The organism is Bradyrhizobium sp., assembly GCF_035570375.1.
Classification (GTDB): domain Bacteria; phylum Pseudomonadota; class Alphaproteobacteria; order Rhizobiales; family Xanthobacteraceae; genus Bradyrhizobium.
This window is the reverse complement of record NZ_DATMLW010000078.1, coordinates 1-57,671: the sequence shown is the minus strand read 5'-3', so window position 1 is coordinate 57,671 and position 57,671 is coordinate 1. Positions and strand designations below refer to the sequence as shown.

50 protein-coding genes, 1 other RNA gene and 2 pseudogenes (1 of these 53 running past the window's edge) are annotated in these 57,671 nt (G+C 61.8%); 19 read left to right on the top strand and 34 right to left on the bottom strand.

The genetic code is table 11. The annotated features are described in order from the left end of the window. Positions 1-134, top strand: partial view of a cytochrome b gene (locus VNX23_RS08765; RefSeq protein ID WP_325629079.1) — the final stretch only. 592 nt of this gene lie to the left of the window's left edge; the window shows 134 of its 726 coding nt (coding positions 593-726); the start codon falls outside the window, past its left edge; it ends in the stop codon at positions 132-134. Between the two features lie 17 nt (positions 135-151). Here the strand turns inward: VNX23_RS08765 and map are convergent, their stop codons facing one another. Then, positions 152-976, bottom strand: coding sequence for a type I methionyl aminopeptidase (map, locus tag VNX23_RS08760; RefSeq protein WP_325629077.1), 825 nt, complete (start codon positions 974-976; stop codon positions 152-154). A gap of 295 nt (positions 977-1,271) precedes the next feature. Next, positions 1,272-2,582: a mechanosensitive ion channel family protein gene (locus VNX23_RS08755; protein WP_325629075.1), complete on the bottom strand. Its 1,311-nt coding sequence runs from the start codon at positions 2,580-2,582 to the stop codon at positions 1,272-1,274. Positions 2,583-3,206: 624 nt separating this feature from the next. On the opposite strand from VNX23_RS08755, the gene VNX23_RS08750 reads away from it, so the two are divergent. After that, a complete protein-coding gene (locus VNX23_RS08750) occupies positions 3,207-5,000 on the top strand; it encodes a potassium/proton antiporter (protein ID WP_325629073.1) in 1,794 nt (597 codons plus the stop codon). A gap of 293 nt (positions 5,001-5,293) precedes the next feature. Beyond that, on the top strand, positions 5,294-5,548 hold the full coding sequence (locus VNX23_RS08745) for a PepSY domain-containing protein (RefSeq protein ID WP_325629071.1): 255 nt from the start codon (positions 5,294-5,296) through the stop codon (positions 5,546-5,548). 43 nt (positions 5,549-5,591) lie between these two features. Here the strand turns inward: VNX23_RS08745 and modC are convergent, their stop codons facing one another. The 11 genes from modC to lepA form a co-directional block, all read right to left on the bottom strand. Beyond that, entirely contained in the window at positions 5,592-6,266 is a 675-nt protein-coding gene (gene modC, locus VNX23_RS08740; protein ID WP_325629069.1) for a molybdenum ABC transporter ATP-binding protein, read from the bottom strand. A 2-nt stretch (positions 6,267-6,268) separates the two neighbouring features. Next, positions 6,269-6,964 (bottom strand): molybdate ABC transporter permease subunit, encoded by a 696-nt coding sequence (gene modB / locus VNX23_RS08735; RefSeq protein ID WP_325629067.1) that lies wholly within the window; start codon positions 6,962-6,964, stop codon positions 6,269-6,271. Positions 6,965-6,970: 6 nt separating this feature from the next. Next, positions 6,971-7,756 (bottom strand): molybdate ABC transporter substrate-binding protein, encoded by a 786-nt coding sequence (gene modA / locus VNX23_RS08730; protein WP_325629065.1) that lies wholly within the window; start codon positions 7,754-7,756, stop codon positions 6,971-6,973. A gap of 202 nt (positions 7,757-7,958) precedes the next feature. Beyond that, a complete protein-coding gene (locus VNX23_RS08725; protein ID WP_325629193.1) occupies positions 7,959-8,465 on the bottom strand; it encodes a hypothetical protein in 507 nt (168 codons plus the stop codon). A gap of 2 nt (positions 8,466-8,467) precedes the next feature. Further along, on the bottom strand, positions 8,468-8,677 hold the full coding sequence (locus VNX23_RS08720) for a TOBE domain-containing protein (protein ID WP_325629063.1): 210 nt from the start codon (positions 8,675-8,677) through the stop codon (positions 8,468-8,470). Between the two features lie 165 nt (positions 8,678-8,842). Then, positions 8,843-9,790 (bottom strand): penicillin-insensitive murein endopeptidase, encoded by a 948-nt coding sequence (mepA, locus tag VNX23_RS08715; protein WP_325629061.1) that lies wholly within the window; start codon positions 9,788-9,790, stop codon positions 8,843-8,845. Between the two features lie 654 nt (positions 9,791-10,444). Then, positions 10,445-11,641, bottom strand: coding sequence for an acyl-CoA dehydrogenase family protein (locus VNX23_RS08710; RefSeq protein ID WP_325629059.1), 1,197 nt, complete (start codon positions 11,639-11,641; stop codon positions 10,445-10,447). A 110-nt stretch (positions 11,642-11,751) separates the two neighbouring features. Further along, on the bottom strand, positions 11,752-12,063 hold the full coding sequence (locus tag VNX23_RS08705; protein WP_325629057.1) for a type II toxin-antitoxin system PemK/MazF family toxin: 312 nt from the start codon (positions 12,061-12,063) through the stop codon (positions 11,752-11,754). Positions 12,064-12,077: 14 nt separating this feature from the next. Further along, the gene (locus VNX23_RS08700) at positions 12,078-12,266 is read right to left on the bottom strand and encodes an antitoxin MazE family protein (protein ID WP_325629055.1); all 189 of its coding nucleotides are present in this window, start codon (positions 12,264-12,266) and stop codon (positions 12,078-12,080) included. A 100-nt stretch (positions 12,267-12,366) separates the two neighbouring features. Next, positions 12,367-12,618, bottom strand: coding sequence for a hypothetical protein (locus VNX23_RS08695; protein ID WP_325629053.1), 252 nt, complete (start codon positions 12,616-12,618; stop codon positions 12,367-12,369). A 341-nt stretch (positions 12,619-12,959) separates the two neighbouring features. After that, positions 12,960-14,765: a translation elongation factor 4 gene (gene lepA, locus VNX23_RS08690; RefSeq protein WP_325629051.1), complete on the bottom strand. Its 1,806-nt coding sequence runs from the start codon at positions 14,763-14,765 to the stop codon at positions 12,960-12,962. Positions 14,766-14,963: 198 nt separating this feature from the next. On the opposite strand from lepA, the gene VNX23_RS08685 reads away from it, so the two are divergent. Continuing rightward, positions 14,964-16,571 carry a glycosyltransferase family 39 protein gene (locus VNX23_RS08685; RefSeq protein WP_325629049.1) on the top strand — a complete coding sequence of 536 codons (1,608 nt, stop codon included), beginning with the start codon at positions 14,964-14,966 and terminating at the stop codon, positions 16,569-16,571. A 44-nt stretch (positions 16,572-16,615) separates the two neighbouring features. Here the strand turns inward: VNX23_RS08685 and VNX23_RS08680 are convergent, their stop codons facing one another. The 5 genes from VNX23_RS08680 to VNX23_RS08660 form a co-directional block, all read right to left on the bottom strand. Then, a complete protein-coding gene (locus tag VNX23_RS08680) occupies positions 16,616-16,945 on the bottom strand; it encodes an HPr family phosphocarrier protein (RefSeq protein WP_325629047.1) in 330 nt (109 codons plus the stop codon). Then, positions 16,942-17,343 (bottom strand): PTS sugar transporter subunit IIA, encoded by a 402-nt coding sequence (locus VNX23_RS08675; RefSeq protein WP_079573044.1) that lies wholly within the window; start codon positions 17,341-17,343, stop codon positions 16,942-16,944. The genes VNX23_RS08680 and VNX23_RS08675 overlap by 4 nt, the downstream gene beginning before the upstream one ends. Positions 17,344-17,486: 143 nt before the next feature. Further along, the gene (locus VNX23_RS08670) at positions 17,487-18,014 is read right to left on the bottom strand and encodes an HPr kinase/phosphatase C-terminal domain-containing protein (RefSeq protein ID WP_325629042.1); all 528 of its coding nucleotides are present in this window, start codon (positions 18,012-18,014) and stop codon (positions 17,487-17,489) included. Beyond that, a complete protein-coding gene (locus tag VNX23_RS08665; protein ID WP_325629040.1) occupies positions 18,011-19,828 on the bottom strand; it encodes a sensor histidine kinase in 1,818 nt (605 codons plus the stop codon). Before VNX23_RS08665 ends, VNX23_RS08670 begins: the two co-directional genes overlap by 4 nt. Before the next feature lie 171 nt (positions 19,829-19,999). Then, on the bottom strand, positions 20,000-20,701 hold the full coding sequence (locus VNX23_RS08660; RefSeq protein ID WP_029587720.1) for a response regulator transcription factor: 702 nt from the start codon (positions 20,699-20,701) through the stop codon (positions 20,000-20,002). Between the two features lie 224 nt (positions 20,702-20,925). On the opposite strand from VNX23_RS08660, the gene VNX23_RS08655 reads away from it, so the two are divergent. Together VNX23_RS08655 and VNX23_RS08650 are read left to right on the top strand one after the other, a co-directional pair. Then, positions 20,926-21,660 (top strand): HugZ family protein, encoded by a 735-nt coding sequence (locus VNX23_RS08655; RefSeq protein ID WP_325629038.1) that lies wholly within the window; start codon positions 20,926-20,928, stop codon positions 21,658-21,660. A gap of 515 nt (positions 21,661-22,175) precedes the next feature. Continuing rightward, positions 22,176-23,792: a phosphoenolpyruvate carboxykinase gene (locus VNX23_RS08650; RefSeq protein WP_325629036.1), complete on the top strand. Its 1,617-nt coding sequence runs from the start codon at positions 22,176-22,178 to the stop codon at positions 23,790-23,792. A gap of 233 nt (positions 23,793-24,025) precedes the next feature. Here VNX23_RS08650 and VNX23_RS08645 read toward each other — a convergent pair whose 3' ends face one another. Further along, positions 24,026-26,542: a glycogen/starch/alpha-glucan phosphorylase gene (locus tag VNX23_RS08645; RefSeq protein WP_325629034.1), complete on the bottom strand. Its 2,517-nt coding sequence runs from the start codon at positions 26,540-26,542 to the stop codon at positions 24,026-24,028. A 767-nt stretch (positions 26,543-27,309) separates the two neighbouring features. Between VNX23_RS08645 and VNX23_RS08640 the strand changes: the two genes are divergently transcribed. Next, positions 27,310-27,741: a hypothetical protein gene (locus tag VNX23_RS08640; RefSeq protein WP_325629032.1), complete on the top strand. Its 432-nt coding sequence runs from the start codon at positions 27,310-27,312 to the stop codon at positions 27,739-27,741. Positions 27,742-27,886: 145 nt separating this feature from the next. Here the strand turns inward: VNX23_RS08640 and VNX23_RS08635 are convergent, their stop codons facing one another. Continuing rightward, positions 27,887-28,639: a DUF2865 domain-containing protein gene (locus VNX23_RS08635; protein WP_325629191.1), complete on the bottom strand. Its 753-nt coding sequence runs from the start codon at positions 28,637-28,639 to the stop codon at positions 27,887-27,889. A 164-nt stretch (positions 28,640-28,803) separates the two neighbouring features. Continuing rightward, on the bottom strand, positions 28,804-29,367 hold the full coding sequence (gene pyrE / locus VNX23_RS08630; RefSeq protein ID WP_325629030.1) for an orotate phosphoribosyltransferase: 564 nt from the start codon (positions 29,365-29,367) through the stop codon (positions 28,804-28,806). A gap of 385 nt (positions 29,368-29,752) precedes the next feature. On the opposite strand from pyrE, the gene VNX23_RS08625 reads away from it, so the two are divergent. Further along, on the top strand, positions 29,753-30,379 hold the full coding sequence (locus tag VNX23_RS08625) for a glutathione S-transferase family protein (RefSeq protein WP_325629028.1): 627 nt from the start codon (positions 29,753-29,755) through the stop codon (positions 30,377-30,379). A 315-nt stretch (positions 30,380-30,694) separates the two neighbouring features. Here VNX23_RS08625 and VNX23_RS08620 read toward each other — a convergent pair whose 3' ends face one another. Beyond that, a complete protein-coding gene (locus tag VNX23_RS08620) occupies positions 30,695-31,237 on the bottom strand; it encodes an NADPH-dependent FMN reductase (protein WP_325629026.1) in 543 nt (180 codons plus the stop codon). 19 nt (positions 31,238-31,256) lie between these two features. Further along, a complete protein-coding gene (gene polA, locus VNX23_RS08615) occupies positions 31,257-34,325 on the bottom strand; it encodes a DNA polymerase I (RefSeq protein WP_325629189.1) in 3,069 nt (1,022 codons plus the stop codon). A 350-nt stretch (positions 34,326-34,675) separates the two neighbouring features. Between polA and VNX23_RS08610 the strand changes: the two genes are divergently transcribed. From VNX23_RS08610 to VNX23_RS08595, 4 genes are all read left to right on the top strand, one after another. Continuing rightward, on the top strand, positions 34,676-35,995 hold the full coding sequence (locus VNX23_RS08610; protein WP_325629024.1) for a UDP-glucose/GDP-mannose dehydrogenase family protein: 1,320 nt from the start codon (positions 34,676-34,678) through the stop codon (positions 35,993-35,995). Between the two features lie 195 nt (positions 35,996-36,190). Beyond that, complete coding sequence (hrpB, locus tag VNX23_RS08605) at positions 36,191-38,800, top strand: ATP-dependent helicase HrpB (protein WP_325629022.1); 2,610 nt, start codon at positions 36,191-36,193, stop codon at positions 38,798-38,800. Between the two features lie 234 nt (positions 38,801-39,034). Then, the gene (locus VNX23_RS08600) at positions 39,035-39,559 is read left to right on the top strand and encodes a TIGR02281 family clan AA aspartic protease (protein WP_325629020.1); all 525 of its coding nucleotides are present in this window, start codon (positions 39,035-39,037) and stop codon (positions 39,557-39,559) included. A 149-nt stretch (positions 39,560-39,708) separates the two neighbouring features. Beyond that, on the top strand, positions 39,709-41,208 hold the full coding sequence (locus VNX23_RS08595) for a phosphomannomutase/phosphoglucomutase (RefSeq protein ID WP_325629018.1): 1,500 nt from the start codon (positions 39,709-39,711) through the stop codon (positions 41,206-41,208). Between the two features lie 148 nt (positions 41,209-41,356). Here the strand turns inward: VNX23_RS08595 and VNX23_RS08590 are convergent, their stop codons facing one another. From VNX23_RS08590 to VNX23_RS08565, 6 genes are all read right to left on the bottom strand, one after another. Next, complete coding sequence (locus VNX23_RS08590) at positions 41,357-42,823, bottom strand: methyl-accepting chemotaxis protein (RefSeq protein WP_325629016.1); 1,467 nt, start codon at positions 42,821-42,823, stop codon at positions 41,357-41,359. Continuing rightward, on the bottom strand, positions 42,820-43,173 hold the full coding sequence (locus tag VNX23_RS08585; protein WP_325629014.1) for a hypothetical protein: 354 nt from the start codon (positions 43,171-43,173) through the stop codon (positions 42,820-42,822). The genes VNX23_RS08590 and VNX23_RS08585 overlap by 4 nt, the downstream gene beginning before the upstream one ends. 213 nt (positions 43,174-43,386) lie before the next feature. Next, the gene (locus VNX23_RS08580; RefSeq protein ID WP_325629012.1) at positions 43,387-43,890 is read right to left on the bottom strand and encodes an Lrp/AsnC family transcriptional regulator; all 504 of its coding nucleotides are present in this window, start codon (positions 43,888-43,890) and stop codon (positions 43,387-43,389) included. A 70-nt stretch (positions 43,891-43,960) separates the two neighbouring features. Then, a complete protein-coding gene (locus tag VNX23_RS08575) occupies positions 43,961-44,938 on the bottom strand; it encodes a sugar kinase (RefSeq protein WP_325629010.1) in 978 nt (325 codons plus the stop codon). 397 nt (positions 44,939-45,335) lie between these two features. Continuing rightward, complete coding sequence (gene nudC / locus VNX23_RS08570; protein ID WP_325629008.1) at positions 45,336-46,295, bottom strand: NAD(+) diphosphatase; 960 nt, start codon at positions 46,293-46,295, stop codon at positions 45,336-45,338. A 162-nt stretch (positions 46,296-46,457) separates the two neighbouring features. Then, a complete protein-coding gene (locus VNX23_RS08565) occupies positions 46,458-46,886 on the bottom strand; it encodes an HIT family protein (RefSeq protein ID WP_325629007.1) in 429 nt (142 codons plus the stop codon). A gap of 207 nt (positions 46,887-47,093) precedes the next feature. Between VNX23_RS08565 and ffs the strand changes: the two genes are divergently transcribed. From ffs to recR, 4 genes and pseudogenes are all read left to right on the top strand, one after another. Then, an RNA gene (gene ffs, locus VNX23_RS08560) (signal recognition particle sRNA small type) lies at positions 47,094-47,184 on the top strand. A 112-nt stretch (positions 47,185-47,296) separates the two neighbouring features. Continuing rightward, positions 47,297-49,144, top strand: a complete 1,848-nt coding sequence (locus VNX23_RS08555) for a DNA polymerase III subunit gamma/tau (RefSeq protein ID WP_325629005.1) — start codon at positions 47,297-47,299, stop codon at positions 49,142-49,144. Positions 49,145-49,159: 15 nt separating this feature from the next. Continuing rightward, a pseudogene (locus VNX23_RS08550) lies at positions 49,160-49,483 on the top strand (YbaB/EbfC family nucleoid-associated protein); the annotation flags it as partial. Between the two features lie 334 nt (positions 49,484-49,817). Then, positions 49,818-50,423: a recombination mediator RecR gene (gene recR, locus VNX23_RS08545; RefSeq protein ID WP_325629003.1), complete on the top strand. Its 606-nt coding sequence runs from the start codon at positions 49,818-49,820 to the stop codon at positions 50,421-50,423. A gap of 309 nt (positions 50,424-50,732) precedes the next feature. Here recR and VNX23_RS08540 read toward each other — a convergent pair whose 3' ends face one another. From VNX23_RS08540 to VNX23_RS08530, 3 genes and pseudogenes are all read right to left on the bottom strand, one after another. Next, positions 50,733-52,115, bottom strand: a complete 1,383-nt coding sequence (locus tag VNX23_RS08540; protein WP_325629001.1) for an AmpG family muropeptide MFS transporter — start codon at positions 52,113-52,115, stop codon at positions 50,733-50,735. An 81-nt stretch (positions 52,116-52,196) separates the two neighbouring features. Then, positions 52,197-52,501 (bottom strand): annotated as a pseudogene (locus tag VNX23_RS08535) (GIY-YIG nuclease family protein). Between the two features lie 83 nt (positions 52,502-52,584). Then, the gene (locus VNX23_RS08530) at positions 52,585-53,793 is read right to left on the bottom strand and encodes a DNA recombination protein RmuC (protein ID WP_325628999.1); all 1,209 of its coding nucleotides are present in this window, start codon (positions 53,791-53,793) and stop codon (positions 52,585-52,587) included. Positions 53,794-53,961: 168 nt separating this feature from the next. On the opposite strand from VNX23_RS08530, the gene def reads away from it, so the two are divergent. The 3 genes from def to truA all read left to right on the top strand — a co-directional run bounded on the left by def (position 53,962) and on the right by truA (position 56,441). After that, positions 53,962-54,489 carry a peptide deformylase gene (gene def, locus VNX23_RS08525; protein WP_325628997.1) on the top strand — a complete coding sequence of 176 codons (528 nt, stop codon included), beginning with the start codon at positions 53,962-53,964 and terminating at the stop codon, positions 54,487-54,489. A 144-nt stretch (positions 54,490-54,633) separates the two neighbouring features. Further along, positions 54,634-55,566 carry a methionyl-tRNA formyltransferase gene (gene fmt, locus VNX23_RS08520; RefSeq protein WP_325628995.1) on the top strand — a complete coding sequence of 311 codons (933 nt, stop codon included), beginning with the start codon at positions 54,634-54,636 and terminating at the stop codon, positions 55,564-55,566. Positions 55,567-55,703: 137 nt separating this feature from the next. Further along, entirely contained in the window at positions 55,704-56,441 is a 738-nt protein-coding gene (gene truA / locus VNX23_RS08515) for a tRNA pseudouridine(38-40) synthase TruA (protein ID WP_325628993.1), read from the top strand. Positions 56,442-56,594: 153 nt separating this feature from the next. Here truA and VNX23_RS08510 read toward each other — a convergent pair whose 3' ends face one another. Together VNX23_RS08510 and VNX23_RS08505 are read right to left on the bottom strand one after the other, a co-directional pair. Next, a complete protein-coding gene (locus tag VNX23_RS08510) occupies positions 56,595-57,161 on the bottom strand; it encodes a 5'-methylthioadenosine nucleosidase (RefSeq protein WP_325628991.1) in 567 nt (188 codons plus the stop codon). Beyond that, positions 57,158-57,671 (bottom strand): M20/M25/M40 family metallo-hydrolase (locus VNX23_RS08505; RefSeq protein WP_325628989.1); only part of this gene is annotated, 514 nt, incomplete at its 5' end. The genes VNX23_RS08505 and VNX23_RS08510, both read right to left, overlap by 4 nt.

Genomic DNA, 57,671 nt, shown 5'->3' with positions numbered 1-57,671 from the left:
ACTCCTTCATTCTCAAGGATGGGCTATTGCGCCGCATGAGTTTTGGCCGCCGGACCCCGGCGCATGATGTGGGGAGAATTGAGAGCGACCGTCGAGGGGTGGCTCAGCCAGCCAATGCCGGTCAGGCGGTATAGCGGCTGATGCGAAGGCGTTACGCCGCCACCGGTGGCTTTTCGTTGTGGCGTTCGGAAAGCGTGAAAATCTCCGCCCCGGTCGCGGTCACGCCCACGGAGTGCTCGAATTGTGCCGACAGCGAGCGGTCGCGGGTGACGGCGGTCCATCCGTCGGAGAGGATCTTCACATGCGGCTTGCCGAGATTGATCATCGGCTCGATGGTGAAGAACATGCCCGGCTTGAGCAACACGCCTTCGCCGGGCCGGCCGACATGAATGATGTTCGGTTCGTCATGGAACATGCGGCCGAGCCCGTGGCCGCAAAAATCACGCACCACGCTCATGCCTTGCGGTTCGACGAAACTCTGGATCGCGTAGCCGATGTCGCCAGTGGTTGCACCGGGCTTCACCGCAGCGATGCCGCGCATCATGGCCTCGTAGGTCACCTCGACCAGGCGCTCGGCCTTGCGCGCGATCGGCGGAACTGCATACATCCGGCTGGAATCCCCGTACCAGCCCTCGACGATGAAAGTCACGTCGACATTGACGATGTCGCCTTCCTTCAAACCCCGCTCTCCTGGCATGCCGTGGCAGACGACATGGTTGATGGAGGTGCAGGTGGAAAAGCGATAACCGCGATACATCAGCGTTGCGGGATAGGCGCCATGGCTGAAGGCGAATTCGCGGACGAATTCGTCGATCCGCGAGGTCGGCACACCCGCCTTGACGACGTCGGTCAGCTGATCGAGGCACTTGGCCACCAGCGCGCCCGCCTTGCGCATGCCGGCGAATCCGCTGGCTCCGTGCAACTTGATCTGCCCGGTTTTGCGCAGGGAAGTATCGGAGGCTTCGACATAGCTCATGAGTGGACGAGTCTTTGGAAAAAGGATTGATTTGAAGGGTCTAATTTAATGATTGGCGCCGTCAGCGCAAGCCGGTGTGCTGGATTTGACATTCGCTTCTGGGCCGCCACCAAGCCTCTATTGCGAATGTCAAATCCAAAACCATACTGGAATCCAATATTTGCCAGTGTCCCTTTGGTTTCTGACGTTGCCAAACGGGACCTGCGCGATCTGAAGCGAATTTCAGAACCGGAGCACCAGGTGCGGGCCGGCCGGAACGGCAACTGCGATTGCCGGGGAATAGCCAGGTGCGGCGTCAGCTCGAGACCTCCACGGTGGTGTCGACGGGCAGGGTACCACCGCGGACGCGGATTTCGCGCACCGGGTAGGGGACGCGGATGCTCTCGCGCTTGAACGCTTCCCAAAGCGCCAGCATGACATCGCTCTTCACATTGTCCATGCCGTCGGGGTCGGCGATCCAGAAGGTCAATGAGAACTTCATCCCGGCTTCGGCAAATTCGACCAGGATGCAGTTCGGGGTCCTGGACTTGATGGCGCGTGGCGCGGCGGCCGCGATCTCGATCGCGAGCTTGCAGACCCGCCTCGGATCGGCGTCGTAATTGGTGGCGAAATTGACCTTCACCAGCGTGTTCTTGTCGGTATAGGTCCAGTTCGTGACCTTCTGCGTCACCAGATCCTCGTTGGGGATCAGGAATTCGCGGCCGTCGCCTGCGGCCACCGAAATATAGCGCGTCTTCATCGCGCTGATGCGTCCCGAGCTGTCGCCGATGGTGACGAGGTCGCCGGGCTTCACCGACTTGTCCGCCAGCAGGATGATGCCGCTGATGAAGTTGGCCACGATCTTCTGCAGACCAATGCCGATGCCGACGCCGACTGCGCCGGAGAACACCGCAAGCGCCGACAGATTGATACCGACCGCGCTGAGCGCGATGGCAACCGCCACGACCATCAACCCGAGCCGGATCATCTTCACCAGCAGCACCTGAATCGAGGGCGTCAGGTCGGTGGATCGGTTGATCCGGCTCTCGGCAAAATTGCTGGCGATGTTGGTCAGCCACAACGCGAGGATCAACAATAACGCAAGCTTGATCACGAGTAACGGAGTGAGGCGCAATCCGCCAAGCACCACCGAGACCGAGTCGAGCATCTCGATGGCCGGATCGAGCTGGCCGATGATACTCAGCGCCGCCACCAACCACGCCGACAGCGAAATCACCTTGACCAGGAATGCGTTGCGGATGACGGAGGTGAAGAGGCGGATGAGCAGCCAGGCGATGGCGAGTTTGGCCGCCACGACCAGCAGGTAACTCCGGCTTGGCCAGGTCGAATGAGCCATCACCACGCGTGCGGCGATGATGAGCAGCGCAAAGAGAGCGGTCGAGAAGCTGCCGATCAGGACGCGCGCGAGCCGCCGCAGCGGCACCGGCCAGCGCATCGTGAGCGCGGTCGTGTCGAAACGCGCACGCAGTGCTGCCTCGGCTGCATAGGCAATCCCGGCGGCAGCGAGAATCAAGCCAAGCTGCAGATAAAACCAGGGCGAAGTGACCTCCGCACCGACCGAGCGTGCCGCGGTCTGCAGGAAATCGATTATTTCTTTCGGGTCCATCTCTAGCTCTCACAGGTCAGATAACACCGTTGCGCCGCTCCAATGCGAATTTTTGGCGCAGCCCACACAACCTGGTGTTCGTATCGTCGCGCGGCATAGTGGTTTACGAACTCCGGAGTCGAAAGGACACCGGAAAATCCATGATTCCGGCGTAGCTTTGGTTCGGCAGTCCGCATAACGAATAGCAATGATACGGACTTCTGAACCGCCGCACTAGCCGCCGGCGCCATCGCCTGCCATCGAGCGGGATAAGTCTTTAAGGCGGCGCCGGCAGAAACCGGTTGGCGTCGAAGTGTGGCGACGATAAGGATGCAAATACTAGTGGAGTGGATTTGACATTCGCTGCGCAACCGGTCGCGAACTCGCCAGCGAATGCCAAATCCCAAACTCCACCAGAATCTTACATTTTACTATGGTCCCTCTAACATTCGCAAAAGTGTCGGCTGTAGCGGGATGCGAATGTCAGAATCGGGCCACTGGTGTCCCGGTTCTGACAGGAAATCAGAGGGACACCGGCAAATATCGGGTTTTCGATGTGGATTTGGATTTGACATTCACTATGAGGACTCGCGGTGATACCGAAGCGAATGTCTAATCCGCCACACCAGGATTTGCAGAAAGCCCATGACCTCTCTGGATTCGGTCAGTATCGCCATTCTGCTCGGTGCCGTGCTCGTCATGGCCGGCATTTTGTCGAGCCTGCTTGCGCTACGCTTTGGTGCGCCGTTGTTGCTGGTGTTTCTCCTGATCGGCGTACTCGCCGGCGGATCCGGCCCCGGGAAGATACACTTCGATGACCTGCACTCGACCTATCTGGTGGGATCGGTTGCCCTTGCGCTGATCCTGTTCGATGGCGGCCTGAGAACGCGCTTTCAAAATATCCGCACTGTGCTCGCCCCATCGATGGTGCTGGCGACCATCGGTGTTCTCTTGACGGCGCTGATCACGGCGCCGGTCGCCAGATACGCGCTCGACCTGAACTGGACGGAGGCGCTCCTGGTCGGCGCCGTGGTCGCCTCCACCGACGCGGCCGCCGTATTTCTGCTGATCCATGCCCAGGGGCTGCGCTTGCGCCCGCGCGTCGGCGCAACGCTGGAAGCGGAGTCCGGCACCAACGATCCGTTCGCGGTGTTCCTCACCTTGATGCTGGTCGAACTGATTTCAGTCGGCGAAAGTTCAGTCACGCATGTTTTGCTGGAACTCGGCCGCGAGGCCGTCTTCGGTGCCATCGCCGGCGTCATCGGCGGCCGTCTGGTGGTGCTGGGGCTCAATCGCGTGGCGCTGCCGCAGGGCCTGCACGGACCTTTCGTCACCACCGCGGCGCTGGTGATCTTCGGCGTGGCGCAGATCGCGCACGCCTCCGGGTTTTTGGCCGTCTACCTCGCCGGCATCATTATCGGCAATCAGCCGACGCGCGCGCACAATTCGGTCGTGACGTTCCTGGACGCCGCGACCTGGCTGGCACAGATCGTGATGTTCGTTCTGCTGGGTCTGCTGGCATCGCCGCAACGGCTCGTCGTCAGCATCCTGCCGGCGGTGATCGTCGCGCTGGTGCTGATGCTCGTTGCACGCCCGGTTGCAGTGTTTCTTTGTCTCGCACCTTTTCGGTTCAACTGGCGGGAAAAGATCTTCATCGCCTGGACCGGCCTGCGCGGCGCGGTCGCGATCTTCCTGGCCTCGATCCCGATGTTGGTTGGGCTCTCCAAGGCCTATCTGTACTTCGACGTCGCTTTTGTCGTCGTCATCATCTCGCTGCTGCTGCAGGGCTGGACTCTGACCGCAGCGGCGCGGCGGCTCCATGTCGCCCTGCCGCGCGCCGAACGCGGTCCCCGTCGCGTCGAACTCGATCTGCCCGGTCAGCTCGAGCAGCAATTGGTCGGGTACTCCGTGCGGCCGAAGAGCCTTTACTTCCGGCGCGGCCTGATCCCGTCCTGGTCGAAGCCGACGCTGGTGATCCGCGACGAACACATCCTCTCGCCAATCGAGGCCGATCCCGTCCGCCCCGGCGACTACATCTACCTGCTGGCGCCGCCGGAAAAAGCCGAGGCCCTGGATCGATTCTTCATCGACATGTCGCCGAGCTCGGCGCCAGACCCGCATCTGCTTGGCGATTTCACTGTTTCCGGCGAGCACACGCTTGGCGAACTGGTCGATGTCTACGGCGTGGCGCTCGACGAAGAGCAGGCCGGACTGACGCTTGCCGATTATTTTGACATTCACCTCGACCACGCGCCGAAGGAAGGCGCCACTTTGGAACTCAATCCCATTGTGCTGGTGGCGCGCAGCATCAGCGGTGGAAGGGTCAGTGTGGTAGGCCTTCGCCTGCCCGAAGATCCCGAGGAAGTTCCCGTGAGGACGGGCTTCGAAGCACTCAAACGCAAGCTCAAGAATTTCTGGTCGTCGGTCGCGGGAATTTGAATTTGGCGAACTGGCCTCTGGGCCTTCACGCGAAAGCCGGTTGCCACCAGGGTCCGGAAGCCCTCGCTTTTGTTACCAGAGAGCAGTCAAGAAAATGCCGCAACAGCCGAAGATTTGCGCAGTTCCGTGGCAGCAAAATGGGAACACATCGCGCCCGGAATGGTTTCTCAGCCATGTCGCAGATACATCGCACTAGTGCGGCGAATTTGGTCGCCGCGATTGCTTGCGAACTTCGGAATCGGAGCTCTGGTTGCGGGATGCAACAGCTACATGGAATCGACCAGGAGTGACCCATGCGAAAATACATCATCCCCATCGTCGCAGTGATAGCGCTCGCAAGCGCAACGCCGGTCATGGCTTATGACACGGGCGGCCTCCTTTCGATGCAGGAAGCATTGGACGTTGCGACCGATATTGGTTTGACCACCGTATCCCACACCCAATTTGCCGGCGATAAATGGGAAATCCAGGGTCGGGACAGGACCGGCCGTTATATTGAGGTCGCTGTCGACGCCACCACCGGTGACGTGCTTTGGGTCAACCGCTAGCCGTGAAAGTCATGGTCGCGGCGCGCGCCCGAGCAGAGCGTTCCTAGAGCGGTGGATTTGGTAACACTTCCGCTCCGCCCAGCGCGGTCACGCGACCGCGCTGGAGCATGACGACCTGGCTTGCCAGTTGGCGCATTTCGGAAGCGTCATGGCTGACATAAACCATCGGAATGCCGGCTTCATCGCGCAGGCGAACGAGATAAGGCAAGATCTCAACCTTGCGTTCTTCATCGAGCGATCCCAGCGGCTCATCGAGCAGCAGCAGGCGCGGTCGCAACAGCAGGGCGCGTCCCAACGCCACGCGCTGGCGTTCGCCGCCGGACAGACGGCCTGGACGACGGTCCAGAAGATGGCCGATGTCGAGCAGACCGGTGACACGCTTGCGCTGCGCGGCGTCGTCGGCAAGGCGATTCATGCGCCGCCCATAATCGAGGTTCTGGCGCACATCGAGATGCGGAAACAGCCGCGCATCCTGGAAGACATAGCCGATTCGGCGGCGATGAACCGGGACGCGCACCGACGCAGCCGTGTCGTCGAGCGTCTCGCCGTCGATGCTGATGCGGCCGCGATCGGGCCGCAGCAATCCGGCGATCATGTTGATCAGCGAGGTCTTGCCGGCGCCTGAGGCGCCGAACAGTCCGGTGACGCGGCCTTCGCTTGCGAAGGAAGCCTCGACCACGAATTCGCCGAGCCGCTTTGAGATGTCCACCTGCAGCATGATCAATTTCCGTGCAAACGCCGCAAGGCGCGCCGGGCAAACCATTCCGAGCCAATCAGCGCAGCCATCGCCAGCAATATGGAAACCACCACCAGCCGCAGCGCGGCGCTGTCGCCCTCCGGCGACTGGATCAGCGAATAGATCGCGGATGAAATGGTCTGGGTCTCGCCGGGGATGTTCGACACGAAGGTAATGGTCGCGCCGAATTCGCCGATTGCCTTGGCAAAGCCGAGCACCATCCCGGCGAGCACACCCGGCAACGCCAGTGGCAAGGTTACCGTCAGAAAAACCTGCCAGGGCGCGGCCCCGAGAGTTCCCGCAGCCTGCTCCAGCCTGCGGTCGACGGCCTCGATCGAAAGCCGGATCGGCCGCACCAAAAGCGGAAACGCCATGATTCCGCAGGCGAGCGCCGCGCCCGTCCAGCGAAACGCGAATACGATTCCAAGATGGTCGGCGAGCCATTCGCCGACCAGACCGCGCCGCCCGAAGGTCAATAGCAGCAGATAGCCGGTGACGACGGGCGGCAGCACCAGCGGCAGATGGACCAGCGCATCCACCAGCGCCTTGCCCCAGAATTCGCGACGCGCCAGCAGCCAGGCCACGGCGATGCCAAGCGGGGTACCCACGAGTGTGGCGACCGTAGCGACCCGCAGCGAAAGCTCGATCGCTGTCCATTCCGTTGGCGAGAGTTCAAGCACGAGGATTTAGGTGGTTGGGCTTACGAGAAACGAGAATCCGAATCTTTCGAAGATGGCTTTGGCGGCCGACGACCGCAAAAAGGAAAGATAGGAGAGGGCTTCCGGTTTTGCGGTCGTCGTCGCCGCTACCGGATAGATGATCGGGGGGTGGGAGTCAGCCGGGAAGGTGCCGATGACTTTCACGCCGGGCTCGATACGCGCGTCAGTGGCGTAGACGATCCCGAGTGCCGCTTCGCCGCGCGCCACCAGCGTCAGCGCCGCCCGCACGCTCTCGGCCATCGCGAATTTCGACTCGGCGGCCTGCCAGGCGCCGAGTTTTTCCAGCGCCGCCCTGGCATATTTGCCGACCGGTACGGCGCTTACGTCGCCGGTTGCGATCCGGCCGCTGCCGGCGAGCTTCGCAAGATCGAAGCCGGGGCCGATCGTGACCTGGTTGATGCCGGAGTCTTTCGGCGCGATCAGGACAAGGCTGTTGCCGAGCAAATTGACGCGCGTCGCGGCGTTGACCGCCTTCTTATCGATGGCATAGTCCATCCAGTCGGTGTCGGCGGAGATAAAAACGTCTGCCGGCGCGCCCTGCTCGATCTGCTTTGCCAGCACCGAACTTGCGGCATAGCTTGCGATCACCTTGATGCCGGTCTTGGCGGCATAGGCCGCATCGACGTCGTCGAGCGCATTCTTCATCGATGCCGCGGCAAAAACCGTGATGTTTTTGTCCTTTGCCGGGGCAGGCGAAGAGGATGATCCGCACAGGATCGCGATGGTGACAAAAACTGCGGCAAGCCGAACCATGGGCGCGCTCCGTGCCCGACCGCGCGCTCGCGCGCGATGTCAGGTATTGGTCAAGGTGAGATGCGACGGGCAGAAAGCGCGTTCCACTGTGGCCTGACGGCTTACGGCCATCAGGTGGTTATCGCACGCAAAACCATAACAGGCTCGCAAGGCTGGTAAAACCGTTAAAATTGCCGCGGACGACGGGTCTTGCCCGTCAGCATCATTCGGAGGGCAGGATGGCAATCGAAACCGAATTCTCCCTGACGCCGCTGACCTGAAGCACGAACGGGCTTGCCGAGATCTCGTATTTCATGGTCTTGCGAATACCGTCGCAGTCGGTAACGCCACTGAACGCTTTCGGCTTCAAGACATGCCCGTCCTGCACCAGGTCGACCCAGCCGCCCGCCGACAGGCTGATGGTGTAGATTCCGGGCTTGGATGGCGCCTTGAAACTGACGAAACCGGCGAATGTGCCCTCTTTCGGTGCGCGTTCCGGCGGGGTGGGAAGCTTCGCCTCGGCCGGCGCACTGAGAGCAAGTATGGCTCCGCTCGAAGTCAAACTGGTCATCTCGGTGCCCGAGGCAAGCCTGGCGCGATCCGGTGCGGTGAGTGCGGCGCGCTCGTGATCGATATTCCATTTGAACTTGTCGCAGCCGCTTGGCTCTTCGGCCGACCTTGCAGGGGCGGCTGCGAGCAGGACCAACGCGACACAGATTAGCGCTCGCATCATTAGTGCACCGCGATCATGACGTCGGAGGCCTTCACGACGACGGTCACCTGGTCCCTGACTTTGATGGCGAGCTCATCGACCGCCTCATTGGTGATCGCGGAAGTAATGATCTGCCCGTTCCCGATATCGACCCGCACATGGGAGGTTGTTGCGCCTTTCTTGACGTCTACGACGGTGCCCTTGATCTGGTTGCGCGCACTGATACGCATGATGGCTCTCGCGATTTTGAGCCGTGCGGTGACACCGCGTGCGTGACGGCTCTCTGGTCGAACTGGGAAGGGACCATCGTCCCGGCGGGGCCTTCGCGCTTGCGGCGTCGACGGTGGTGGACATTAACGCATTTGCAACCTGCAGCGATAGTCCTCGCCGGAATATTAGTGCTTTGCGTCCGGCGCGGCCAGGACCTGGCGGCAGGCAGGAGGCAGTTGCGCCATGGTCAGCGGCTTCGGCTTCGGTGGCTCAATTTGCGGCTTCGGGTGGATCACCTCGTCCCTGAACCAATAGGCGAGATCCGCGGGACTGCAGGCCTCGCCTTCGGTGGGTTCCGGCTGGCTCTCACATTCGGTGCCGCCCGACGGGCATTTGATGCGGATATGGAAATGATAGTCGTGGCCGTACATCGGCCGTATCTTGGAAAGCCAGCTGCGGTCGCCTTTGGCTTCGCGGCATAGTGCTTTCTTGATCGCGGCATTGACGAAAATGCGCTGCACGCTTGGCTCCTGCGCCGCGTCGCGAATCATTATCAGATGGCCCGGCATCCAGACATTCGGATCGATATCAAGCCGGTCGGGCCGCACCATCATCACTGCCGGCATCTCCTCGCGTTCCTCGCGCGACAATTGCCGGTCCGGCATCGGCGTCAGCCAGATATCGGCATCGAGACCGACCTGATGGCTGGCATGTCCGGTGAGCATCGGGCCGCCGCGCGGCTGTGACATGTCGCCAACGAGGATGCCGGGCCAGCCGGCCTCCTTGTGCACCTTGGCCGACAGGCGCGCTACCAGCGCGACGAGATCCGGATGTCCCCAGTTTCGATTACGCGACAGCCGCATCGCCTGCCAGGTCTTTCCGTTGATTGGCAACGCCTGCGCGCCGGCGATGCAGCCGTGGGAGTAAAAACCGATCGCCCGCGTCGGCATCGCGGTCGGCAGCACCTTGCGCGCGAACAATTCCCTGGCGCCGATCGTGGGATCTTTCGGATTGGCGAGCGGCGGCAGCGGCTTGGGGTTGATGCTTCCCTTGTCCTGCGCGATCGCGGCACCGGCTGCGATTTCACCGGCGAAGACGAGGAAAAAAGGGAGGAAAATGTACCGGCGATTCATGGCATCATTCTACATTACGCGCGTAACGCCTGGAATCCGTTGATCGCGGATATGCAACGCCAATCGCGTTTTGCTGCGCAGGGTCCATCTCTAGCGTCGTCGCAAGCATTTTTGCGAAAGTGCGTCATGATTCGATAAAGCGGAGTTTTGGGGCGCAATCATGAAACGGCCGTCGGTGGGCGACAAAAGCCGGTGCCTGGGTCGCGAATTATCTGGTCCGTGCGCTTCTGCGCCTGTTCAGATGATAGGTGAGAGCCAGAGCCAAGGCGGTGGTGCAAGGCTTTGCCCGGCCGAGTAGGAAATGACGCGGCCTCGCGCAATCCGCCCAGGGAAGCGTCCATCGCTTCTGAACAGCTCGCGCTGTTCACGCTTTTTCGGATCATGCGGCTAGTGCGGTGAATTTGAAGTCCCTATCACTGTTGCTGCAATCTCATCATAGGAACTTCAAATTCAAAAACCGCACTAGAAGCATTAACTAGCTATAGCGTTTTCGAGCGAAGTGGATACCGGTTCGCGTGAAGAAAACGCGTCAAAACAAAAGATTAGAGCCTCGGTTCTGATTCAATCAGAAGCGAAAAGGCTCTAGTGTTCTTTCGATTCCGAAGTGCGCATCACAGGTCGCTGCGAATATTTGCGAACTTCGGAATCGGAGCACTAGATGGTCGGTCCGCGCGGCAACGCGCTGTTGGTCAGGATGTTCGTGCCGACGTCCTCATAATGGGTGTCGCGGGCCTGGATCTGCTGCGCGATGGCGTGCATGTCGCGGAAGCGTCGCTCGAACGGGTTGGCCCTGAACACGGCGGTGGCGCCGGCCATGTGATAGGCCGCGTCAACCACCGAAGCCGCCTGATGGATCGTCCAGGTCGAAGCAAGGCGGATCGCCGCGCGGTGCTCTTCGCCGAGATTTCCGCTGCGGGTCAAATCGTGCCAGGCGGCTGCGGCTGTCGAATAGAGATAGGCGCGTGCCGCCCGTAAATTTCCTTCGGTGCGGCCGATCAATCCCTGAACGGCACTGTTCTCGCGCATCGCCGTGATGCCGACCGAGTGCTTGGCGCGGGCGAGATCAACGGCCGCATCGAGCGTGGCGCGGGCGACACCGAGCGAAATCGCGGCGAAACCCAGTCCGAACATGGTGTAGGTGGTGATCCTGTAGAGCAGTCCCTTTTCGCGCAGCGCCGTGAAATCGTCGCGCAGCGCCGCGAAGTTTTCCGGGATGAACAAATTCTCGACCGAATAGGAGTCGGTGCCGGTGCCGAGCAGCCCGATGACGTCCCAGACATCGTGCATGGTGGCTTTTGTCGCCGGAAAAACGATGGTGCGGATTTCCGGCGTACCGTTCGGCTTCATCCGCCTGGTGCCGTCGGCTTCCAGCACCTGGACATGCGCGCCGAGCCAGTTCGCCTGGCGCGAGCCGCTGGCGAAATCCCAGCGCGCGGTGATGCGGTAACCGCCGGGGACGACATGGACTTCGTTGGCAATCGCGCCCCAGGCCAGGATGTCGGTCGGCTTGCCAAAAATCTCGCGCGCGACATCCGCATCGAGATACGCCGCCGTCATGGCGCAGACCGAGCATTGGCCGAGGCACCACGCCGTGGAGGCGTCGGCTTTCGCGATCTCCTCCAGCATCTGCATGAACACTTCCGGAGGCGCCTCCGCCCCGCCAAAACTCTGCGGCAGCAGCGACCGATAAAGCCCGTTTTCGATCAGCGCGGAAACCACCGGTTGCGTCAGGCGGCGTGTCCGCTCGATCTCGTCGGCCTCTTGCGCGATCAGCGGTGCCAGCGCCCTGGCCCGTTCCACGAGGCCCGAGGCGCCCAAGGCTTCGGGCTTCAAGGCTTCGGGCTTGTTCATGGGATTTCCTTGCCCTTTATCGAGTGATCAATTGCGGGCCATGTTGGTCCATCTGGCGGCGCGGATCAAGATGGGGATCGCCGGATGCGCAAGCGCGGCAAGCATGCCTGTCACCTTGCCAGTCCGAGGACAAGAAGGAGCGAGCGGTCAAGCCTTTCAGATGTTTTTGCGTCGATGCGGCCGATAACCCGCCGAATGCGGTCACGGCGTAGTGCGACCAGTTTATCTGTCATGATTTGCGACCGCAGGCGAAGGCCGTTCTCCGGTGCGGGTTCGATCAGTGGCCGGAGCAAATGTCTGTCCTGCAGGTCCGACGAAACGGGACAGATCAGTATGGCCGAAAAGTCGGCGATCAATTCGTCGGCTCGAACGACGATGCCGGGCCGCGGTCTTCCCAGATCGCTCGGGACGACCGTCAGCACGACATGACCTCGCGTTATTTCGACGATTCCCAATCGTAGACCTGCTCGATCCAGTCATCGATCGCGTCATTTTCGGGATGCCGTGCAATCAGCTTTGCCTCGCGGCGAATTTCCGCGAGCACCTTGGGATTGCGCAAATCCGGCACCCAATGCTGCACCGGACGCAGCCCCTGCGCGCGCAGCCGCGCGCGACGCGCGGCCATGCGCTGTTAGGGGGTGCGGGGTTTTGACTTTCTTGGGGTCGTGGCCATGGAAGGACCGTAACATGTTACGGCGAAAAAGCAACGGTTTGAGCGAAATTCGTTAATTGAGCTTGGGAAGCTGAGCATCCAACTGGCTTCGTAGAGTTGGCGGACATTGGCCCGACTTCACGTAGGTCGCTAGCTGCCGATCTTGGAAATCACCATGGATCAGCGTCATCAACTGTAGCTGCCGATCGCTCGTTCTCTTCTGGCCTTTGCCAAAAGCAATCATGGGCAGAAAACTGCGTTTCCAATCGAGACGCACCACTGCGCTAGAGCAGACTTTACGGCAAAACCATTGCTGCGCGGCCATCTTCCAATGATATGGAAGGTCGCGAAAACTCATCCGAGCTCGCGGGTGCGCAAGGCTTGTTAGATTCGCAAGTCGCAGTCTGAATCTTTGTCAGAGCTAGCTTGATAGCCTCCGATACGGCGCTATCCGTGATTGCTTTGCCAAATTTCTGATCGAATGTTTCTTGGGCTACAGAATTACCCGCTAACATTAATAGCCACGCGGCGACGCAAAGCCCGATAATGCGCAAATCTCACTCCCTCAAAGTCAGATCGACGGGGCTCCGCAAGATCGAACGAGTGACGCGGCATATCCTGCAGGAAAGTGGGCATTTGGAACTACTACTTTAAGTAGATGAACAATCAACTATCCACCTTCAGCGCGGCAATAAAAGCTTCCTGCGGGATGTCGACCTTGCCGAACTGGCGCATCCGCTTCTTGCCTTCCTTCTGCTTCTCCAGAAGCTTGCGTTTGCGCGTGATGTCGCCGCCATAGCATTTGGCGGTGACGTCCTTGCGCAGCGCGCGCACGGTTTCGCGCGCGATGATCTTGCCTCCGATCGCGGCCTGGATCGGGATCTGGAACATGTGCGGCGGGATCAGCTCCTTCATCTTCTCGACCATGGCGCGGCCGCGGCCTTCCGCGCGGGTGCGGTGAACCAGCATCGAGAGCGCGTCGACCGGCTCGCCGTTGACGAGGATCTGCATCTTGACGAGATCGGCCGGCTTGTAATCGGTGAGATGATAATCGAACGAGGCGTAGCCCTTGGAGACCGACTTGAGACGATCGTAGAAATCGAACACCACCTCGTTGAGCGGCAATTCGTATTTCACCATGGCGCGGTTGCCGACGTAGGTGAGCTCCTTCTGCGAGCCGCGCCGGTCCTGACACAGCTTCAGCACGCTGCCGAGATATTCATCCGGCGTCAAAATCGTGGCCTCGAGCCAGGGTTCCTCGATCTCGGCAATCTTGACCACGTCGGGCATGTCGACGGGGTTGTGGATCTCGATCACCTGCCCATCGGTGAGGTGCATCTTGTAGATCACCGAAGGGGCGGTTGCGATCAGGTTGAGATCGAATTCGCGTTGCAGCCGCTCCTGAATGATTTCGAGATGCAACAGCCCGAGAAAACCGCAGCGAAAGCCGAAGCCGAGCGCAGCGGAGGTTTCCATCTCGAAAGAGAAACTCGCATCGTTGAGCCGCAATTTCCCCATCGCCGCGCGAAGGCTTTCAAAATCGTCGGCATCGACCGGGAACAGGCCGCAGAACACGACGGGAATGGCCGGCTTGAACCCCGGCAACATCTCTGTCACCGGCTTGCGGTCGTCGGTGATGGTATCGCCGACGCGGGTGTCGGCCACTTCCTTGATCGCGGCGGTGATGAAGCCGATCTCGCCCGGACCAAGCTCCTCGATCTGCTGCATCTTCGGCGTGAAGAAGCCGACGCGCTCGACCTCGTAAGCCGCGTTGGTGCCCATCATCCGGATGCGCTGGCCCTTCCTGAGCACGCCATCGACGATCCGAACCAGCACCACCACGCCGAGATAGACGTCATACCAGCTGTCGACCAGAAGCGCCTTCAATGAAGCCTCGCGGTCACCCTTCGGGGGCGGCAGCCGGTGGACGATGGCTTCCAGCACCTCGTCGATGCCAAGCCCGGTCTTGGCCGAAATCATCACCGCGTCGGACGCATCGATGCCGATCACGTCCTCGATCTGCTGCTTGACCTGATCCGGTTCGGCGGCGGGAAGATCGATCTTGTTGAGCACCGGCACGATCTCGTGGCCGGCATCGATGGCGTGGTAGACATTGGCGAGCGTCTGCGCCTCGACACCCTGGCTGGCGTCGACCACCAAGAGCGAGCCTTCGCACGCGGCAAGCGACCTCGATACTTCATAGGCGAAGTCGACATGACCGGGCGTGTCGATCAGGTTGAGGATATAGGTCCTGCCGTCCCTGGCCGCATAGGTCAGGCGCACGGTTTGCGCCTTGATGGTGATGCCGCGCTCGCGCTCGATATCCATGGAATCGAGCACCTGTTCCTTCATCTCGCGCGCCTGCAGCGCCCCGGTGGTCTGGATCAGACGGTCGGCCAGCGTCGATTTGCCATGGTCGATATGCGCAACAATGGCGAAGTTGCGGATGTTCGAAACAGGGATGGATGTCATGGGCGCGGGATAGCATTCGCATTCCCGCGCGGCAACCATATTAAGCCATTCCGGCGAGGCTTCTTCACGCCAAGCTGATTCCACTTCAGTGAAAAACGCGCTAGTTCAGAAGCGCGGGATCCGCCAGTCGGAACTTGATATCGAATAGCGGCACCTTTCGATTCGTCGGGGGCCGCTGTAACAAGAGACCACGACGGCATGTCATCAGCATCATTTTCGCCCTCCGCCCGGGTATCCCGCCGCCGCTGGCTCAGTCCACGCCGGCTGGCGGCGTGGCTGGTGGCATCCGCAACGGACCGCCACGAGGCTCCGGTGCTGGTGATCGGCTTTGCGGCGGCCCATGCGGTTCTGTGGACTTTCATCCTGATCAATCTCAAGGCGGCGCAGGACGTCCACATGGACGTCGCCGAAGCCTTCGCCTGGGGCCAGAAATTTCAGCTCGGCTATGGCAAGCACCCTCCGCTGTCGGGCTGGGTCGCCGGGCTCTGGTTCAAGCTGTTCCCGATTGCCGATTGGTCCACCTATGCGCTGGCAATGACGATTCTCGCCGTCGGCATGGTGATATGCTGGCTGATTGCGCTGCGCGTCGTGGATTATCGCCGCGCGTTCTTTGTCGTGGTGATGCTCGCGATCTATCCGATCTTCAATTTCAAGGGATACAAGTACAACCCCGATCTCTTGCAGCTCGTCACCCTGCCGCTTTTGGTGCTCGCCTATCTGTACGCCTTCGAGAAGCGCAACGTCCGCGCGGGCATTTGGCTCGGGCTCGCCGCTGCATTGGCGCTGATGACGAAATACTGGGTGCTTACCATGATCGGCGCGATCGGGCTCGCCGCGCTGATTCATCCCGACCGGCTGAGATTCTTGCGCTCGCCGGCGCCGTGGGTGGCGATGCTGGTCGCCGTCGTGGCGATGATTCCACATCTGATCTGGCTGAAGCAGGTGGAGTTCGTGCCGCTGACCTATGCCGGTGACGTCTATGGACTTTCAGACTTCGCGCAGAGCGCGATCCTGGTTCGCGGGTATATCGGCCATAATCTGGCGTTGCTCGCTTTGCCGGTGGCGCTGGCGGCGCTCGCGATTTTCTGGACAGGCTTGCTGCGTCGTCCCTCGCTTGCGGCTTCGCGTGTCTGGTCGCCGGGTCCCAACGCCGGCGTGAACACATCGCAGGCGCTCAACATCTGGATCATTCAGCTCGTGGTCGCGATCGGCCCGCCGCTCGGCGCGTTGATTTTCAAGGTCTACATGAAGACCGATTGGGGGATCTCGCTGTTCTTTCTGACCCCGCTGGCGCTGGTGGCCATTCCCGCGCTGCGCCTTCCGGCCATCGCGTTGTTCCGCCTTGCCGCGATCTGGCTGGTGTTGACGCTCGCAACGCTGCTTGCCTCACCCGGCATCGCGCTTCGCGAAATCGCGGGCAATTCGTCTGCAAGCTACACGGCGCGCTCCCAGCTTGCCCGCGAACTGACCGAGATGTGGCATCAACGATTCCACAGCCGCTGGGCCGTGGTCGCCGGCACCACGGAAATCGGCGAGCCGATGACGTTTTACAGTCCGGATCATCCAGCGCCGCTTACGCCCGGCGAAATCTGGTCCTCGGGTCTGACCTCGCTGGAAGATGCAAGGCGCCTCGGTTTTATCGGAATCTGCGATACCTCGGACTACCGGCTGCCGATCTGCGAAGCCTGGATGGCGGAGAACGCCAAGAACGCCGAGCAACTCGCCGTCAGCACGCAACGCTTTTTCCGCGGACACCCCGGTCCTTCCTCGACCTGGAAGGTCTATATCGTGCCGCCGGCGAAATGATTTCGCTCACCTCTCCCCGCAAGCGCGGGGCGAGGGAGCAGCTCTCACGTGCCTTCCTCGTTGAACTTGCCAGCGACGAGATCGGTGATGGCATCCAGTGCAGCCTGCGCCTCCGGTCCGCTTGCCGAGACGGTGATGGACGTGCCGGGACCCGCGGAGAGCATCATCAGGCCCATGATCGAAGTGCCGCCGACGGTTTCGCTGCCCTTCGTCACCCACACTTCGGCGTCGAAACGCTCGACCATCTGCACGAACTTTGCGGAAGCGCGTGCGTGGAGACCTCGTTTGTTGATGATCGGAAGTTCGCGGGAAATTGCGCCCGGCGGGATGCTGGGGCCGGGAACGTCTCCGGGCGACGAACCCTCGTCGCTCATTTGCCGGCGAGCACGCGGCTCGCAATGGTCACGTATTTACGGCCGGCCTCCTGGGCCATGGCAATGGCGTCTGGAAGCGATCGCTCCTCGCGAACCTTGGCTAGCTTGACCAGCATGGGAAGATTGATGCCTGCGAGCACTTCCACCTTCGGGCGGCTCATGCAGGAGATCGCGAGATTCGATGGCGTGCCGCCGAACATATCGGTGAGGATGGCGACACCATCGCCACTGTCGACACGATTGACCGCCTCGATAATGTCGCTTCGACACAAATCGGCATCGTCCTCTGCCCCGATCGTGACGGCTTCGATTTGCTTTTGTGGACCCATGACATGTTCGAGTGCGGCCTTGAACTCGTCAGCAAGCCGGCCATGGGTCACAAGTACTAGACCAATCATCGAGAACTCCTCGCGGGTGCTTTTGGTGCACCGCACGAACGCGCCACTTTGACCATCCAGAGCCCCCGCGCAAGAGGCGATCGTCACGATTCTCCCGGAAATTAGTTGGATGGGAGAGAGCTTCGCGCCTCGGACCACTAGAACTATTCGGTCGCGATAGTGGGGTTGATATGGTTACCAATTCCCTTCCGCCAATCCGCCGAAGGCTGGGGCGAAGATGAATTCGCTGACAGGGACAGGGCGGCTACGACGAGCGGGAGCCCATCAAAACCGTGACCTACGGGGATACGTGGTATTGAAATACCATCAATCCGTGCAGACAAGGCCTCGGGCGCCGGCAACCGTTCGGCGTCTTCGGCGTCGAGATCGACCACGAGCCCGACAACAGCCTCGTCGGCAAATTCGCAGCGGCGAATGCCGAGCCCGCGGATTTCGATCAGGCCGGCGAGTGCCGGCGCCGGCCGCACCGTGAGCACGCCTTCCTTCGCCGCAACATGGACGCGGTCGTCGCCAACCAGAACGGCCGGCGCGACCTGCCCGGCGCGGCCGGCAAGAACGAGATCGAACGCAAGGCGCGATTTGCCGGAGCCGGACGGTCCGCGGATCAACACGGCGCGTTTTCCCACCAGCACCGCGGATGCGTGGATGCTGGCGCCCGTGGCCCCCGTCATGGCCCGGGCAGCCTGACCACGAAGCGGGCGCCGGCCACGCTCGGTTCGCCCTCGGCGCCCGGCGCGCCGGCGCGGTTTTCCGCCCATATCCGGCCGCCATGGGCCTCCACGATCTGTTTCGAGATCGACAGCCCCAGGCCCGAATTTTGCCCGAACCCCTGGTGGGGCCGGTCGGTATAGAAGCGCTCGAAAATCCGCTCCAGCGCGTCTTCGCGGATCCCCGGCCCATCATCATCGACGACGATGTCGATGTCCGACCGCACGCGCCGGCACGTGATCCGAACCTTGCTGCCGACTTGCGAGAAAGACTGGGCATTGGAGAGAAGGTTGGAGACCACCTGGCCGAGCCGCGAGTCGTGGCCCGGCACCGAGAAGGTGTCATTGGCCCCCCGTCCTTCGAAACGCAGTTCGACCGCGATATTATTGCCGCGCCGGGTTTCGTTCGCCACCGACGCCAGCGCCGTGAGCAGGCGGCGAAGGTCGACGGAGGTCATGTCCTGGCGCTGCAATTCGGCGTCGAGACGGCTTGCATCGGAAATGTCGGAAATCAGGCGATCGAGCCGCTTGACGTCGTGTTCGATCACCGCGAGCAGCCGCGCGCGACTGTTGTCGCTGCGCGCCAGCGGCAAGGTTTCGACTGCGGAGCGCAGCGAGGTCAGCGGGTTCTTGAGCTCGTGGGCGACATCGGCGGCGAACATCTCGATCGCCTCGATGCGATTATAAAGGGCGTCTGTCATGTCGCGCAGCGCGCCGGACAAATGCCCGATCTCGTCGCGGCGGCGGGTAAAATCCGGAATCTGGATGCGGGTGCGGATGCGGCGACGGACGCGTTCGGCACTGTCCGCAAGCCGGCGCACTGGCCCCGCAATGGTACTCGCCAGCAACAGCGACAATACGATCATGACTGCGGAAGCCACGCCGCCCACCTTCAGGATCGCCAGGCGCTCGGCCGTAACCATCTGGTCGATGTCGTCGCCCTGGGTCGAAAGCATCAGTGCGCCGTGGACCGCGCGGAAGCGCTGCACCGGAACGGCGACCGACACGATCACCTCGCCGCGGTCGTTGACGCGCACCACGCTGCTCTTCTGGCCTTTCAGCGAATGCGCGACTTCCTGATAGCCGTTGCCGTTCTCCGGTCCGAGTTCGCGATAGAGCGGCAGGTCGCCGCGGTTGAGCCAGGTCCGGATCGCGATCATCGTCCGTTCGGCGATACCGGGCTTCTCGACCGAGGGCGGCGGCAGTTCGAAACGCAGCACGTCGCCGCGGCCGTAAAGGCTGCGGCTGTCGAGGATGAGGCTGCCATCGCGGTCGTAAATCCTGGCGCGGGTCTTGGTCGGCGAAATCAGCCGGCGCAGCACGGGCGCGACGCGCTCGGGATTGATCGGAAAATCGAGCCCGGAAGATTCGTCCGGCGCACCATAGGTTTCGCCGGGTTTGAGATCCTGCAGGCGATCGGGGTCGATGGTGATGGTGTTGGTCTCCACCGTCGCCGAGGCCGCGATGGCTCCGGCGATGATCTCGGCCTGCACCAGCAGGCTTTGTGCGCGCGCATCGATCAGGCCGGCGCGGAATTGCGAGAGATAGAGGATGCTCGCCACCAGTGCGACCAGGCCGGCGATGTTGAGCGAAACGATGCGCCGGGTAAGGCTGGAGAAGCTGAGCGTGAAGAAGAACTGGCCGACCCGGCGCAACCAGTCGAGCAGCCACTCGCGCCCCGACAGCGGCGGGGTTTCGCTTGCAACGGTGTCGAGAACGACGGGCGGCGAGGCGTCGTCGGCACTCAGGCCTGCATCAGGTTGCGTTCGATCAAGCAATGGCCAAAACCGCCAGTTTCCAAAGGTCCTGCGATCCGTCCCGTCGCATCCTACCCTAGTGCGGTGGATCTGACATTCGCTTCGGTATCGCCGCGAGTCCTATAGCGAATGGCAAATCCAAAACCGCACTAAAAGGGTGCGCCGGCGTCAGTCGGCGAACCGCGCGCCCCCTCAGGTTTCCTTGAAGCGATATCCAACGCCGTAGAGAGTTTCGATCATCTCGAAGTCATCGTCCACGACCTTGAACTTCTTGCGAAGCCGCTTGATGTGGCTGTCGATGGTGCGATCGTCCACATAGACCTGGTCGTCATAGGCCGCGTCCATCAGCGCATTGCGGCTTTTGACGACGCCGGGACGCGTGGCCAGCGCCTGCAGAATGAGAAATTCGGTCACGGTGAGCGTCACCGGTTCGTTTTTCCAGGTGCAGGTGTGGCGCTCCGGATCCATGCGCAACAATCCGCGATCCAGCGCCTTGGCGTCGGTTTCCTTCGGCACGGCGGTGGGATCTTTCGGTGCTGCGCGACGCAGCACGGCCTTGACGCGCTCGACCAGCAAGCGTTGCGAAAACGGCTTGCGGATGAAATCGTCGGCGCCCATTTTGAGGCCGAACAATTCGTCGATTTCCTCGTCCTTGGAGGTCAGGAAGATCACCGGCAAGTCGGATTTTTGACGCAGCCGGCGCAGTGTTTCCATGCCGTCCATGCGTGGCATCTTGATGTCGAGGATCGCAAGGTCCGGCGGACTGGTGCGGAAGCCATCGAGGGCGGACGCACCATCCGTATAGGTCATGATGCGATAACCTTCGGCCTCGAGTGCAATCGAAACGGATGTCAAAATGTTGCGGTCGTCGTCGACCAAGGCGATTGTGGGCATGAGCCTGCTTTCAGATACTGCTACTTAGGTTGCTGAAACGGCGAATAATTCGGTGATGCGCCGCATAAAATGGGCTTCGAACGGGATCAGCGAGCAATGCAAGCTGGGCTGAAGTGTGACCGAGTTCCTTAAAAGCGCCTCATCCTGCGAAGCGCCCGACCCATATGAAGGTCCGTTTACCCGAGAAAAGGGCCTCAGTGCAATAGCTTGACGAGGTAATATCGATGCAATTGACCCCCGATTTCGACCCGGCGAGGCTGGCCCGCTCCTTGCTGCGGCGCCGCCGTGAGGGGGCACTGGCGACCCTGATGGCAGGCCGTGGCGATCCCTATTGCTCGCTGGTGAATGTCGCAAGCCACGCCGACGGCTCGCCGATCCTGCTCATCTCTCGGCTGGCTGTGCACACGAAAAATATCCTTTCCGACCCGCGGGTTTCGTTGATGCTGGACGAGCGCGGGAAGGGCGATCCGCTGGAGGGGGCGCGGATCATGCTGTTGGGGCGGGCCGAGGAAGTCGGCGCGCCCGATCTCCAATTCGTGCGCCGGCGTTACCTCAACGCTCATCCGTCCGCGGAAGCCTTTGTAGACTTTAAGGATTTTTCCTTCTTCCGGATACGCGCCAACGCCACCCATCTGGTTGCCGGTTTCGGACGAATCGTGGACCTGAAGCCGGAACAGTTTCTGACCGATATTTCCGATGCGTCTGCGCTTTTGGAAACCGAGCAAAGTGCCATCGACCACATGAACGCCGATCATCGTGACGCGATCAACCTCTATGCGACAAGGCTCGTGGGCGCGGAGCCGGCCGACTGGCGCTGCACGGGCTGCGATCCGGACGGGCTGGATCTGCAGGCCGGAGCGCAAACCGTGCGGCTCGACTTTCCGCAGCGAGTCACCGCTCCGGGCGAGCTGCGCAGGGTACTGGTCCGCCTGGCGGAGGAGGCACGGGCGAATCAGTAGGGGCTTATTCACAGTCGATGTGGGTCTGTTTCGCGGGCGTGCGCCCACAACTCCGGCGTGCGTCGATCCGGAAGCCGCCATTGGGCTATCCCGCGAACTGCACAATGCCGGCTTGCCGCAGAGATCGCCAATTTCCAAGACGCAACCGAGGTCCGTTTGCCGGTTTGTTGCGGATTCGTTCGAACTCGCAGTGGCTTGCCGGGTCAATTGATTGTGCATCGCAATAGGAGCCGGGGCCGTTCGGATCGCGGCTGATTGTCGCTTCCCAAAGCGCCACTGGGAAACATCCGTGCCCTCTCATATGAAATTGAGCCGGATCAAAATGTCGCCTTTAATGAGCCGGCCTTGGGAATAAACCAATAGCAAGGGATCGGCTTGGCAAGCAGGGCGTTCCTGACTAATAGGTCGCCGAACCTTGACTGTAGGGTTATATTCATTTTGACGGTAACCGCGACAAAGGCGCGTGCGGCGGCCTTCGCGCTTCGATATACGCGGGTTCGAGGAGGATTGTTTCCGTGCAAGAGACTGGTATTCGCAACGGCGCATTCGGCGCCGACAAGTTCGGCTTAAGAAATCTCAAGCGCGTGCACTGGAATCTTGGCGCCCCCCAGCTTTACCAGCACTCCCTTTCCGCCGGCGAGGCGGTGGTGACCGCCGATGGTGCCTTGTGCGCGGATACCGGCGATTTCACCGGCCGCAGTCCCAAGGACAAGTTCACGGTGCGCGATGCCACCACCGACAGGAAGATGTGGTGGGCCGGCAACCAGTCGATCACCTCGGAGCAGTTCGAGGCGCTTTATGCCGACTTCCTCAAACACGCCGAAGGCAAGACGCTGTTCGCACAGGATCTCTACGGTGGCGCCGATCCGAATTTCCAGATCAAGACGCGCGTCTTCACCGAACTCGCCTGGCATTCGCTTTTCATCCGCACGCTGTTGATCCGCCCGCAGCTCTCCGAGCTCAGGGATTTCGTGCCAGAACTGACCGTCATCGACATGCCGAGCTTCCGCGCCGATCCCAAACGGCACGGCGTGCGCTCGGAGAACGTGGTCGCGATCGATTTCGCCCGCAAGATCGTCCTGATCGGCGGGTCTTATTATGCCGGCGAGATGAAGAAGTCTGTCTTCACCACGCTGAACTATTATCTGCCAGCAAGGGGCGTCATGCCGATGCACTGCTCGGCCAATGTCGGGCCCAAGGGCGATACCGCGATTTTCTTCGGCCTGTCCGGCACCGGAAAAACCACGCTCTCTGCCGATCCGCAACGCACGCTGATCGGTGACGACGAGCACGGCTGGGGCAACGACGGCGTTTTCAATTTCGAGGGCGGCTGCTACGCCAAATGCATCAAGCTGTCGGAGGAGGCGGAGCCTGAGATCTACGCCGCCAGCAAACGTTTCGGCGCCGTGCTCGAAAACGTGGTGCTCGACGAGGACACCAGAGAGCCGGATTTCGACGACGGCTCGAAAACCGAGAACACCCGCTCGGCCTATCCGCTCGATTTCATCCCCAATGCCTCGCGGACCGGCCGTGCCGGTCATCCGAAGAATGTGGTGATGCTCGCCGCCGATGCGTTCGGCGTGTTGCCGCCGATCGCGAAATTGACGCCGGCGCAGGCGATGTATCATTTCCTGTCCGGCTATACGGCGAAAGTTGCCGGCACCGAGCGCGGGCTGGGCTCCGAGCCGCAGCCGGAATTCTCGACCTGCTTCGGCTCGCCGTTCCTGCCGCTCGATCCTTCGGTCTACGGCAACATGTTGCGTGAGCTGATTGCGCGCCACGGTGTCGATTGCTGGCTGGTCAATACCGGCTGGACCGGCGGCAAGTTCGGCACTGGCAGCCGCATGCCGATCAAGGTAACCCGCGCGTTGCTGTCCGCGGCGCTCGACGGCAGCCTGCGCAATGTGCAGTTCCGTACCGACAAATATTTCGGCTTCGCCGTCCCGACCGCGCTGCCGGGCGTGCCGAGCGAAATCCTAAACCCGGTCAATACCTGGAAGGACAAGGACGAGTTCGACAAGACCGCCCGCGCTTTGGTCGGCATGTTCCAGAAGAATTTTGCCAAGTTCGAGGCCCAGGTCGATGCGGATGTGCGTGCGGCCGCGCCCGATGTGAGGCTCGCGGCCGAGTGAGGTTCGCGTTTCCCGATCGCTCCAAAGATGGAGTGTCCCAGTGACGAATAAGGGCGGCAGCATGCCGCCCTTATTTGATTTTCAGCGTCATCGCAGTGAGAAGCGCACTTCGTTCGCGTGTGGTCGTATCCCGCGAATGCGGGGTATCCAGTACGCCGAGGCTTCTCGATTTTGAATGATCGTCTCTGGAATACTGGATCATCCGCATTCGCGGATGATGACAGTCATCGGGCTCAGCCCATCGCTCCGCGCTGGGCGGATGCCTGCGACGGCGGCCCGTGCACCGGCACGTTCCAGATATCCTCGGCATATTCGCGGATGGCCCGGTCGGAGGAGAACCATGCCATCCGCGCCACGTTGAGAATCGAGGCGCGGGTCCAGGCCGGAACAACCTGCCAGCGGGCGTCGATGCCGCGCTGGGCTTCGAAATAGGAATCGAAATCGGCGCTCACCATGTAATGATCGAGATGGCGCAGGGCGTGGGCGATCGACTCAAACCGGCCAGGGTCGCCAGGTGAGAATTCGCCGCTGCCGATCGCGCTGACCGCGCGCGAAAGCTTTGGCGAGCGGCGGATCACGTCGGTGGCGTCCAGCCCCTGCTTGCGCCGCACCACCACGTCCATCGCTTCCATGCCGAAGATCGTGATGTTCTCCGCACCCACATGGTCGCGGATCTCGATATTGGCGCCGTCCAGCGTGCCGATGGTGACCGCGCCGTTGAGCGCGAGCTTCATGTTGCCGGTGCCGGAAGCCTCCATGCCCGCGGTCGAAATCTGCTCGGAGAGATCGGCGGCAGGAATGATCGCTTCCGCAAGACTGACATTGTAGTCGGGGAGGAAGGCGACCTTCAGGCGGCCTGCGATGACGGGGTCGTTGTTGACGATTTCGGCGACGTCGTTGATCAGCTTGATGATCAGCTTGGCGTAGCGATAGCTCGCCGCGGCCTTGCCGGCGAAGATTTTCACGCGCGGCACCCAGTTGGCTTGTGGATCGTCCTTGATCGCGTGATAAAGTGCGATGGCCTCCAGGATGTTGAGCAATTGACGCTTGTATTCGTGGATACGCTTGATCTGCACGTCGAACAGCGCGGCCGGATCGACCTTGATGTTCAACCGCTCGCCGATCAGGCGTGCGAGCATGAGCTTGTTGTGGTGCTTGACGCTGCGGAATCTTTCCTGGAACGCGCTGTCGCTGGCGCGCGCCTCGAGATGCGCAAGCCTCGTCGGATCGTCGAGCACGGCCTCGCCGCAGGCCTCGCGCAAGAGTTCGGTCAGCTTCGGATTGGCGACCATCAGCCAGCGGCGGAAGGTGATGCCGTTGGTCTTGTTGGTGATGCGGCCGGGATAGAGATGGTTGAGATCGTGGAACACGGTCTCCTTCATCAGGTCGGAATGCATCGCCGAGACGCCGTTGATGCGGTGCGATCCGACGAAAGCCAATTGTCCCATCCGCACCCGGCGGCCGGATTTCTCGTCGATCAGCGAGACCGAGGCGCGGAAATCGACGTCGCCGGGACAGCGCTCCTCGGCGAGCGCGAGATGGGCGTCATTGATGCGGTAGATGATCTCCAGATGGCGCGGCAGTATGCGCTGGAACAGCTCCAGCGGCCAGGTCTCGAGCGCTTCCGGCAGCAGCGTGTGGTTGGTGTAAGAGAGCGTGGCGACCGTGACCTGCCATGCGGACTCCCACGGGAAGTTGTGCAGGTCGACCAGAATGCGCATCAGCTCGGTGACGGCGAGGCTCGGATGGGTGTCGTTGAGCTGCACCGCGGCCTTCTGTGTGAGTCCGCGCAGCGGGCCGTCGGAAACGAGGTGGCGCCTGACCAGATCCTGCAATGAGGCGGAGACGAAGAAATATTCCTGTCGCAGCCGCAGCTCGCGCCCTGCAGGGCTTTCGTCGTTCGGATAAAGAAACTTGCAGATCGATTCGGCGCGCGCCTCTTCGGCGACGGCCCCGATATAGTCGCCGGTGTTGAAGACATCGAGCTTGAGCGGGTCGGGCGAACGCGCCGACCACAGCCGCAGCGCGTTGACGTGCTGGCCGCGCCAGCCGACGATCGGGGTGTCGTAGGCGACCGCCTGCACGGCTTCCGCCGGATGCCAGATCGCGCGGTCGCGTCCCTTTTCCTCGACATGTTCGACGCCGCCGCCGAAATGCACGTGATAGATCACTTCCGGCCGCTGGAATTCCCAGGGGTTGCCGAAGCTCAGCCATTCGTCCGGATATTCCTGTTGCCAGCCCTGATTGATGATCTGGCGGAACAGGCCGAAATCGTAGCGGATGCCATAGCCGATCGCCGGGATGGCGAGCGTTGCCATGCTTTCCATGAAGCAGGCCGCGAGCCGCCCGAGGCCACCATTGCCGAGAGCCGCATCCGGTTCGCATTTGCGCAATTCGGAGAGGCTTTCGCCGAGGTCGCCGAGCGCGGCTTCGAACACTGCAAGCAGTCCCATATTGTTCAGCGCGTCGGTGAAGAGACGGCCGATCATAAATTCGAGCGAGAGGTAGTAGACCCGCTTGCTGCCGGCATCGTAGCTCTGCTTTTCCGCGGTGAGCCAGCGGTGCACGATGCGGTCGCGAAGCGCGAGCGCCGCGGCATGATACCAGTCCTGCCTGGTCGCCATGCCGGCGTCCTTGCCGATCGCAAGGCGGAGCTTGGCGAGAATGGCGCTCTTGATCTCCGCCAGCGCCAGCTCATCGACGGGCTGACCCGGCGCCGGAAAATTCACGGGGAAGGATGGGTCTGGCAAACTTTTCGATCCTGCGACTGATTGAGACGAATCATACGCGCCTTAGGCCACGATCGAAACACGCCGTGGTATCGGGTGCCATGCATGCACGGGTTTTTATGCAAGGACCGGGCCGATTTAGTGGGGAATTGGCATTAGTTAACGCTACGACCGACTACCACCGGCCTTCTAGCCGTCGTCGTCTCGGCGAAAGCCGGGACTTCTAGCTGAGGCATCAAAGTTTGTAGGGTGGGCAAAGGCGCTCTTGCGCCGTGCCCACCATCCTTCTGCAAACTCGCTTTGAATGGTGGGCACGCTCCGCTTTGCCCACCCTACGATTTGGGGAATCCATGGATGAAAGAGGCTGCCAACTGAAGCGGCCTTACTTGGCAAATGTAACTGTGGACGGCAGTACGCCAGTAAGTTGCAAGATCACCATAACGACAACGGCCGGCCACAAGAGCGGTATCGTTAGGTAGAACACCGCCAGAATTGCTAAGTCATGAGTGGAGTGGTGACGCTGGAATCCGCCGTTAAGCTGACCAGAGCGACAGCAACTCGAATATCAGCGCTCCAGCCAGGTAAAGGATGATCCGTCTCAGTTTCATCGTGTGGTTGTGAATGAGGATATTCCCGAAATCAACTTGGGACACTGAGGGTCAATATACGGACAGTACCCAAAGAGGTTGGAACAAATTAAGAACACTTTAGCAAGCCTTTGATATATCATAGTGATTCGGCATCTTGCCATACAACATCTAGGGTCTGCCAAGCCTCATGAGGACTACATGTCCACCATCGCCTTTGATCAATTCGCACTCACCCGCATTGCCGACTTCGCCCGCTCGCTGTCGCGGCTGCATCGGGCCTCCCACCATCAGCTCGTCGAGGACGATGCGATCGATCGGGAATTCAACGCCGTCTGCCTGTCGGTCTGGGGCTATTCGACCGACGATATCAGCGACGACCTGTTCAGCGATGGCGACCATGCCTTTCTCGACGCGCTCGATGAGGCGCATGCGCGCCTGTTCGCAGCCGAGCAGGGCTATGACCTCGTCGATGATGAGGGCATGCTCACGGACTGGTGGGGCTATTGCTGGATGATCCTCGCCGAAAAGCGCGGCCTGCTGACGCCTGAAAATCGCGCCGCGGCGCGGGCTAGAATCGAGGAAAAATACCGGTCAGCCCCGAACGTGATCGGCGTGATTGTCGGAAGGTAGTGGAACGAGCAGTCATTCCGGGGCGATGCGATAGCATCGAGCCCGGAATCTCGAGATTCCGGGTCTGGTCCTTCGGACCATCCCGGAATGACCTGAGAAGTGTAGTCCCCCGGTCCGTCTAACAACGAGCGGCACCAACTATCGCCTAATTCGCTTCCGCGCGCTTGTCCCTCGCCGAGACCGATTTCGGCGCGGAAGTGACGGGCGGGATCAGTTCGCGGTCCCTCTCCAGCCGCGTCTCATTGGCGAAGGTCTCAGCCGTCGGCGGCGCCACCTTCATCTCGCTGAGCCGGGCGCGCACTTCCGCGGTGAGGCCTGGATAGGAAGCGACAGGTGTGAATTCCGCGGTCTGGTTGTTGCCGACCCTGATGCCGGAATAGGCGACCAGCCCGTCGGTGGTGGCAACGACGTCGCCGGCGCGCAACGACGTATCGAGCGTCAGATCGACCGGGGCAAGCCCCACAGAATTTTGGCCGTTGCAGGTGCAGTCGGCGCGCAGCGCCTTCCGATAGGCGTAGGCGTTCTCGCTCTCCGCGTAGCGCTCGCCGGCGAGCGTGACGGCGCTGTCGATGCTGGAGCCAAAGAAGACTTTTGTCAGACTCGCCGGACAAAAGGCCTGGCACACCTGCGCCGGCGTGCCGGCTCCGCGCGTCAGCGGAAAATACTTGCCGTCGCAGCTTCGCACGCAGAATGCGGGTCCGCTGCTAGATGCGACCGGCCGTGACGGCGCGGTGGGCTGGTTCTGACCGAGCGGATCGGCGAAAAAGTTGGTTTGGGTCGAAGCCTGGATCTGCTTCTGAAAGGCGCCAAAAAACTTTTCAAACAGGTTTTCGGCGGAAACTGTGCATGGCGCAAACGCAATCGTTCCGGCCAGGCAAGCGGACGCGGCGGGCAACATGCGGCGCCGCTTGTGCCGATCTGCCAACTCTGTACGCAACGCCTACTCCATCACGCGCTACAAACGCCGCTCCGGCATTGCTGCCGCCAGCGCTCCTGACATTAATGCGCGATGGTAAACGAGCTATGAGTGAGGGTTGGCTTAAGGAAAAGAATCCGGTCCGCTCAACTGTTGAGGAATTCGCTGGCCCTGTAGAGCCAGCGAAACGGCAGTCCGGCCTTTGCGAAGGTCTCGGCGGCACCTTCTTCGCGATCGACCATGGTCAGGACCAGCGCCACCTCGGCTCCGGCCTCGCGCGCCGTCTCCACAGCCTTGAGCGCAGAGTCACCGGTGGTGGTGACGTCCTCGATAATCGCCACGCGCTTGCCCTGGAGGGTCTCGTTTTTCGCCAGTCCCTCCACCGCAAGCCGGGCTCCATGCTCCTTTGGCTTCTTGCGCACGAAGAAGGCTGCGATCGGATGGCCCTTGATCCAGGACAGCTGCGCCACCGCGCCTGCGAGCGGCACCGCGCCCATTTCCAGACCGCCGACCGAATCGAGACCGTCGTCCTTGAGCGCCTCATAGGTCAGTTCCGCAAGCAACGTCGCGCCTTCCGGGTCCAGCATGGTCGGCTTGAGGTTGAAGTAGAAATTGCTTTTGCGGCCCGAGGCCAGCGTGACTTCACCCAGCCCGAAGGAACGTTTGCGGATGATCTCGGCGAGGCGAGCGCGGGAGGCAGACTTGGACAAGGCGATCTCTCGAAAAGGGAGGCGCAATCTATTCGCGGACGGGCACACATGGCTAGTGTGGTGGATTTGACATTCGATTCAGTCTGGCCGCTGAATCCTTAAATCGAATGTCAAATCCAAAACCACACGAGAAAGTCAAGTTTGCTGGTGTCCCTTTGGTTCTGACATTCGTAAACGAAGGCGCCGCGGCATAGTACGAATGTCAGAACCGGGACACCAGTGCGGAACTTGCACCGTCAACAGCATGAGGACGTAACCAAAGCCCGCCGGTTGCGCAGTGAACTGTCGCGCACCGCGCATGAACAGGCGATGTACAAGGCACGATTGTAACATCCTCCCGTTCGGGCTACGGGTATCCGGCTATTTTCACGGGAAACGGCAGGAAATGACGATTGAACTCTATACCTGGAACACGCCGAACGGCCGCAAGATCAGCGTCGCGCTGGAAGAAATGGGACTGCCTTACAAGGTCTTCCCGGTCAACATCACCAAGGGCGAGCAGATGGCGCCAGAATTTCTCGCGATCAGCCCCAACAACAAGATTCCGGCGATCGTCGATCCCGATGGCCCAGGCGGCAAGCGCGTCAGCATCTTCGAGTCCGGCGCGATCCTGCTCTATCTCGGCGAGAAGACCGGTAAATTCCTGCCCTCATCCCTGATCGAGCGAATCCCGGTTTATGAGTGGCTGATGTGGCAGATGGGCGGTTTCGGCCCGTTTCCCGGACAGGTGCATCACTTCATCGCGCTGGAAAACGAGCAGGACCGCGCCTATGGGCTCAAACGCTTCATGGCCGAGACGAGACGGCTCTATGGCGTGCTCGACCGGCGGCTTTCGAACCACGAATTCGTGGCGGGCACGTTGTCGGTGGCCGATTTTGCGATCCTCGGCTGGGCCTGGCGGCATCCGCGCCACAAGGTGGAGCTGTCCGATTTTCCCAGCGTCAAGCGCTGGTACGATCAGATGATGGCGCGTCCCGGCGTCACGCGCGGGATGGAAGCGAAGCTGGATTAAGTGAGGAGCGCGCTTGCCCTCTCCCCTTTGTGGGAGAGGGTGCCCGAACAAAGTGAGGGCGGGTGAAGGGTCTCCTTCTGCGGAGTCAAACCCCTCATCCGGCTCAATCTCCTTCTGTCGATTTCGCCACCTTCTCCCGCAAGGGGAGCAGGTAAGAAACCTCACGCCCTTCTCGTCACTAGAGCCTTTTCGGTTCCGATTGAATCAGAACCGAGGCTCTAATCTTTTGTTTTGACGCGTTTTCTTCACGCGAACCGGTATCCACTTCGCTCGAAAACGCTATAGCGCCATCCGCACCGCAAGGCCACGCGGAGGTCAGGCAGACGAGTTATACGCGTTGATGCCACGTACGAAATGTTCGAGCGCGCTGCGGAGCGCCCCGGCGAGTTCTGGATCGGCCGCGATGCTGCCGGCATCGTGGGTAGTTCCGAGCAGCGCCAACGTGATGGAAGCGTCCTTGATGAGCCGCGCCGACATCGTCTCAAGCGTGAGCGTCAACGCGGCGGCTAGCGCATGGGTGGCCCGCGGCGAGGTATTGATCAGCGCCACCGGCTTGCCCGGAAAATCCTCGCTCCCCACCAGCCAATCGAGCGCGTTCTTCATCACGCCCGAAACACCTCGTGCATATTCGGGGCTCGAGATCAGAAGTCCGTCCGCCGCACCGATCACTGCGCGAAACCGAACCACTTGCGCGGGAAGATGCCCGCTTTCGAGATCGGAATTGAAGAAGGGGAGCTTGTCTATTGCCTCGAACAGCTCGATCTCGACGCCGGCGGGCGCAAGGCTGCGGGCAGCGTGAAGCACGCAAGTGTTGAGGGACGACGCGCGAAGGCTGCCGGAAATCGCAAGGAGCTTCATCGATGGCCGCCACGTTGACTCAATGCGCCTCGTCCCAATTGTCCGCGGCGCGGGCATCGACATGCAACGGCAAGGAGAGCAGCACGGCCGGGAACGGCGCGTCCTGCATCACGTGCTGCACCACCGGCAAGGTGGCCGCGACTTCTTCGTCGGGCACCTCGAAGATCAGTTCGTCGTGAACCTGCAGCAGCATCTGTGCGGAAAGCTTCTTCTCGGCGAGCGCATCTTCCATCCGGATCATGGCGCGGCGGATGATGTCGGCGGCGGTGCCTTGCAGCCTCGCATTGATCGCGGCGCGTTCGTTGAAGGAGCGGACCGAGGCGTTGGATGCCTTGATGTCGGGGTAATGGCATTTTCTGCCGAACAGCGTCTCGACATAACCGTGAGCGCGGCAGAAATCCCGCGTCGCGTCCATATAGGCGCGGATGCCCGGAAAACGCTCGAAGTATTTCTTGATATAGGCAGACGCTTCCTCGCGCGCGATGCCGAGCTGATTGGCAAGTCCGAACGCCGAGATGCCGTAGATGATGCCGAAATTGATCGCCTTCGCCCGGCGCCGCACTTCGGCCGGCATGTCCTTGATCGGCACGCCGAACATTTCGGAAGCCGTCATGGCGTGAATGTCGAGCCCGTCGCGGAAGGCCTGCTTGAGCACGGGAATATCGGCGATCTCGGCGAGCAGCCGCAATTCGATCTGCGAGTAGTCGGCCGATACCAGCTTGTGGCCGGGCGAGGCGATGAAGGCGCGGCGGATTTTGCGGCCGTCTTCGGTGCGCACGGGGATGTTCTGCAGGTTCGGCTCGTTCGACGACAGCCGCCCGGTGGTGGTCGCAGCCAGCGCGTAAGTCGTGTGGACGCGATGGGTCTGGGGGTTCACATAGGTCGGCAGCGCGTCGGTGTAGGTCGATTTCAGTTTCGAAACCTGCCGCCATTCCAGGATCTTCTTCGGAAATTCGTGGCCCTGCTCGGCCAGCTCATCAAGGATCTGCGCCGAGGTCGACCACGCGCCGGTCTTGGTTTTGGTGCCGCCGGGAATAGCCATCTTGCCGAACAGGATGTCGCCGATCTGTTTCGGGCTGCCGACATTGACCGGCTCACCGGCGATCTCCTGAATCTCGGCTTCGACCCGCGCCGCGGTCTGGGCGAACTCGCCCGACAGCCGCGACAGCACCTGGCGGTCGATCGAGATGCCGCGTCGCTCCATGCGCGCCAGTACCAGGACCAGCGGCCGCTCCAACGTTTCGTAGACCGCCGTCATGCGCTCGGCGACCAGGCGTGGTTTGAGCACCCGCCACAGCCTCAAGATCACGTCGGCATCCTCGGCCGAAAACGCGGTCGCCCGGTCGATGGCGACCTGGTCGAAGCTGAGTTTTCCCTTGCCGCTGCCGGTCAGCTCGCCATGGGTCATGCTGGCGTGTCCGAGCCAGGCTTGCGCCAGCGCGTCGAGCCCATGGGAATTGCGGCCGGCATCGAGCGCGTAGCTCATCAATTGCACGTCGTCGTAGTTGGCGAGCGTGATGCCGGCCTGCGCGAACATCACGGCGGCAAACTTGGTATTGAATCCGATCTTGAGAATGCCTGCCGATTCCAGCATCGGACGCAGCGCCTCCAGCGCCTCGCTCGTGCTGATCTGGTCCGGCACAAGGCCCGTGGCGAACAGGCCGGCGCCATCGCCGGACTGCTTGTGGGCGAGCGGAACGTAGCAGGCGTCGTTGGGCTTGAGCGCCAGCGCAATGCCGCAGAGCTCGGCCTGCATCGGATCGATCGAACTCGCCTTGGTTTCAATGACGAAATGTCCGACATCGTGCGCCCGCGCGATCCACGCCTTGAGGTCGGCAAGCTTGCAGATGGTCTGGTACTTGTTGCGATCGACCGGCGTTTTCCGGGCTTCCTCGGCGCGCGCTGCGGCGAGCGCCTGGGGCGTGCCCTTGAGGCCCGAACTCTTGTCGCTTCTGCTGTCGCCCGACCTGTTCGATGCGCTCCCTCCCCTCTTGAGGGGGAGGGTTGGGGAGGCGGGTATGCCGGAAACATCGAAAGGTGCACCCCCCTCCCGGACGGCTTCGCCATCCGACCTCCCCCTCAAGGGGGGAGGTGAGGAGTTGGCAACATCCGCTGTGACGTTCGCCGGATCGATCTGCGAATACTCCGCGACGCGGCGCGTCAGCGAGGAGAATTCCATCGCCTTCAAGAATGCAATCAGCCTGCGTGGGTCGGGCTCGTGCACTGCGAGGTCGTCGAGCGGCACTTCGAGCTTGACCCTGTCGTCGAGCAGCACCAGTTGCCGCGAAATGCGCGCCTTTTCCGCGTTCTCGATCAGCGCTTCGCGCCGTTTCGGCTGCTTGATCTCGCCGGCGCGCTTGAGCAGCGTTTCCAGGTCGCCATATTCGACGATCAATTGTGCCGCGGTCTTGATGCCGATGCCGGGCACCCCCGGCACGTTGTCGGTGGAATCACCGGCGAGCGCCTGAACCTCGACCACCTTCTCCGGTGGCACGCCGAATTTTTCGATCACCTCGGCGATGCCGATGCGGCGGTCCTTCATGGTGTCGTACATGGTGACGCAGTCGGTCACGAGCTGCATCAGATCCTTGTCCGAAGATACGATGGTCGCGGTGGCGCCGCGCTCGCAGGCTTGGCGCACATAGGTGGCGATCAGGTCGTCGGCTTCAAAGCCGGCCTGCTCCAGACAGGGCAGATCGAAAGCGCGCACCGCCTGGCGGATAAACGCAAATTGCGGAATCAGATCGTCGGGCGCGGGCGGCCGGTGCGACTTGTAGTCGGCATAGATCTGGTTGCGGAAAGTGACTTCCGACTTGTCGAACACGATGGCGAGGTGAGTCGGTCGGTTGTCCGGCGGCATGTCGCGCAACAGCTTCCACAGCATGTTGCAGAAGCCGAGCACCGCGTTGACCTGCAGACCGTCGGACTTGCGGTTCAGCGGCGGCAGGGCGTGATAGGCGCGAAAAATATAGGAGGAACCGTCGACCAGAAACAAATGGTCGCCCTTCGCAAGTGCCGTGGCGGCAACGGGCTTGGGGGCAGCTTTGGCGGAAGTCGCCGGGGATGTCTTTGAAGATGTTTTAGGCATGGCGGCAATGTAGGGATTTTTGACCGGATTGGCACCCGTTTCTCGCGCCCAATCCATTTCATTCTCCCTTGTTCATCCAGGGGACATGCCCTTTTTCACGGTTTTTCCGGTTTCCCCTTGACGCTAAGATGCTTTAAGACCCGCCCCAAGAATCACGCCGTTAACTATTTCGGACAGGTTGAAAGTAGCGGCGAATTTGAAGTTCCTATCGGTGTCTCGGCTACTCATCACAGGAACTTCAAATTCGAAGCCGCTACTCAAATTAATAAGTTGCTGGAGCTCCTTTGATTCCGAAGTTCGCATCAGAGGTGGCCACGATAGCTTGCGAACTTCGAAAATCGGAGCTCTAGATGCATATCGCCATGATCGGTACGGGCTATGTGGGGCTGGTATCGGGTGCGTGCTTTGCCGATTTCGGCCACCAGGTCACCTGCGTCGACAAGGACGAAGGCAAGATCGCCGCCTTGCGCCGTGGCGAAATTCCGATCTTCGAGCCGGGGCTCGACACGCTGGTTGCCACCAATGTCAAAGCCGGCCGGCTCAATTTTACGACCGATCTTGCCGCCCCCGTGGCCGAAGCCGATGCCGTGTTCATTGCGGTCGGCACGCCGTCCCGGCGGGGCGACGGGCATGCCGATCTCAGCTATGTCTATGCCGCCGCCCGCGAGATTGCCGCGGCCATAAAGGGATTTTCCGTCGTCGTCACCAAGTCCACCGTGCCGGTCGGCACCGGCGATGAGGTCGAGCGCATCATTCGCGAAACCAATCCCGCGGCCGACGCCGCGGTCGCTTCCAATCCGGAATTCTTGCGCGAGGGTGCGGCGATCCGCGACTTCAAGTTCCCGGACCGGATTGTGATCGGCACTGAGGATGAGCGCGCCCGCAAGGTGCTCGGCGATATCTACCGGCCGTTGTCGCTCAATCAGGGGCCGTTGATGTTCACGGCCCGGCGCACCGCGGAGCTGATCAAATACGCTGCCAACGCCTTCCTCGCTACCAAGATCACTTTCATCAACGAGATAGCCGACCTTTCCGAGAAAGTCGGGGCCAACGTGCAGGAGGTTGCGCGCGGCATCGGGCTCGACAATCGCATTGGAACCAAATTTCTGCACGCAGGTCCCGGCTTCGGCGGCTCATGTTTCCCGAAGGATACGCGCGCGCTGGTCAAGATCGCGCTCGATCACGACGTGCAGCTGCGCATCGTCGAGGCGGTGCTTGCGGTCAACGACAATCGCAAGCGGGCGATGGCGCGCAAGGTCTCGAATGCGACCGGCGGCAGTCTGCGCGGCAAGACGGTTGCCGTGCTCGGCCTCACCTTCAAGCCGGACACCGACGACATGCGCGAGGCGCCGTCGATTCCGCTGGTGACCGGACTCCTCGACATGGGCGCGAAAGTGCGCGCCCACGATCCGGTCGGCATGGAAGCGGCGCGCCGCGAATTGCCCGAGATCGAATATTGCGACGACCCCTATGTTTGCGCGCGCGGCGCGGACGCGATGGTGGTGGTGACGGAATGGGCACAATATCGCGCCCTCGATCTGGAACGGCTGAAGAGCGAACTGGCGCATCCAGTGGTGGTCGACCTGCGCAACGTGTATCGCCCCGAGGATATGGCCACGTACGGTTTCACGTATGAAAGCGTAGGCCGTCCCGCCGAGCCAAGGAGCTGATGGGCGCTTTCTTCCCCTCTCCCCTTGTGGGAGAAGGTGCCCACGATACGAAGTATCGTGGGCGGATGAGGGGTCTGCACCCGCGGAGAGAGACCCCTCACCTGTCGCGATGCTCACTGCGTTCGCATCTCGCCACCCTCTCCCGCAAGGGGAGAGGGGAAGAATCAGCCGACGCGGCCACAACACGAGCTAGATTTGCCCCGCACCTTCGACACGCCGCTTCCGATCGACGCCGTGCTGGACGAACTGGCGGGCACGCTTGAAAGCAACGCCAGCACTGTGCTGGTGGCCCCGCCCGGCGCCGGCAAGACCACGCGGGTGCCGCTCGCGCTGCTAGATGAGCCATGGGCGAGAGGCAAGAAAATCATCGTGCTCGAGCCGCGGCGGATCGCGGCGCGCGCCAGCGCCGAGCGGATGGCGCACACGCTTGGCGAGCGCGTCGGCGAGACCGTCGGCTATCGCGTCCGGTTCGGCTCCAAGGTATCGCGCGCCACTCGGATCGAAGTCGTCACCGAGGGGATTTTCTCGCGACAGATTCTGGACGATCCCGAATTGTCGGGTGTCGCGGCGGTGCTGTTCGACGAGTTTCACGAGCGCTCGCTCGATGCGGATCTGGGACTGGCATTGGCGCGCGATGTGCAAACCGGATTGCGCGAGGATCTCCGCATCCTGGTGATGTCGGCGACGCTGGATGGGGCGCGGGTCGCCAGACTGCTCGGCGACGCGCCGGTGATTGAAAGCCAGGGCCGCGCTTTTCCGGTCGAGACACGCTATCTCGGCCGAAAGCCGGACATGCCGCTGGAGCGGCAGATGGCGGACGCCATAGCGATGGCGCTTCGTGCCGATCACGGTTCGGTGCTGGCGTTTCTGCCGGGCGCTGCGGAAATACGCCGAACCCAGAATTTTCTTGCCGAGCGCGTCCACGACGCCTTGATCGAGTTGGTGCCGCTGTTCGGGGCCCTTGATGCCTCCGTGCAGGACCGCGCCATCGCGCCGGCCGCGCCGGGCCGCCGCAAGGTGGTGCTTGCAACCTCGATCGCCGAGACATCGTTGACCATCGAGGGCGTGCGCATCGTCGTCGATTGCGGGCTTTCGCGCCTGCCGCATTACGAACCCGACATCGGCCTGACGCGGCTCGAAACGGTTCGCGCCTCGCGCGCCGCGGTCGATCAGCGCCGCGGCCGCGCCGGGCGTACCGAACCCGGCGTGTGCTACCGGCTGTGGGATGAGCCACAGACCGCTTCCTTTGCGGCCTATACCAGGCCCGAAATCCTCAGCGCCGATCTGTCTTCGCTGGTGCTTGACCTCGCGCAATGGGGCGTGCGCGATCCCGCAAGTCTTGCCTTTCTCGATCCGCCGCCGGCGCCGGCACTGAACGAGGCGCGCGAACTCCTGGGCGAACTCGGCGCGCTCGATGACGAAGGCCGGATCACCGCGGAAGGCAAGAGCCTGCGTTCGCTGGCGCTGCCGCCACGACTGGCGCGCATGATCGTGGATTCGCATCGCCTGGGTGCCGGCCGCTCTGCGGCCGAAATCGCCGCGGTGCTCACCGAGCGCGGGCTCGGTGGCGACCACGTCGATCTCGACGCGAGGTTGGACGCCTTTCGCCGCGACCGCTCGCAGCGCGCCGACAGCGCGCGCACGCTAGCACAACGCTGGGCGTCGCAGGTGGCGCTTGCTTCTCCCTCCTCCCTTGGTCGGGGAGGGGGGCCCACACGGGCAGTATTACCCGTGGTCACCCCCGCCCCCAGCCCCTCCCCACAAGGGGGAGGGGAGCCCAGGCATCTCCCCGGAAGGAAAGCAGATCCCACACAAAGCGGGGGCAAACCCTCCGTTGGCGTCATGCTCGCGCTGGCCTTTCCCGATCGCATTGCACGTAACCGCGGCAATGGCAGTTTTGTTCTGGCCAACGGGCGCGGGGCTGCGATCGATCCAACCTCAGCGTTGTCGCGCACGCCCCATGTGGCCGTCGCCGAACTCACCGGCACCGCCGCGCAAGGCCGCATTCTGCTGGCGGCGCCGATTACGCAGGCGGAGATCGAGGCGCATTTTGCCGATCAGATCGAGACGGTGGACGAGATCACCTTCGACCGTACCGCCATGGCGCTGCGGGCACGGCGCAGGAAGACGTTGCACGCGCTGACGCTGTCGGAAGCGCCGCTGGCGCTGCAGCCATCCGAGGAAACCGCCCGTATCCTCGGCGAGGGCCTGATTGCGGCCGGTTTTCAGCAATTGCCGTGGTCGAAGCCGGCCTTGCAATGGCGCGACCGCGTGATGTTCTTGCGAAAGGCCGAAGGCGAGGGCCCGCAAAATCTCTGGCCCGATCTTTCCGACACAGCGCTTGCGGCCCAACGCGAGGCATGGCTGACACCGCTGCTTTACGACAAGACGTCGTTGAAGGAGATTTCATCCGGCGAGCTTTCGGATGCGTTGATGACGCTTCTGCCCCGGGAATTGCGTACGCGGCTTGATCGCGAAGCACCGACGCATTTCGAGGCACCAACCGGCTCACAATTGGCGATCGACTACGAGGCCGAGCAGGGGCCGACGATTGCGGTCCGCCTGCAGGAATTGTTCGGCCTCAACATTCATCCCTCGATCGCCCGTGGAAGGATTCCGCTGGTGCTGGAATTGTTGTCGCCGGCGCACCGGCCGGTGCAGGTGACACGCGACCTGCCGGGCTTCTGGCGCGGCAGCTATGCCTCCGTGCGCTCCGACCTGCGCGGACGCTACCCAAGGCATCCCTGGCCCGAAAACCCGGCGAGTGCGCCGCCGACCCGTCGCGCCAAGCCCAGGGGAACGTGAGCGAAGGGAACATGAGGGAAGGGAACATGAGGGAAGGGAACGTGAGGGGCTGAACGCGGGATTCATGCTTGCGGCATTCTGCGCCACCTTGGTTTGCGAAAACAAAAGCAGGTTCTCCCGTTAACGCTTCGCTCATCCTTTTCGGCAAAATCGCTGGCCTCGCCCGGCATCGTCGGTCGAACTTTTCCCGCCGGCATGATGTGATCGGCGAATCCTCTGATCAGGTGTGGCGCGATGCGTAACATATTGATTTTTGCCGCGATCCTGGTCGGCCTCGGCACCTTCATGGCGCAGATGGCCGACAGGGTGACGCCGGCGCCGGCCGCCGCCACGCTTGCCGCTTCGGTCCGAAAAGCCTCTGTCGCCGAAACCGTATCGCAGGCCGGAGCGCGCAGTCTCGCCATCCCGCGCGACGCGCGCGGTCATTTCCAGACCGAAGGTCGCATCGATGGCCAGCGGATCGCATTCATGGTCGACACTGGCGCCTCGGTCATCGCCCTGAACGAAAGCTCGGCGGCGCGGTTCGGGTTGCGGCCGACGCCCGGCGATTACCGGGCAGCCGTCACGACCGCGAACGGCTTGGTCAAGGCGGCGCCGACGCGCCTTGCCATGGTTGATATCGGGGGCCTCGTGGTACACGACGTCGACGCGATGGTGCTGCCGGATGAAGCGCTTTCGGAAAACCTGCTCGGCCTTTCCTTCCTCTCGAGGCTGAAGCGGTTCGAATACGCCAACGGCAAGATGATACTTGAACAGTAATCGGGCCGCATTCGCCCGACGAGCGAACCAGTTCCCCGGCGAATACGTGGCAATTTACCTTGAGAAGGCGGTTCTTCGGCCTTCCGCGCGGCTTCCGCATTCGCTATGGCTGCTCTGTCCGGTTCATATCGTCACAAGGCCGATTTTGAATGTTTCCGAAGCCGAAATCTGTGCTTGTCCCCAATACCTATGCCTTCGAGTCCGAGCCGATGGTCAAGCCGACCGGCTTTCGCGAATACGATGCCCGTTGGTTGTTCGGCAAGGAAATCAACCTGATGGGAGTCCAGGCGCTCGGCATGGGGCTCGGCGCACTCATCGCCGAACTCGGCGTCAGCCCCGAGGTCGTGACGGGCCACGATTTCCGCGGCTATTCGGCTTCGATCAAATACGCGCTGATCGCGGGGCTGCAGGCCGCCGGCTGCAAGGTCCACGACATCGGGCTTGCCATGACGCCGATGGCGTATTTCGCGCAATTTGCGCTCGAGGTGCCCTGTGTGGCGATGGTGACGGCTTCGCATAACGATAATGGCTGGACCGGCGTCAAGATGGGCGCCAACCGGCCGCTCACCTTCGGCCCCGACGAGATGACGCGCTTGAAGGAGATCGTGCTCAACGCCGCCTTCAGGAACAGGGCCGGCGGTTCGTATCAGTTCCACGAGAATTTTCCGGCGCGCTACATCGCCGACCTCACCAGCCGCCCAAAACTCAAGCGCAAGCTCAAGGTGGTGGTCGCCTGCGGCAACGGCACCGCGGGCGCCTTTGCGCCGCAGGTGATGGAAGCGATCGGTTGCGAAGTGGTGCCGCTCGACACCGAACTCGATCACACCTTTCCGAAATACAATCCCAATCCGGAAGACATGGAAATGCTGCACGCGATCCGCGATGCGGTGCTCGCGCACGAGGCGGACGTGGGTCTGGGCTTCGATGGCGATGGCGATCGCTGTGGCGTGGTCGACAACTCAGGCGAAGAGATTTTCGCCGACAAGGTCGGCGTGATGCTGGCGCGCGACATGTCGGCGATCCACAACAACGCGCAGTTCGTGGTCGACGTAAAATCGACCGGGCTTTTCCTGACCGACCCCGTGCTGCAAAAGCAGGGCGCGACCACGGCCTATTGGAAAACCGGCCACTCCTACATGAAACGCCGCACCCATGAACTGGGCGCGCTGGCGGGCTTCGAGAAATCCGGCCATTTCTTCTTCAACAAGCCGTTCGGCCGCGGCTACGACGATGGCCTGGTTTCGGCGATCGCGATTTGCGACATGCTCGACCGCGCAGGCGGCAAGTCGATGGCGGACCTGAAAAACGCGCTGCCGAAAACCTGGTCATCGCCCACAATGTCGCCGCATTGCGCCGACGAGACCAAGTATGGCGTGGTTGACAAGGTGGTGAAGCACTTCGAGGCCGCGCAGGAAAAGGGCGAGAAAGTCGCCGGCGAGAGCATCCGCGATCTCGTCACCGTCAATGGCGTGCGCGTCACCGTCGAGGATGGCAGCTGGGGCCTGGTGCGGGCCTCTTCCAACAAGCCGGAGCTGGTGGTGGTGGTCGAAAGTCCGGTCTCGGAACGGCGAATGCGCGACATGTTCGAGGCGATGGATTCGGTGCTGCGAACCCATCCCGAGGTCGGCGAGTATAACCAGAAGCTTTGAGGTCTCGTGTCCCGGGCGTGGCGCAATATGAGCGAAGCGATAGTGCACTGCTGACCCCGGACCCATGCGCAGCAATTTCGTGGCCTCTGGGTCCCGGCCCGGCGTCGCAACACTTCGTGCTGTATCGCGTCCGGGACGCGGTTGCGCCCTACGCCACCCGCAGCGAACCGAGGAAGCTGCCGACCTCGGATTTCAGCCGGCTCGACTGCGACGACAAGCCGTTGGCGGCATCGAGGAGCCGCGACGTCGCGGTCTGGGCCTCATCGGAAGCGCGCGTGACGCTAAGGATATTTTCGCTCACGTGCCTGGTGCCGTCGGCTGCCTGCTGCACATTGCCGGAGATTTCCTTCGTCGCGGCCCCTTGCTGATCGACGGCCGCGGCAATCTGGCTCGAGATTTCGTCGATCTCCGCAATCGTTCCGCCGATCGCCTGGATCGCGCTGACCGCTTCGCCGGTCGCGGTCTGGATACTCTGAACCTGCGCGGAGATTTCCTCGGTCGCCTTCGCGGTCTGATTGGCCAGCGCCTTGACCTCGCTCGCCACCACCGCAAATCCCTTGCCGTGTTCGCCGGCGCGCGCCGCTTCGATCGTGGCGTTCAAGGCCAGAAGATTGGTCTGGCTTGCGATATTCTGGATCAGCGTGACGACCTCGCCGATCTTGTGCGTGCCGCTGGCCAGTCCCTCGACCACGGAGTTGGTGCGGCGTGCCTCCTCGGCTGCCTTGCCGGCGATTCCGGCCGAGCGGGTCACCTGTTTGGCGATCTCGCCGATCGAGGCCGTCAATTCCTCGGTCGCTGATGCAACCGTTCCGACATTGGCCGAAGCGCGTGTCGATGCCTCCGCCGCCGCGGCCGTCTGTTGCGTGGTTGCCTGGCTGTTGCGGTTAATCGAGGTGGACAGTCCCTGGATTTCGCCCGCCGCCACCGCGACGGCTTCGACGATGTGGGAGATCTTGCGCTCGAAGCCGGAGGCGAGTTCGCGCATTGCCGCCTCGCGTTCCCGCTTGGCTCGATGCTCGGTCTCGGTACGCTCGGCATTGGCGCGCGACTCGGCCACGTTTGCCGCTTGCGCTTCGGCGGTCTTCTGCGCCGTCGTCTCGAACAGATGCGAGAGCTTGTGGGCAAGCCAGATCAATACGCCGGCCTCGATGAGGAGGATGACGGCATGAAGCACGACCCGTCCGAGGTCGGCGCCGCCGGGATAAACCGCCGCGGGCAGCACCAGGTTCAGAATCAGGTGATGCAGCGCCACCGCTATCGTGGCGGCAATGATCGGCCGATAGTCGCAGTAGGAAACGAGGCAGGCCAGCGCCGCGAAGAAATACATGTGGGTGTCGATCTGCCAGCGATGCCCGGCGAGCTGGAAGGTGAACACCGACACATCGCCCATCAGTGCGACGGCAAAGATGAGGCGGGTCGAAAGTTCGTTGCCTATCATGCGCCATGACAGCGTCGCGGCCGCAGCCATCGCCGCAGTGATCAGGAAAGGCAGCATCCAGTCGGTCCCGCGCGCCATGCTGATGGCGATTGAGACCGGAACGTGTAACCAGAGCACCGCAAGCAAGGCCCTGCTGGTCGTCTCACGCAATTGTTTGAGATCACTGCTCTCGATCATCCTCGGTTTCCCCCGCCTTCAAACGTCAAACAGGCCGCGACCGCCTGCGGGTCGATCGCAAGCCAGACACCGGCCTGGCGCAGCCGGTCCACTCCGCCAGGGTTGTCAGGCCGAACAACCAGTACGGCTGGAATTGCCGTCGTTCTTATGATCGAGGCGTTGGCGGACGCCGCGGCCTGGAACGCTTGCTGCGCATTCCACCAAATCGGGAACACAACTGCCACCACCTCGGCATCGGCGCGAATCTGAAAGGAGAATGCGGCGAGCGTGATCCAGCTCAAAAACAGCAGGGCGGTCGCGTTCAGCCACGCAGGCCACCGGATCGCTGCACTGCCGCTTTCGTGCCCCATCGCGGCAAATTATCGAGTCAATGCTAATTACTGGTAAAAATGCCGCCGCCCGCCGAGAAGACATCGATAATACAAATGGTTGTACTATGGCTTCAGAAAACGGCGGGGTTGTTGCAACGGACGACATTGCCGCGCAAGGGATCGGGAAAGGCACGGCGAAGCGAAACGCCGTCCCTCACGCCCGTGACGCTTTGATCGGAGTCGATCCGTTCGCTAGCTCATCGCCGGTATCGGCAGGGCGGTCACCGACTTGATCTTCTCCATCGCAAAGCGCGACGTGACATTCTTCAACGGCACCGCGCCGATCAGCCTCTTGTAGAACACGTCATAGCTCTGCATGTCTGCGACCACGACGCGCAGCATGTAATCGACGTCGCCAGCCATCCGGTAGAATTCCATCACCTCCGGCATCGCGCTGACGGCGTCGGCGAATCTGCGCAACCACGCTTCGGAGTGATCGGCGCTTTCGACCGACACAAAGACGGTGATGCCCAGCCCGATCTTGTTCTGATCGACCAGTGCGACGCGGCGGAGGATGACGCCGTCGGCTTCTAGCCGCTGGATGCGTTTCCAGCAGGGGGTGGAAGACAGCCCGACACGGTCGCCGATCTCGGCAACAGACAGCGAGGCATCCTGCTGCAGGACGGTCAGGATCTTGCGGTCGATAGCGTCGAGCCTTCGATTGGGCTCCAGGGTGTGAACGGCTAATTCGGTCATGAGAAGAACTTTCTTCCAATAAGGGGGTTTGTGACCCTATTATAGAGAAAATCCTTCTAATTCAAGTCCGTTATTGCCCGGTGGACGCTGTTCCCACGGCTTGGGCCTGGCTCAAAAGCGCTTCAACTTCAGCACGTTGGGGTGCTGCGAAAGCGCCTCCGAAGCGAGTGCATTTCAGGGCAGCGGCGGCAGAGGCGAATTTGAGCGCCGACCGCAGATTCTGGCCCTCGGTGATCGCGAGGGCAAACCCCCCGTGGAAGACGTCGCCTGCCCCCAACGTGTCCACGGTGTGGACCGGGAAGGCCGGCGTCTGCTGCAGGTGGTGATGCTCGTCGAGCCAGATCGTGCCCAGCGCGCCGCGTGTTCCGGCCAGAAACGACGGAGTTAGTTTCGCGATCTTCTTGAGGGCCTCGCCGTCATCGGCGATGCCGGCGGTCTCCTGCAGGGGCTCGCTGGAGAACACCAGATGCGAGGAGGCGGTGAGAAGGCCCTCGCGCAACGACATGGCGCGGTCGACGTCGACGATCACGGGAATGCCGCGCCGCGTCGCTTCGGCGCACAGATTGGTGCAGAACGCCGCGCAACGGCTCTCGGTCAGGATGGCGTCGCAGTCCTCAAGCAGCGTGTTGGTGTCGGGCAGGCGCACCTTCCACAGTTCGGGATCGCGGAAGGTGACGATCGTGCGCTCACCGCTTGGATCGATCATGATGTTGGAAATCGGCGTCACCAGGCCCGGCATATGGACGATGTGCCGCATCTCGATGCCTTCCTCCGCCATTTTATCGAAAATGTATCTGGACGTTGTTTCGCGCGCATCGCCCATCGGCCCGCAGATCGAGGCGCGGCCGCCGAGCCGTGCGATTCCGATCGCCCCGTTGAGCGCATTGCCCCCGCAAATCTCGTCAAAATGCGTGGCATTTTCCTTGGAGCCGCGCGCCGGCAATCCTGGCACGCGAAACGTCAAGTCGCGCACCGGCATGCCGATGCAGAGAATCCGCGGAGGTGTTTTTCGCGGGGTGCGCCGCGCAAGTATTTGGGCATCATTCATGGCTATTCCGGACGGTGCGGGAACCTGAAGCTCCGATTCGAAGGCTTGCAAGCTATCGCGGCGATCTCTGATGCGAATTTCGGAATCAAGCAAGCTCCGGGAAATACCGATTTCTGGTAACGGCTTTCGAAATCGAAGTTCCCGCAATGAGGCCACAGCCGCATCGGGAGGAACTTCAAACTCACCGCACCGGATGTACTAGCGCGGTGAATTTGAACTTCCTATCAGTTTTGCTGCAACCTCGTCATAGGAACTTCAAATTCAAAAACCGCACTAGAAAACATCAAGTGACCAGTGCTCCTGATGATTCCGAAGGTCGCATCGGTGGTCGCCGCGAATGTTTGCGAACTTCGGAATCGGAGCACTAGCGCCGGCCCGAACGTAACAGACGCGGCCGTCATGGGTTCCCCCCATGCCCGCGGTCCGAACCCTTGACCCAACGTCCGAGCAGATGATGTGCAATCGCAAACGGGTGCGGACCTGCAAGGCCATCGGGATGTTCCCGCCTGATCATCAGGGCGGCTTCCGCATGATCGAACCAGCGTGCGTCCTCGAGTTCCGTGCGATCGACAACGATATCTTCGTTGAGCGCGCGCGCGGTGCATCCGATCATCAGCGACGACGGATAAGGCCACGGCTGGGTCATGTAGTAGTTGACGTCGGTGCAACGGACCCCGGATTCCTCGAAGATCTCGCGGCGAACCGCGTCCTCGATGGTTTCCGCGGCTTCGACGAAACCAGCAAGGCACGAATACATGCCGGGCAGGAAATGCTTCTGCCGGCCGAGCAGGACCTTGTCGCCTGAAGTCACCAGCATGATCACGACGGGGTCGGTGCGTGGAAAATGCTCGGCCTTGCAGTTCGGGCAGTCGCGCTTCCAGCCCCCTTCCTTCATCGCCGAGCGGGTCCCGCAATTGGCGCAATAGCCATGGCGCTGATGCCAGTTCACGAGCGATTTCGCCATCGCGATCGCCGAAAGCTCGCTGGCCGGGACGACGCCCTGCATGGCCATGCCGCGCAACTCGCTCACCGCAGCGTCGTCTCGGGTCAGCAGCTGCTCCACTGCGCCGGGCGAGATTCCCATGCCGAACACCGGCGCGCCTTGGCGCAGCCCTAAGAAGATCGTGCCGGGATTGGCGCCCAATTGCCTGGCCTCATTGAGGCCGAGCAGGGCGCGGGGACCGGTGGCCTCACGTCTCACCACCAGCGAATCGCGATAGACGACATAGGCACGGGCGTCAGGATGGGCCTCGAGCGCGAGCAGTTTTTCCTCGTCACCGCGCAGGTGGGCGGCGCGATCGAGAATATGGGAGATGAAGCCCGGCTGGCCCAAAGGAAACGAATCGAAAGCTGTCATGTGTTCAACCTAGTGCTCCGATTCCGAAGTTCGCAAATATTCGCGAAGCCGCGGCACAAATGATGCGGACTTCTGAACCGCCACACTAGCAAACCTAAAATTCCAGTGCCGGTTTTCCATTTGAAGTCCCTGAACGAATTTGGCGCTTGTGCTGCAGGAACTTCAAATAGGCGGCGCTAGCCAGATCTTGCGGCGGAGTGCGCTGATAAATTTCTGGACTTCCTCCGCATCGTGCGCAAGCGGGGGCACCACGCCCCAGACCGGGCGCGGCCAGGCGGCATCGCCGGAGCGGCGCGCAATGATATGGACGTGAAGCTGCGGCACCATGTTGCCAAGGGCTGCGATGTTCAGCTTGTCGCATCTGGTGATCTCTTTGAGGGCACGGGCGGCGCGGGAAATTTCGGTCATCAGTTGCGCTTGTTCGACCTCGTCGAGATCGATGATCTCCACGATGTCGGGCCGTCGCGGCACCAGCAACAGCCACGGGTAATTCGCATCCTTGATGACCAGCACCCGGCTCAGCGGCAGGTCACCGATATCGATCGTGTCTTCCTTGAGCCGCGGGTGGAGCGACCAGGCGGTTTCGGACATGAGGGCTCCCGAATACCCTTCCTCGGGCGTGGACGAGGTTTCATAGCAAGGCGCCACACCCGGCGAAAGCAGATGATCCAGTTTCGCTTCCGCACTCCGTCGAAATCGACGGTCCGGGGCCTCTGGAAAGGGCCGCCTTGCGCCGGGTTTGAACGGTCATGAGCCCGCTTGCTTTCCGGTCGTTTTGGCCCCAAATAAGGGCCGGGAGATTGGCGGTGGACGAGCCACTCGCCAACCGGGTCAGGTCCGGAAGGAAGCAGCCCTAACGAGGTCCGGATCGGGTCGCTCGTCAGTCTCCCACCTTTATTTCTGGCGAATCGCGCAAAAAACGGCAGCCTGACCTCGCGTCGGATCTGCTCCCGCTGTTCCGCAAAGCCGGCCTCGAGAGATAATCAATTGCGGATCGATCGATGACCGACGCTGGCGCTCCTTTGATGCCCCCTCACGATTCGGAAAGCGCACTGCAGGGTGGTTTTGATCTTTCCGGCGCGGCCAGTGCCGGCAAGCCCTATCGTGTGCTGGCGCGGAAATACCGCCCTGCCACTTTCGACGACCTGATCGGCCAGGACGCCGTGGTGCGCACGGTCTCGAATGCCTTCGAAACCGGGCGCATTCCACAGGCCTGGATCCTGACCGGCGTCCGCGGGGTTGGAAAGACCACGACCGCGCGGATTCTCGCCCGCGCGCTGAACTACGAATTGCCTGATGGCTCGGTGCAGGGGCCGACCATCCACATGCCCGTCATGGGGGTGCATTGCCAGGCGATCATGGAGAGCCGGCACATGGACGTCCTGGAAATGGACGCCGCCTCCCATACCGGTGTCGACGATGTCCGCCAGATCAACGACAGCGTGCGCTACGCCCCGGCGAGCGCGCGTTACAAGGTCTACATCATCGACGAAGTCCACATGCTTTCGACGGCGGCGTTCAATGCGTTCCTGAAAACGCTGGAAGAGCCGCCGGAACACGCCAAATTCGTCTTCGCCACGACCGAAATCCGCAAGGTTCCGATCACGGTGCTGTCGCGCTGCCAGCGCTTCGATCTGCGCCGCGTCGAGGCCGATGTGCTGATGGCGCACCTTGCCCATATCGCGACCAAAGAGGGCGTGGAAGTCGAGCCGCAAGCACTCGGCATCATCGCGCGGGCCGCCGAAGGCTCGGTGCGCGATTCGCTATCGCTGTTCGATCAGGCGATCGCGCACGCTGCAGGTCCTGTTCGCGCCGATGCCGTGCGGCAGATGCTCGGGCTTGCCGATCGCACCCGCGTGATCGATCTTTTCGAACATCTGGTTGGCGGCGACATCGCCGGCGCATTCCGGGAGTTTCGCGAGCAGTATGACACCGGCGCCGATCCGGTCGTGGTGCTGTCCGATCTGGCCGAATTCGTCAATTTCGTCACCCGCGTCAAGATCGTGCCGGCGACCGCCGACAACGTCGCCTTCGGCGAAACCGAGCGGCTGCGCGCGCGCGAATTCGCCGCCAAAATCTCGATGCGGGTGCTGTCGCGGATGTGGCAGATGCTGCTCAAGGGCATTACCGAGGTGCAAGGCGCCACGCGTCCCGCCGCGGCTGCGGAAATGGTGCTGGTGCGCATCGCTTACGTGGCCGACATGCCGACACCCGACGAGGCGATCCGGATGATCGAGCAGAATGGCGGGGCTTCGCCCGTCGTTGCCGGCAACGCGCCGCCGCGCAGCACGCCGGCCGCGCCGGTTTCCTCCATGTCGACTTCGCCCGTCAGGCAGGCGCCTACCCCTCGTGCCAATGCGGAAGCTTCAGTGCGGCCCCAGATGATGGCGCCGCCTCCGGAATTTCAGTCCATGCCGGCGCGCCGGATTGCAAGTTTTCCGGAACTGGTGGCGCTCGCTGCCGAAAAACGCGATTTGCAAACCAAGGCCGCGCTGGAGGCCGATGTCCGGCTGGTCCGTATCGAAGACGGACGGTTGGAGGTGGCGCTGGAGCGCAGCGCGGCGCGAACGCTGATCAACGACCTTTCCCGCAAGCTCGAGCAATGGACCGGGCGGCGCTGGACCGTGATCGTATCGAACGAGCCCGGACAGCCGACGCTGCGCTCGCAGAACGAGGCGGCGAGGAGCCAGCGCGAGCGTGCCGCGGAATCCGACCCGCGGGTACAGGAGGTGCTGGCGCGTTTTCCCGGCGCCAAAGTGGTCGAAGTGCGCAAGCTTGCCCCCGAGCCGCCGGAATCCCATTCTAACGGTGAGGACCTCACCGAAAGCTCCGATGGCGACGATCTATAATTCTGGAAGGAATCTGTCATGGCTGACTTTCTCGGCATCATGAAACAGGCAGCGCAGCTGCAGTCGAAGATGCAGGCGATGCAGGAAGAGCTCGGAAATGTCGAAGTGGAGGGCATTTCTGGCGGCGGTCTCGTCAGCGTGCGGATGACCGCCAAGATGGAAGTCAAGTCCATCAAGATCGATCCGTCGCTGATCAAGGCGGACGAGCGCGGGATTCTCGAGGACCTGCTGGTGAGCGCGCATAACGACGCCAAGCGCAAGGCGGAAGCCGCGATGGCGGAGAAAATGCAGGCGCTGACCGGCGGTCTCGGCTTGCCGCCGGGCCTCGGTCTTGGCTAGTGGAGTGGATTTGACATTCGCTACCCCAACTGGTGCCACTTTCCGAAGTTCGTGTCCCGTTACAGCACCCACCATTCACGAACTTCAGAAAGTCATGGGCACCAGCGAATTTATTGACTCCAGTGCCGCTTTTCGATTTGAAGTTCCTGGATATAAAGTACGCCGCTTGTAGCGCAGGAACTTCAAATCGGCGGCACTGGCCGCGGATTCGCAAAGCGAATGTCGAATCCTGAACTCCACTAGATTTCATATTTGGTAGTGGTCCTTTGATTCCAACATTCGCAAAGGTATCCGCTGCAACGGGAAGCGAATGTTAGAATCGGACCACTAGCAGATGGCCATTGCGGTTGCCGGCCCCGAAATCGAACGCCTGATTCAGCTCCTGGCACGCCTGCCGGGGCTTGGGCCGCGCTCGGCGAGGCGCGCGGCGCTGCACCTGATCAAGAAGCGCGAAGCACTGATGACGCCGCTGGCCGCCGCATTGCAGGTTGCGATCGACAAGATCCAGGTCTGCAAGACCTGCGGCAACATCGACACGCAAAATCCCTGCACGGTCTGCACCGATCCGCGGCGCGATCGTTCCATCATTGTAGTGGTCGCCGACGTCGCCGACCTCTGGGCGCTGGAGCGCGCGCACGCGACCAACGGGCTCTATCACGTGCTCGGGGCGACACTGTCGCCGCTTGACGGCGTCGGTCCGCAGGATCTGACCATCGAGGCACTGGTCAAGCGCGCCCATGATGCTTTAGTGACTGAAATTATCCTGGCCCTGAACGCAACCGTCGACGGTCAGACTACCGCGCACTACATCACCGACCTCCTGCAGGACGCCAATGTCAGGGTGACGCGGCTCGCCCATGGCGTTCCGGTCGGCGGCGAGCTCGACTATCTCGATGAGGGCACGCTGTCGGCGGCAATGCGGCAGCGAACGCTTTTCTGAAGCGCGATGGCTTCAGGTTCGATCACCGCCTGGTCGTCATTGACGGTCGTAGGGTGGCAAAGCGAAGCGTGCCCACCGTTGAGGATGGAGTTAGCGGAGAGTGGTGGGCACGGCGCGAGTGCGCCTTTGCCCACCCCACACGTTCTGGCCAGATGAGCGAGGCGGTGGTGACGAAATGGAGCCTGGTGACGAGGCATTGATGGCGCGATGTTGCCGCATCCATTAATGTCATCGCCCGGCTTGACCGGGCGACCCAGTATTCCGGAGATAGCAGCGAAAAATCGAGAAGCCGCGGCGTACTGAACTGGATCACCCGCTTTCGCGGGTGATGACGGGTGATGTCTCCAACGCCGCGAAATGCTTGCGCCGCTGCAGGTAGGCAAGCAGGATCAGGCTCGGCACCGCGACCACGACGCAGATAACGAAGAACAGCGGCCATCCGGTTGTCTTCGCGACATAGCCTGCGCCTGACGAAAGGTAAGTTCGCCCGACTGCGGCCAGCGCGGTGAGCAGCGCGTATTGGGTCGCGGTGTGCAGCGGATTCTGGCACAGCGCCGACAGATAGGCGACGAAGATCACGGTGCCGATGGCGCTGGTGAAGTTTTCCGCTGATATCGCAAAGGCCAGCGCCCATTGATTGACGCCGACCAAGGCAAGCCACGAGAACGACAGGTTGGCGACGGCCTGCAGCACGCCGCCGATCCATAGGCTTGCGGCAAGGGAGTAACGCCTGGCAACAAAGCCACCGGCAAAGCCGCCGATCAGGGTCGCGGCAAGTCCAACGCCTTTGACGATCGCGGCGTAATCGTTGCGCGAAAAGCCGAGGTCGATCACGAAAGGCGCGGTCATGCTGCCGGAAAAGGCGTCGGTAAATTTGAACAGCACCACGAAGGCGAGCGCGGCAAGCGCGTCTTTCCGGATCAAGAATTCCGAAAACGCGCCCCAGGCGGCATGGATCACGCGCGCAAACGCGGTCTCGCTGCCGGTCGCTGCTTCCGCGCGCGCGGATTGCGCGGGTTCGGTGGCGACGAGCGCCGTGACGGCGCCGATCAGGATCATCGCGGCCATCGTCACATAGCCCCACATCCAGGCGGAGGAACGCAGTGTCCCGGCGCTCTCATAACCGCTCACCAGGAACAACGCACCGGCGGTCGAGGCCAGCATGCCGATCCGGTAGGCGGCGACATAGCCCGCCATGCCGGCAGCCTGTTCGCTCTCGGGCAGGCTCTCGACCCGAAAGGCATCGACCACGATGTCCTGCGTCGATGACGCCGTTGCGACCAGCAGTGCGGCGAACGCCACGAATGCGGGCGAGCGCGCTGGGTCGGCGAGCGCGAGCAGCAGGGTCGCCGCGATCAGCAGCAATTGCGAAAACAACAGCCAGCCGCGTCGACGGCCGAACTGGTGCGTGAAGAATGGCACGTGCAGCGCATCGACCAGCGGCGCCCAGAGGAATTTCAGCGTATAGGGCGTCCCGACCAGCGCAAAAAGTCCGATGGTGCCAAGATCGACGCCGGATTCGCGCATCCAGACCAACAGCGTCGAACCCGACAGCGCCAGCGGCAGGCCGGAGGAAAAGCCGAGAAACATGACAATGAGCACCCGGCGTTGCAGATAGACTGCAAGACTCTCACGCCAGCTAACGCGCGTAGCGGGGTTTGGGGAAGATGAGGTCGTTTCCGGTGTCGACATGGAGCGGTGTTAGCAGATTCTGGCGCAACAAATGATAATGTCGTCGCCCGGCTTGACCGGGCCACCCAGTATTCCAGAGGCCTATCGACCGCCCTTGGCGATCTCCGGAAAAAGATCGATCCAGTTCGGATTGTCCCGCTCAATCAGTGAAATCTTCCACGCACGGGGCCATTTTTTAATCGCTTCTCGCGATGGATGGCCTGATCAATCTGGTCGAAGATTTCGAAGTAAACGAGTCGTGTCACGTCGTAACGTTTTGTGAAACTCTCGGCGATCCTCGATTTATGTTTAGCCACGCGTCGGATGAGATCATTAGTCACACCAATGTATAAGGTCCCACCAATGCGGCTGGCGAGAATATAGATGTAGTAGCTGCGAGTTCCCATCTGCCGTCTCTGGAATACTGGATCGCCCGGTCAAGCCGGGCGACGACAGCAAGATTCGCGGCGGCAGCCTGCGTCAATTTTGCTCACTCCCCCGCCTGCAGCTTGCGCGGCAGCGGGAACAGTTCCGGCGTGGCAGGCCTGACGGTACGGGGCGCTTCCAAAGGCGCATCGGCCTTGCTGAAGTCGAGTTCCTCGATTCGACCAGCGCGCTTTTCGATCTTGTCGGCGGAAATCAGGATCTGGCGAACATCCTCGTTGGCGTCGGCAAAATGCTTCTGCAACTTGAGCACGCGCTCGCGCAATCGTCCGAGATCGTCGCCGAGATTGAGCACTTCGGTCCGAATCTGGTCGGCGGCGTCGCGCATCCGTGCATCTTTCAGGATCTGCTGCATCACCTGGATCGCCAGCATCAGAAGCGACGGCGACACCAGCACGACGCGCGCGCGATAAGCCTTCTGGATCACATCGTCGAAGCGATCGTGAATCTCGGCATAGACCGATTCGGAAGGCACAAACATCAGCGCGCTGTCCTGGGTTTCGCCCGCGATCAGGTATTTTTCGGCGATGTCGCCGACATGCTTCATGACATCGGCGCGTAGCCGCTGGCTGGCTATTCTCTTTTCCTCATCGCTGCGCGCGTCGTGCAGCGCGGTGATGGCCTCCAGCGGGAACTTGGCGTCGATACAGAGCGGGCGCTGGTCGGGCAGGAACACGACGCAATCGGGCCGCTTGCCGGTCGAGAGCGTGTGCTGGAATTCGTAAGCGCCCTTCGGCAGGCCGTCCTGGACGATCGCCTCCATCCGCGCCTGGCCGAAGGCGCCGCGCGATTGCTTGTTGGCCAGCACGTCGCGCAGCGTCGTTACCTGCGAAGTGAGATCGGTCAGATTCTTGTGGGCGTTGTCGATGATGCCGAGCCTTTCATGCAGCACGCGGAGCGAATCCATCGTGTGGCGCGTCGTCTGTTCCATCGACTGGCCGACGCGGTGGGTCACCGAGTCAAGCCGTTCGGTCACCGCACGTGCCATTTCGGCCTGGCGGCCGGCCAATGCCTGGCCCATCGCATCGACGCGGCCGGTGGCCTCGCTTTGCGCGCGCAGCACCTCGGCAAGGCGGTCCTCCAGCTCATCGGCGCGCTCGGCCTGCGCCATTGCCAATTCGAGCCCACGCCGACCGGATCGCGCGACCACGATGGCGATGACCAGGAGCAGGATGAGGGCGAGCGCACTGAGACCGATCAGCACATCGCCGGTATGGACCGGCCATTCGCCGATCCTGAAAACAATGTCGTTCATGCCGCCGTTGTAACCGATTCGCCCTTGAATACGAACGAAGAGGGAACGATTATGTGGAACGCGGGCGATTTTTGTGGTTAACGCTTCCTTAAAAAACATGGTTAAGCGCCGGTTAATGCGCTCATCCCGACACATTGACCCCCGCAAATCCCAAGCTTAAATCCCGCCATGGCATTAAGAGAAATCATCATCCTCCCCGACAAGCAGTTGCGGCTCGTCTCCAAGCCGATCGAGAAGGTCACAACCCAGATCCGCAAGCTCGCCGACGACATGTTCGAGACCATGTACGACGCGCCGGGAATAGGTCTCGCCGCGATCCAGGTTGCCCAGCCGTTGCGCCTGATAACCATGGATCTCGCGCGGAAGAACGAGGAGGGTGAGGTCACGCCGCAACCGCGGGTCTTCATCAATCCCGAGATATTGGCCTCATCGGAGGAGACCTCCGTATATGAGGAGGGCTGCCTGTCGATTCCCGAATATTACGAGGAGGTCGAGCGGCCGGCGAAGGTGCGCTTTCGCTTCACCGATCTCGACGGCAAGGTGCACGAGGAAGACGCCGAGGGCTTGTTCGCTACCTGCATCCAGCACGAGATCGACCATCTCAACGGCGTGTTGTTTGTGGACTATCTGTCGAAACTCAAGCGCGACCGCGTGATGAAGAAATTTTCCAAGGCTGCCAAGCGCGCAGCGGAGTAAGGGATAGAGTTTAGTCATGTCTGTCATGGCCGGGCTTGACCCGGCCATCCACGTCTTTGCGGCGACAAGAAAGACGTGGATGCCCGCGACAAGCGCGGGCATGACGAAAGGAAAATCGACACCTCGTCACACGTGGAAAAGTTCATGCCGCTACGTCTGATCTTCATGGGTACGCCCGAATTCGCGGTGCCGACGCTGCTTGAACTCGTGGCCCATGGCCACCAGATCGCGGCCGTCTATACCCGCGCGGCAAAGCCCGCCGGCCGCGGCATGAAATTGCAGATGAGCCCGGTCGAACAGGAGGCCCGCCGCCTCGGCATTGCCGTGGTGACGCCATCGACACTGAAGACGCCGGAGGCGCTGGGGGAGTTGCGCGCCTGCGAGGCAGACGCCGCCGTGGTCGTGGCCTATGGCATGATCCTGCCGCAGGCCGTTCTCGATGTCCCCCGGCTCGGATGCTTCAACCTGCATGCCTCGCTGTTGCCGCGCTGGCGGGGAGCCGCGCCGATCAACCGCGCCATCATGGCCGGCGATAGCGAGACCGGCGTGATGGCCATGATGATGGATGCCGGGTTAGATACCGGCGATATCGCGATGGCCGAACGTGTCACCATCACGGATGCGATGACGGCGGCCGACTTGCATGACGCGCTGGCCCCACTCGGCGCCGACCTGATGGTGCGCGCGATCGGCGCGCTGGAACGCGGCATGCTGCAATTCAGGCCGCAAGGCGGCGAGGGCGTGACCTATGCCGCCAAGATCGACAAGGCCGAAACGCGCATCGACTGGAACAGGCCAGCGCGCGACGTCCTGCGCCATATTCACGGACTGTCGCCATTTCCCGGCGCCTGGTGCGAAATGACGCTCGAAGGCGCGGCTCAACGGGTCAAGATCCTGCGCGGCGAAATCGCCGGCGGATCCGGTACGCCCGGCGAATTGCTCGATGATCGCCTGACGGTTGCCTGCAGGCAGGGCGCGTTGCGAATCCTCCAACTGCAGCGCTCCGGCAAGCAGCCGATGAAGGCGGAGGAATTTTTGCGCGGCACGCCGATCAGGGCAACGGCGCGGTTAGGCTGATGCCCGTCGTCAAACACCACTGTCATACCCCGCGAAGGCGGGGTATCCAGTACGCCGCGGCATTGAGATCGAATCGAGATTTCAGGGAATACTGGATCATCCGCTTTCGCGGATGATGACTTCGGTCTTGGACGGATATGCCCCGCTATAAACTCATCATCGAATATGACGGCGCCCCGTTCAGCGGCTGGCAGATTCAGGACAATGGCCCGTCGGTGCAGGGCGCGCTGGAAAACGCGGTCAAGGCAATCTGCGGTGAAGAGATTCGCGTTCATGGCGCAGGCCGCACCGACGCCGGCGTGCATGCGCTCGGGCAGGTCGCGCATTGCGATATTGCCAAGCCCTTCGCGCCCGGTCGCTTGCGCGACGGCCTGAACGCGCATTTGCGGCCGTTGCCGATCGGCGTTCTCAGCGCGGAAATCGTGCCTGACAATTTTGAGGCGCGGTTTTCCGCGAAAAAAAGGCATTATCTCTACCGCATCGCCAATCGCCGCGCCAATCTCGCGCTCGACGTCGGGCGCGCCTGGCGGCTGCCGCGCCCGCTCGATACAGACGCCATGCACCTGGCCGCGCAACGTCTTGTCGGCAAGCACGACTTCACGACATTCCGCGACAGCGAGTGCCAGGCGAAATCGCCAGAGAAAACGCTCGACCAGCTCGACGTCGCAAGGGATGGCGATGCCGTCAACATCCTGACCTCGGCGCGCTCGTTCCTGCACAGCCAGGTGCGTTCGATGGTCGGTTCACTGGTCTGGGTCGGCGAAGGCCGCTGGTGCGCCGACGATCTCGCGGCCGCCCTTGCCGCCCGCAGCCGCGCCGCCTGCGGCCCTGTCGCCCCGCCGGACGGGCTCTATCTGGTGCGGGTGGATTATTAGTCTTTGATACACGGTCGTCATTCCGGGGCGCGCCTAAGCGCGAACCCGGAATCTCGTGCGATAACTTCTAGATTCCGGGTCCACGCGAAGACGCGTGTCCCGGAATGACGTTGTAGGGTTAGCGGACGAGAACGAGCAATTTTCGAACAGGCTTCAGTCCACCGTCTTTAACGCCTTCACCTCATCCCAGAACTGATCCTGTCCGCTCCCAACATCGGCGATCCAGTGATCGGCGACCAAATTGTTGGCATCGTCGGTGATGAATTTGAACGCGCGCCAGGGGATTGAGTGGCGCTGGCAGACATGGGCGATCGCGAACAGTTCCATGTCGACGACATCGACATGGTTCTCGTTGAGCCACGGATCATCAGACGTCACGAAACTGTCGCCGGTCCCGCAGGTCACGCCATCAAATCCGGAGGACAGCTTGTCGAGGTTGGACGAGTACGGCGTTCGTCCGCGCGGCACCAGCGGCATGGCCATCATGTCGCGCTGCACGACATGCGCCACTTCCACAAGGCCGGAAAGCGTCTCGTTGATTCGCCCCGCGGTGCCGTAATTGATCACCAGCGATGGCCGCAATACCAGGAGGGCAAGCGTCGCCGCACTCGCGGCATTCACCTTGCCGACGCCGCTATAGATCACCTCGACGTCCGCCGGCGCGCGGGCCTTGTCCAGCTCGTCGTCGATCGCGGTGAGCACCAGGATTTTCCTGGTCATGCGAAATAACGATCCAGGATGCCGCGGTAGATCCTGGTCAGCTTCTCGAGATCGGAAACCGGCGTCCGCTCGTCGACCTGATGCATGGTCTGGCCGACCAGGCCGAACTCGATCACAGGACAATAGCCCGAGATGAAGCGCGCATCCGAGGTGCCGCCCGAGGTGCTCAATTCCGGTTTGCGGCCGGCGACCGCTTCGATCGCCGCGACCGCGAGATCGGTGAAGGCGCCGGGCTTGGTGACGAACACGTTGGAGTTGGAATATTCCCACACGATCCGCGCCTTGATGCAATTGCCGGCCGCCCCGGCCATGCGCTGTTCGACCAGTTCGCGCAGCGAATCCTGCGTATGCAGATCGTTGAAGCGGATGTTGAACTTGGCGCGGGCCTGTGCCGGGATCACATTGCTGGCGGCGTTGCCGACATCGATCGAGGTGAATTCAAGGTTCGACGCCTGAAACTGCGCGCTGCCGTGATCGAGCGGCTCCTGGCTCAGCGCCACGACCAGGCTT

Excerpts from the sequence above, each read along its gene's own strand:
- polA (WP_325629189.1), bottom strand. The coding sequence starts at position 34,325 with ATGCCTAAAACATCTTCAAAGACATCCCCGGCGACTTCCGCCAAAGCT.
- VNX23_RS08750 (WP_325629073.1), top strand. The coding sequence starts at position 3,207 with ATGACCTCTCTGGATTCGGTCAGTATCGCCATTCTGCTCGGTGCCGTG.
- modC (WP_325629069.1), bottom strand. The coding sequence starts at position 6,266 with ATGCTGCAGGTGGACATCTCAAAGCGGCTCGGCGAATTCGTGGTCGAG.
- modA (WP_325629065.1), bottom strand. The coding sequence starts at position 7,756 with ATGGTTCGGCTTGCCGCAGTTTTTGTCACCATCGCGATCCTGTGCGGA.
- VNX23_RS08655 (WP_325629038.1), top strand. The coding sequence starts at position 20,926 with ATGCAATTGACCCCCGATTTCGACCCGGCGAGGCTGGCCCGCTCCTTG.
- VNX23_RS08610 (WP_325629024.1), top strand. The coding sequence starts at position 34,676 with ATGCATATCGCCATGATCGGTACGGGCTATGTGGGGCTGGTATCGGGT.
- VNX23_RS08695 (WP_325629053.1), bottom strand. The coding sequence starts at position 12,618 with ATGGCCGCGCAGCAATGGTTTTGCCGTAAAGTCTGCTCTAGCGCAGTG.
- VNX23_RS08600 (WP_325629020.1), top strand. The coding sequence starts at position 39,035 with ATGCGTAACATATTGATTTTTGCCGCGATCCTGGTCGGCCTCGGCACC.
- VNX23_RS08640 (WP_325629032.1), top strand. The coding sequence starts at position 27,310 with ATGTCCACCATCGCCTTTGATCAATTCGCACTCACCCGCATTGCCGAC.
- VNX23_RS08675 (WP_079573044.1), bottom strand. The coding sequence starts at position 17,343 with ATGATTGGTCTAGTACTTGTGACCCATGGCCGGCTTGCTGACGAGTTC.
- map (WP_325629077.1), bottom strand. The coding sequence starts at position 976 with ATGAGCTATGTCGAAGCCTCCGATACTTCCCTGCGCAAAACCGGGCAG.
- VNX23_RS08745 (WP_325629071.1), top strand. The coding sequence starts at position 5,294 with ATGCGAAAATACATCATCCCCATCGTCGCAGTGATAGCGCTCGCAAGC.
- mepA (WP_325629061.1), bottom strand. The coding sequence starts at position 9,790 with ATGAATCGCCGGTACATTTTCCTCCCTTTTTTCCTCGTCTTCGCCGGT.
- VNX23_RS08620 (WP_325629026.1), bottom strand. The coding sequence starts at position 31,237 with ATGAAGCTCCTTGCGATTTCCGGCAGCCTTCGCGCGTCGTCCCTCAAC.
- def (WP_325628997.1), top strand. The coding sequence starts at position 53,962 with ATGGCATTAAGAGAAATCATCATCCTCCCCGACAAGCAGTTGCGGCTC.
- VNX23_RS08555 (WP_325629005.1), top strand. The coding sequence starts at position 47,297 with ATGACCGACGCTGGCGCTCCTTTGATGCCCCCTCACGATTCGGAAAGC.
- VNX23_RS08595 (WP_325629018.1), top strand. The coding sequence starts at position 39,709 with ATGTTTCCGAAGCCGAAATCTGTGCTTGTCCCCAATACCTATGCCTTC.
- VNX23_RS08590 (WP_325629016.1), bottom strand. The coding sequence starts at position 42,823 with ATGATCGAGAGCAGTGATCTCAAACAATTGCGTGAGACGACCAGCAGG.
- VNX23_RS08700 (WP_325629055.1), bottom strand. The coding sequence starts at position 12,266 with ATGGCCGCGCGTCGCGCGCGGCTGCGCGCGCAGGGGCTGCGTCCGGTG.
- VNX23_RS08635 (WP_325629191.1), bottom strand. The coding sequence starts at position 28,639 with ATGTTGCCCGCCGCGTCCGCTTGCCTGGCCGGAACGATTGCGTTTGCG.
- VNX23_RS08580 (WP_325629012.1), bottom strand. The coding sequence starts at position 43,890 with ATGACCGAATTAGCCGTTCACACCCTGGAGCCCAATCGAAGGCTCGAC.
- VNX23_RS08530 (WP_325628999.1), bottom strand. The coding sequence starts at position 53,793 with ATGAACGACATTGTTTTCAGGATCGGCGAATGGCCGGTCCATACCGGC.
- VNX23_RS08575 (WP_325629010.1), bottom strand. The coding sequence starts at position 44,938 with ATGAATGATGCCCAAATACTTGCGCGGCGCACCCCGCGAAAAACACCT.
- VNX23_RS08755 (WP_325629075.1), bottom strand. The coding sequence starts at position 2,582 with ATGGACCCGAAAGAAATAATCGATTTCCTGCAGACCGCGGCACGCTCG.
- VNX23_RS08685 (WP_325629049.1), top strand. The coding sequence starts at position 14,964 with ATGTCATCAGCATCATTTTCGCCCTCCGCCCGGGTATCCCGCCGCCGC.
- nudC (WP_325629008.1), bottom strand. The coding sequence starts at position 46,295 with ATGACAGCTTTCGATTCGTTTCCTTTGGGCCAGCCGGGCTTCATCTCC.
- fmt (WP_325628995.1), top strand. The coding sequence starts at position 54,634 with ATGCCGCTACGTCTGATCTTCATGGGTACGCCCGAATTCGCGGTGCCG.
- VNX23_RS08710 (WP_325629059.1), bottom strand. The coding sequence starts at position 11,641 with ATGAACAAGCCCGAAGCCTTGAAGCCCGAAGCCTTGGGCGCCTCGGGC.
- VNX23_RS08540 (WP_325629001.1), bottom strand. The coding sequence starts at position 52,115 with ATGTCGACACCGGAAACGACCTCATCTTCCCCAAACCCCGCTACGCGC.
- VNX23_RS08680 (WP_325629047.1), bottom strand. The coding sequence starts at position 16,945 with ATGAGCGACGAGGGTTCGTCGCCCGGAGACGTTCCCGGCCCCAGCATC.
- VNX23_RS08565 (WP_325629007.1), bottom strand. The coding sequence starts at position 46,886 with ATGTCCGAAACCGCCTGGTCGCTCCACCCGCGGCTCAAGGAAGACACG.
- VNX23_RS08510 (WP_325628991.1), bottom strand. The coding sequence starts at position 57,161 with ATGACCAGGAAAATCCTGGTGCTCACCGCGATCGACGACGAGCTGGAC.
- VNX23_RS08625 (WP_325629028.1), top strand. The coding sequence starts at position 29,753 with ATGACGATTGAACTCTATACCTGGAACACGCCGAACGGCCGCAAGATC.
- lepA (WP_325629051.1), bottom strand. The coding sequence starts at position 14,765 with ATGACATCCATCCCTGTTTCGAACATCCGCAACTTCGCCATTGTTGCG.
- VNX23_RS08660 (WP_029587720.1), bottom strand. The coding sequence starts at position 20,701 with ATGCCCACAATCGCCTTGGTCGACGACGACCGCAACATTTTGACATCC.
- VNX23_RS08670 (WP_325629042.1), bottom strand. The coding sequence starts at position 18,014 with ATGACGGGGGCCACGGGCGCCAGCATCCACGCATCCGCGGTGCTGGTG.
- VNX23_RS08725 (WP_325629193.1), bottom strand. The coding sequence starts at position 8,465 with ATGCGAGCGCTAATCTGTGTCGCGTTGGTCCTGCTCGCAGCCGCCCCT.
- truA (WP_325628993.1), top strand. The coding sequence starts at position 55,704 with ATGCCCCGCTATAAACTCATCATCGAATATGACGGCGCCCCGTTCAGC.
- VNX23_RS08720 (WP_325629063.1), bottom strand. The coding sequence starts at position 8,677 with ATGCGTATCAGTGCGCGCAACCAGATCAAGGGCACCGTCGTAGACGTC.
- VNX23_RS08585 (WP_325629014.1), bottom strand. The coding sequence starts at position 43,173 with ATGGGGCACGAAAGCGGCAGTGCAGCGATCCGGTGGCCTGCGTGGCTG.
- recR (WP_325629003.1), top strand. The coding sequence starts at position 49,818 with ATGGCCATTGCGGTTGCCGGCCCCGAAATCGAACGCCTGATTCAGCTC.